The sequence below is a fragment of the Streptomyces sp. PH9007 genome (genome assembly GCF_059813725.1).
On record NZ_CM187440.1, the window covers coordinates 2547110 to 2602785 of the forward strand.

A 55676-nucleotide genomic window follows, 5' to 3' on the forward strand; every position below is an offset into this window, starting at 1 on the left:
CTGACCACCACCGCGGGGCGCGGCCTGGTGCTGCGCACCTTCACCGACGCGTTCTTCCTGCGGCACGCGGAGGGCCTGCTCACCCGGGAGGCGAACGTCCTGCGGCTGCTGGCCGGTACGGACATCCCGGCCGCCCGGCTGCTCGCGGTGGACGCGACCGCCGAGCACTGCGCGCACCCCTCGCTGCTGATGACGCTGCTGCCCGGCTCCGTCCGGGTCAGCGACGAGGGCGCGGACGCCCGCGCCGCCGTACTGGCCGGCCAGCTGGCCCGCATCCACCGGCTCCCGGTCGCGGCGGCGGACCGGCCCCGCACGTACCAGCCGTGGACCACCCCCGCCCGGGTGCGCCGCCCCGAGGACACCGGCCGCCCCGGCCTGTGGGAGCACGCGATCGCGGCCATCGACCGCGAACCGCCGCCGCACCGGGCACTGTTCCTGCACCGGGACTTCCACCCGGGCAATGTGCTCCTCGACGGGGACACCGTCAGCGGCGTCGTCGACTGGGTGGAGACCTCCTGGGGTCCGGCCGACCTGGACGTGGCGCACTGCGCCACCGCCCTGGCCCTGCTGCACGGCCCGGCGGCGGGGCTGGCGTTCCCCGGACACTACGAGCGGGCCGGCGGCGCCCTGTCCGCCGACGCGGCGGACCGCCGCTACTGGCGGCTGCTGGACGCGCTGGCCTACGCGCCGGACGCGGAGAAGGTCGCCACCCCCTGGCGCACCCTGGGCCGCACCGACCTCACCCCGCCCCTCCTCCAGGCCCGCCTGGAGGACTACCTGGACGGTCTGCTCTCCGGCTAGGGCGTCATGGGCATGTCCGGGCCCCGCACGGGGCATTCCCCTCTCGGACACCGACCAGAGAGGCGGGCGAGCCATGACACAGCGTGCTCCGGTGGGGCGGCCGGGGCGGGGGCCCGGCCGGGGGTTCGACGCGAGCGTGGACGAGGTGCACTGGACGCACGCCGTGTGCGGCCGAGCGCTCGCGCCGCCGGAGCCCGGGCACCCGCTGCCCGACGAGGAGACGCCATCGGCCGGAGCAACCGGCTGACAGCCGGCACGGCACCGTAACCGAAACCGGGACGCACACGGGACCGGAACCGGCACGAGGACGGAGGCGGGAGCGGGAGCGGGAGCGGGAGCGGGAGCGGAGGCGGGGGCCGGAACCGCTCGGGGGCGGTCCTGCGACCGCCGTCGTGGGCGCTACTCGCCGCTCTGGCGGGCGCGGTGGGCCCGGACCTTGTGGCGGTTGCCGCAGTTCTCCATCGCGCACCAGCGGCGCCGTCCGGGCCGTGAGGTGTCCACGTACATCAGCGCGCAGTTGTCTCCCGAACAGATCCGGATCCGGTCCGCGTAGGGGCCGGTGAGGACCGCAATCGCGTCCCGGGCGACCGTCGAGAGCACCTGCTCGCCGGTGGCCGGTGCCGCCCAGCCCGCCGCGCCGTCCGGGCCGATCAGTGGCACCAGGGGCGGGCGCGCCGCCGCCGCGTTCAGGGTGGCGAGATCGGCGTCGGCGGGCCGCTCCCCCGCGACCCGGGCGAGCCCGATGCGCCACAGCGCGTCCCGCAGGGCCCGGGCGGCCTGGATGTCCTCGGCGCCGATCTCCGGCTCCGGAGTGGGGTCCAGGCGGCTCTGGCCCACCCAGCGGCGCAGGTCCTCGGGGGTGTGCAGCACTTCGTAGCGCGCCATCCAGTCCGGCCCGCCGGTGGGCAGCAGTTCGAAGCCCAGTGCCCCGGGGTCGAACCGGTAGGACAGTCCGGAACCCGAGCGCAGCGGAATCCCGTGGTGAGTTGCCGTGCCAGCCATGTAACCAGTATAACGAGTTACATGACCGCAGCAGCGACACCCGCGCTCCACTGGAAACTCGTCATCGACACGGCCGACGCCCACCGGCTGGCCGACTTCTGGGCGGGCGCGCTCGGCTACACCGTCGAGGACCACAGCACCCTCATCGACGGCCTGCTGGCCGCCGGGCACATCGACGAGGACGCGCTCACCGAGCACCACGGCCGCCGTGTCTGGGCCGCCTTCGCCGCCGTCCGGCACCCCGACGAGCCGTACGACCCGGCGACCGGCATCGGCCAGGGCCACCGCATCCTGTTCCAGAACGTGCCCGAGGGCGGCGCGCACAGCGGCAAGAACCGGCTGCACATCGACGTTCACGGCGAGCGCGGCCACCTCACCGAACTCGTCGAGCGCCTCGAAGCCCTGGGCGCCACCCGCGTCCGTGAGGTCGACCAGGGCATGGCCGGCCACTGGTGGGTCATGACCGACCCCGAGGGCAACGTCTTCTGCGCCGCCTGACCCGCCCGGCCCACCTGACCCGCCCGGCCCGTCAGTGCCGGGCCGACTGGCCCCCGGCGCGTCGTGCCCCGGCCCGGCCTCCCGCCCCGGCCACTTCGGGCCGGACCGCACCGGCCCGTCAGTGGGCCGGCAGCTCCGCCAGGAAGTCCGGCACCGCGTCCGGCAGCAGCCCGGGAAGCGGATCACCGGCCGCTATGTCCACCACCGTCGCGTCCTGCGGCGGGGTGAAGTCGAAGCTGCCGCCCGACGGCTGCCCGTAGGTGATCTGGGAGAACGCCAGGTCCACCAGCGGCCCGTCGGAACCCACCATCGTCACCGCCAGCGGCACCCCCGTCTCCGCGTCCACCGAGATCCGGGCCGACTCCACCGAGCCACCCACCTCGTCCTTCGGCTCCACCAGCAGCTGGTAGGCGCTGCGCCCCGCCACCCGCGCCGTGCCGTCCACCGAGACGTCGGCGACCTCACCGGCCCGCTCCAGCAGCTGCTCCACCGCCGCCTGCGGGGTCACCTGCGGCGCCACCCCCAGCTCGTCCGCCCCCGGCTCCCCGCGCTCCGCGTCCAGCGGAACCTCGGCCCGGTAGGCGATGTTGCTGTCGCTGTCGTACGCCCAGACCTCCTGGCCGCGGTGAATCAGCGCGAAGCGGTCCGAGGTGCCCTCCACCAGCGCCAGCCGCTGCCTGTCCGGGCCGTCCACGGCGATCCGCAGCGTGCTGGTGCCGCCCGCCAGATCGGCGAGCCGCCCCGCGGGGCCGTCCAGGCCGCGGGCCAGCTCCGCGACCCCCGAGAACCCCAGATCGGCCTGCACCCGTACCGTGCCGGACAGTTGCGTCGTGTCGGACTCCGCGATCCGCACCAGCAGTTCCTCGGCCGAGACGTCGGGCAGGTCCGGTGCCCCGTCACTGGCGATCGCCGGCCACACACCCGCCCCGATCGCGGCGGCTCCCACCACCACGGCCACCGGCAGTCCCACCCGGCGGATGCGCGCGTTCAGTCCCATGTCACTCTCATCCCCATCTGTCCGCGAACGGCCTTCGGTCCCCCGTCACCCCAAGCAATCTCAATTGCACCAGCCGGACGGCCTTTGGACATCCTTCGCCGGGAGGCTCCCGTCTCCTCCCCGCGGAGTAGACCGCCCGGCCTGCGGAGTACGAAACCCGTAAGGGTTCTCCCCACGTGGTCTCCGGGACACGCGGACATGAGGAAGGGGCGGTGCACACGCACCGCCCCTTCCTCGTGTCACCGCCGCAACGGCCCTACCGCGTACGGTCCGCGACCAGATCGCACAGCGCGGCCATCGACGCCTTCGCCGGCCCCTCGGGCAGCGGCGCCAGGCATCTTCGCGCCTCGTCCGCGAACCGCAGCGTGTCGCGTTTCGCCGCCTCCAGCGCCGGATGCGCCCGCAGCCCGGCCAGCGCCTCCGCCAGCCGCGCGTCGTCGCTCAGGTCACCGGCGATCAGCTCGCACAGCCGCCGGTCCTCCGCCGCACCGCCCTGCTCGGCCATCTCCCGCAGCCGCAGCACCGGCATCGTCGGCACGCCCTCGCGCAGATCGGTGCCCGGCGTCTTCCCCGACTCACCCCCGTCGCTGGCGATGTCGAGGACATCGTCCGCCAGCTGGAAGGCGACCCCGATCCGTTCGCCGAACTGCGTGACCACGTCCACCACGTCCTCGTCGGCGCCGGACATCATCGCCCCGAAGCGCCCGGCCACCGCGATCAGCGACCCGGTCTTCCCGGCGATCACGTCCAGGTAGTGGGCCACCGGGTCCTCGCCCTTGCCGGGCCCCGCCGTCTCCTGCAACTGCCCCGTCACCAGGCGCTCGAACGCCTCGGCCTGGATCCGGACCGCCGCGGGCCCCAGGTCGGCCACCATCGTGGACGCCCGGGAGAAGAGGAAGTCCCCGGTCAGCACCGCCACCGAGTTGTCCCAGCGGGCGTTGGCGCTGGGCACCCCGCGCCGTACCTCCGCCTCGTCCATGATGTCGTCGTGGTACAGCGTCGCCAGATGCGTCAGCTCCACCACGACCGCGGCCGGCACGACCCCCGGCGCGTACGGATCCCCGAACCGCGCGGCGAGCATCACCAGCAGCGGCCGGAAGCGCTTGCCCCCGGCGCGCACCAGATGCTGCGCGGCCTCCGTGATGAAGGGGACATCGCTCTTCGTGGCCTCTATCAGACCCGCCTCGACAGCCGCCAGACCGGCCTGGACGTCCACTTCCAGAGCCTGGTCCCGCACGCTCACCCCGAACGGACCTACGACGGTCACGAGCGTTCTCCTGTCTCCGTTGCCATGTCCCTGGGCAGCGTAGCCGGTCACCAAAGGATCACCACGGGCACATCCCCATCAGCGGCGCGTACCCGTCAAGCGACCCGGCATACGCTGTTCCCGCCCCGTAACCGACGACCTCGAAGGCGAGGCACCGCATGGCCGTCACTCCCCAGGATCTCTTCGGTCTCGACAACTTGCCGTACGGAGTGTTCAGCACGCCCGGCTCCCCCGGCGGCCCGGGCACCCCCGGCGCCCCGGGCGATCCCACCCGGCGCCGGATCGGAGTCCGGTACGGCGACCACGTCCTGGACGCCGGCGCGGCCGCCCGCGCCCTCGGCTCACCCCACACCCCGCTGCTCCAGGCCCCCTCCCTGGGCCCGCTGCTGGCCGCCGGACGGCCGGTGTGGCAGTCCGTACGCGCCGCCCTGCGCGACTGGCTCGGCAACCCGGCGCACCGGGAAACCGTTTCCCCGCTGCTTCTCCCCCTCCACCCGGCCGCTGAATCCCCCGCCCCGGTCTTCCACCTCCCCTTCGAGGTGGCCGATTATGTCGACTTCTACGCCAGCGAACACCACGCCGCCAACGTCGGCCGGATGTTCCGCCCGGACGGCGAGCCGCTCACCCCCAACTGGAAGCATCTGCCGATCGGTTACCACGGCCGCGCCGGTACGGTCGTGGTCTCCGGCACGCCGGTGGTCCGCCCCTCGGGCCAGCGCAGGCCGCCGGGCGCCGCCGCCCCCGACTTCGGCCCCAGCCGCCGCCTGGACATCGAGGCGGAGGTCGGTTTCGTCGTCGGCACCCCGTCCACGCCGGGCGAGCCGGTGCCCAGGTCCGCCTTCCGCGACCACGTCTTCGGTCTGGCGCTGCTCAACGACTGGTCCGCGCGCGACATCCAGGCCTGGGAGTACGTGCCGCTGGGCCCGTTCCTCGGCAAGTCCTTCGCGACCTCGCTCTCGCCCTGGATCACGCCGCTGGAGGCCCTGGAGCACGCCGCGGTGACCCCGCCGCCGCGCAGCCACCCGCTGCTCCCGTACCTGGACGACACGGGCCCCGGCGCCGAGCCGCAGGGGTACGACCTGCGGCTGTCGGTCCGCCTGAACGGCGAACTCATCAGCGAGCCGTCGTTCTCGTCCATGTACTGGACGGCCGCCCAGCAGCTGGCCCATCTCACCGCGAACGGCGCGAGCCTGCGCACCGGCGACCTGTACGCCTCCGGCACCGTCTCGGGGCCCGAGCGGGGCGAGCGGGGCTCGTTGCTCGAACTGACCTGGAGCGGCGCCGAGCCGCTGCGGCTGCCGGCCGGCGCGGGCGGCGAGCGCACCTTCCTGGCGGACGGCGACGAGGTGACGCTCAGCGCCTGGGCGCCGGGGCCCGGGGGCAGCAGGATCGGCCTGGGCGAAGTCACCGGCCGGATCGAGCCGACCCGGGGGGCACCGCCCGCCGCCGCCCCGGACGGCGGCGGCGCGTAGCCGTACCCGGTGGTACGTCGTGCGGTCCGGCCCGCCTGGCCGGTCGCACGGCGACCGCGTCACGTACGGGGCCCGGCGGGATGGCCGGCCGTGCGCCAAGACGGGGGCCGGGGTCAACCCGGTCCGGACGGCGCGGTCTTCGGCCCCGGCACCGGACCGGCCCCGAGGTATCGGGGCGGAATCGCCACCGCAATAGGTGCGTAACCGATGCGATGATCGTGCCCCTTTTCGTCGGGACTGTCGTTGGCTCCGGATAAAGTGCCCTCACATCACTGCATGAGGGGAACACATGCGCAAGGCAGTACGGTTGGCCGCTCCCGCGGCGATCGCGGCGGCCGCCCTGATCCTGACCGGGTGCAGCGGCGACAGCGACTCCACGGACGACGACGCCAAGGGCAGCGACTCCCAGCAGGAGTCCACCACCGGCGGCGACACCGAGACGGACACGGACGACGGCACGGACGCCGACGCCGACGCCGAGTCGCCTGCCGGTGACACACCCACGGGTGAGGACCTCCTGGGCATGTGGGGCATCGTGGCCGAGGGCGACGAGTCCGCGATCTTCATGTTCAGTGACACCGGTTCCACGGCCTACGCGCCCACCGGAACCGAGAAGGCCGACGAGTGCTTCGGCACGGCGAGCGACGGCACGCTGTCCCTCGACTGCGTCGACGGCGGCAGCTGGACCGACGGCACGCTCGCCCTCGAAGGCGACGCCCTCAACGTCGTCTGGGCCGACGGGACCACCGAGAGCTTCACCAAGATCGAGGGGCTCGGCTTCGAAGAGGCCCTCGCGGGCGCCGAGTTCACCGACGCCACGAGCCTCGAAGCCCTGCTCGACGCCGCACTCGAATTCTGATCCACCCCGAGGAGAATCTCTCATGCGTAAGGCAGTACGACTCGCCGCTCCCGCCGCGATAGCCGCGGCGGCGCTCATCCTGACCGGGTGCGGCAGCGACTCCAAGGACGACGACGCCAAGGGCAACGACTCCCAGCAGGAGTCCACCACCGGCGGTGGCGACGACGCGGCCGACGACGCGGCGGACGACACGGCCACGGACGACGCCCCGGCCGGCGAGGCGCCCAGCGCGGCGGAGCTCGAGGGCTGGTGGACCGCCGACCTGTCCGGCGAGGAGGCCAACACCCTGATCTTCTCCGCCGACGAGGCCACCATGGCCGTGCCGCTCAGCGGGGAGGAGGCGGACCTGTGCAGCGGGACCGTCACCGACGGCACCGTGACCCTGGAGTGCCTGCTGGGCTCCGACTTCACCGAGGGCACCCTGGCCCTGGACGGCGACACGCTCCAGGTCGCCTGGTCCAGTGGCACCACCGAGACCTACAACAAGATCCCGGGCCTTGAGGACCTCGACCTCGACCTCGGTGACCTGGGTGGCGACATGGGTGGCTTCGAGCTCGACTTCTGACCCGGCCGGGTGAGAAACGGCCGCATCCACGTGATCGACGGGGGGGATCCATGCGTAAGGCAGGACGACTGGCGGTGCCCGCCGCCGTCGCGGCGGCGGCCCTGCTCCTGGCCGGCTGCGGCGGCGACAGCGGCGGGTCCGAGGACAGGGGCAGCGACGCCTCCGGCGACAACGGCCGCGGCGAGCAGCCCGGTGACGACGCGGGCGACGCCGACGGTGACACCCCGTCCGGGGACACCCGCCTGACCGCCGCCGACCTCGAGGGCACCTGGATCACCGGCTACGAGCCCGACGACAGCTTCATGGTCGTCATGAGCGGGCTGGTGTCCTTCTCGGACCTGGCCGAGGAGCGCACCTGCACGGGTGCCTTCGCGGCCGGTCATCTCGCCATGGAGGACTGCCGGGACCTCGGTCCCGGCGCCGTCCATCTCGACGGCGGGACGCTGACGGTCTCCTGGTCCTCTGGCGAGACGCACGTCTACGAGCGGGCGGAGGACCTCCAGGATCTGGAGAACCTGATCCCGGACCTGTCCGAGGTGCCCGATCTGGAGGACCTGGAACTCGGTCTGGATCTGGACCTGACGCCCGACAGCTGACGGCACCCCAGGCAGCACGTCATGGCCCGGAGCCCCACCAGGGGGCCCGGGCCATGTACGTCGCACCACGCAGCGGGAAACCGCCCGGAACGCACGGTGGCCGCCCCGGAGTCCGGGGCGGCCACCGCCGCGTGAGCACGAACGTGCGGCCTACCGCAGCACGAACACCCCGGCCTGACCGGCCAGATCCAGGAAGTACTGCGGCGCGATGCCCAGCACCAGCGTGACCACCGCCGCCAGACCCACCACCGAGGAGGTCAGCGGGCTCGGGATCACCACCGAGGGGCCGTCGGCCTTCGGCTCGCTGAAGAACATCAGCACGATCACCCGTACGTAGAAGAACGCCGCGATCGCCGACGCCGCCACACCCGTGATGACCAGGCCCATCGCCCCGGCGTCCGCCGCCGCCCGGAACACCGCGAACTTCCCGGCGAACCCGGAGGTCAGCGGAATGCCCGCGAAGGCCAGCAGGAACAGCGCGAACACTCCGGCCAGCAGCGGCGAACGCCGACCGAGACCGGCCCACTTCGACAGATGCGTGGCCTCGCCGCCCGCGTCCCGCACCAGCGTGACCACGGCGAAGGCGCCGAGCGTCACGAACGAGTACGCCGCCAGGTAGAACAGCACCGAGGACACGCCGTCCTCGCTGACCGCCACCACACCCGCCAGGATGAACCCGGCGTGCGCGATCGAGGAGTACGCCAGCAGCCGCTTCACGTCGGTCTGGGTGATGGCGATGACCGCACCGGCCACCATCGACGCGATGGCCACGCCCCACAGCACCGGCTCCCAGTCCCACCGGGTGCCGTCCAGCGCCACGTACAGCAGCCGCAGCAGCGCGCCGAACGCCGCCACCTTGGTCGCCGCCGCCATGAAGCCGGTCACCGGGGTCGGGGCGCCCTGGTACACGTCCGGGGTCCACATGTGGAAGGGCACCGCGCCGACCTTGAACAGCAGGCCCATCACCACCAGCGCACCGCCGATCAGCAGCAGCGCGTCGTTGCCCATCGTTGAGGCGAGCCCCGGGTCGAGGGCGGCGGGCGCCCCGCCGATGACCTCGGCGATCCCGGCGTAGGTGACGGTCCCGGCGTACCCGTACAGCAGCGCGATGCCGAACAGCAGGAACGCGGAGGCGAACGCGCCCAGCAGGAAGTACTTGACCGCCGCCTCCTGCGACAGCAGCCGCTTGCGGCGCGCGAGCGCGCACAGCAGGTACAGCGGCAGCGACAGCACTTCGAGCGCGATGAACAGCACCAGCAGATCGTTGGCCGCCGGGAAGAGCAGCATGCCGCCGACCGCGAACAGCAGCAGCGGGAAGATCTCGGTGGTCATGTGCCCGGCCCGCACGGCCTCCTGCTCGGCCTCACCGCCCGGTACCGCCGCCGCCTGCGCGGCGAACGAGTCCACCGGGGCGCCGTGCTTGGCCGGTTCGAGACGCCGCTCCGCGAACAGGAACACCGACAGCAGCCCCACCAGCAGGATCACACCCTGGAGGAACAGCGCGGGCCCGTCCACCGCCAGCGAGCCCATGCCCGCGATCTGCGCCTTGTCCGTGGCGTGCCCGCCCGCCGCCAGGCCCACCACCGCGGCGAACGCCGCGGCGAACCCGAGGGTGGTGAGCACCAGTTGCGTCCCGTAGCGGGCCGACCGTGGCGCGAACGCCTCGATCAGCACCCCGATGACGGCGACGCCGAACACGATCAGGCTCGGCAGCAGCGCCAGCCATTCGATCGAAGGAGCCTGGAGATCATTCATGGGAGGCGCCCTCCGCTTCGGTCACGGTCACGTCCGGCTGCGGATCGGTCTTGTTGACGTCCGACAGCGTGTGTTCGACAGCTGGGTTCACGAGATCGGTGACCGGTTTCGGGTACACCCCGAGGAAGATCAGCAGCGCGATCAGCGGGGCCACCACCGCCAGTTCCCGCATCCGCAGGTCGGGCAGCTTCTCCAGGCCGGGCTTCACGGGGCCGGTCATGGTCCGCTGGTACAGCACCAGGACGTACAGCGCCGCGAGCACGATGCCCACCGTGGCGATGATCCCGGCCGCCTTGTACCGGCTGAACGTGCCCACCAGCACCAGGAACTCGCTGACGAACGGGCCCAGACCCGGCAGCGACAGGGTGGCGAGACCGCCGATGAGGAAGGTGCCCGCCAGCACCGGCGCCGTCTTCTGCACCCCGCCGTAGTCGGCGATGAGCCGCGAGCCGCGCCGCGAGATCAGGAAGCCCGCCACCAGCATCAGGGCGGCCGTCGCGATCCCGTGGTTGATCATGTACAGCGTGGCGCCGGAGTGGCCCTGGCTGGTCATCACGAAGATGCCCAGCACGATGAACCCGAAGTGGGAGATCGAGGCGTACGCGATCAGCCGCTTCATGTCCCGCTGGCCGAGCGCCAGCAGCGCCCCGTACACGATGCTCACCAGCGACAGCACGATGACCGCCGGGGTGGCCCAGGTGCTCGCCTCGGGGAAGAGGCCGAGGCAGAACCGCAGCATCGCGAAGGTGCCGACCTTGTCGACGACCGCCGTGATGAGGACCGCGACCGGGGCCGTCGACTCGCCCATCGCGTTCGGCAGCCAGGTGTGCAGCGGCCACAGCGGGGCCTTGATGGCGAAGGCGAAGAAGAAGCCCAGGAACAGCCAGCGTTCGGTGCCGGTCCCGAAGGTCAGCTCACCGGCCGCCTTGGCGTCCGCGATGGCCGTCAGCGAGAACGTGCCGTTGCCCAGCTGGTCGTTGGTGGCCACCCACAGGCCGATCACCGCCGCCAGCATCACCAGACCGCCGGCGAGGTTGTACAGCAGGAACTTGACCGCGGCGTACGAACGCTGCCGCGCCTGCCCCTCCTCGTCGTGCTGCCCGGCCCGGTCCCCGAAGCCGCCGATGAGGAAGTACATCGGGATGAGCATGGCTTCGAAGAAGATGTAGAAGAGGAAGATGTCGGTGGCGGCGAAGGACATGATGACCATGGCCTCGACCAGCAGGATCAGCGCGAAGAAACCCTGGGTGGGCCGCCACCGCTTGCCCTGGGGGCTCTCGCCCTCCTTCGGGTCCGCGTCGTTCCAGCCGGCCCCGATCAGGAACGGGATCACGATCGCGGTGAGCCCGATCAGGGCGACACCGATGCCGTCCACACCCAGCTCGTAGGTGACCCCGAAGTCCCTGATCCAGGTGAGGGATTCGGTCAGCTGATACCGGTCGGCGCCGGGCCCGGTGTCGAAGCGCAGCAGCACCGCCGCCGCGAACACCACCGTCAGCACGGAGAAGCCCAGCGCCGTCCACTTGGCGAGGGTACGGCGCGCCGCGGGCACCGCGGCCGTGGCCACCGCGCCGATGGCGGGGGCCAGGGCCGTGGCCGTCAGCAGGGGAAATGACATCTCAGACCGCCCTCATCAGCAGGGTCACGGCGATCAGGATCGCCGCACCGCCGAACATCGAGACCGCGTAACTGCGGGCATATCCGTTCTGGACCCGCCGCAGCCGCCCGGACATACCGCCGAACGCGGCGGCCAGCCCGTTGACGACGCCGTCCACCAGCTTGTGGTCGACGTACACCAGGCCCCGGGTGAGATACGTGCCCGGTGTGACGAACGCGGCGTGGTTGAAGTCGTCCTGGAGCAGGTCGCGGCGCGCCGCCCGGGTGACGAAGCTGCCGCGCGGTGCCACCACCGGCGCCGGCCGCCGCCCGTACTGGAGGTACGCGACCCCGACCCCGATCACCATCACGACGGTCGCGGCGACGGACACCATGCCGTGGCCGACCGGGGAGTCGCCGTGGGCGAGGCCGGTGACCGGCTCCAGCCAGTGCGCGAAGGACTCGTTCAGGTTGAACGCGAAGCCCGCGCCGACCGAGCCGACCGCCAGCACGATCATCGGGATCGTCATGGTGGCGGGCGACTCGTGCGGGTGCGGCTGCTTCCCGGCGGCGTCCGGCTGCCAGCGCTTCTCGCCGAAGAACGTCAGCAGCATGATGCGCGTCATGTAGTACGCGGTGAGCGCCGCGCCCAGCAGCATCACCGAGCCCAGGATCCAGCCCTGCGTGCCGCCCTTGGAGAACCCGGCGTAGATGATCTCGTCCTTGGAGAAGAACCCGGACAGATACGGGAAGCCGATGATCGCCAGGTAGGCGAGGCCGAAGGTCACGAAGGTGACCGGCATGTACTTCCGCAGGCCGCCGTACTTGCGCATGTCGACCTCGTCGTTCATGCCGTGCATGACCGACCCGGCGCCCAGGAACAGGCCCGCCTTGAAGAAGCCGTGCGTCACCAGGTGCATGATCGCGAAGGCGTAGCCGATCGGGCCGAGCCCGGCGGCCAGCATCATGTAGCCGATCTGCGACATCGTCGAGCCGGCCAGCGCCTTCTTGATGTCGTCCTTGGCGCAACCGACGATCGCACCGAAGACCAGCGTGACGGCGCCGACCACGATGACGACGGTCTGCGCGTCGGGCGCGGCGTTGAAGATCGCGCCGGAGCGCACCACCAGGTAGACACCGGCGGTCACCATGGTGGCCGCGTGGATCAGGGCCGAGACCGGGGTCGGGCCCTCCATCGCGTCACCGAGCCAGGACTGGAGCGGCACCTGCGCCGACTTGCCGCAGGCGGCCAGCAGCAGCATCAGTCCGATCGCGGTGAGCGTGCCCTCGCCGGTGTCCGCCGCGCTGGAGAGCACGGGGCCGAAGGCGAAGGTGCCGAAGGTGGTGAACATCAGCATGATCGCGATGGACAGGCCGATGTCGCCGACCCGGTTGACGATGAACGCCTTTTTCGCCGCGGTGGCCGCGCTCGGCCGGTCCTGCCAGAACCCGATCAGCAGGTAGGAGGCGAGACCCACGCCCTCCCAGCCGGCGTACAGCAGCAGGTAGTTGTCGGCCAGGACCAGCAGCAGCATCGCGGCGAGGAACAGGTTGAGATAGCCGAAGAACCGCCGCCGGCGCGGGTCGTGCTCCATGTAACCGACGGAGTACACATGGATCAGCGAGCCGACACCCGTGATGAGCAGCGCGAACGTCATCGACAGCTGGTCGAGCTGGAAGGCGACGTCCGCCTGGAAACCGGCCACCGGAATCCAGCTGAACAGATGCTGGTGCAGGGTGCGGTCGCCGTCCGCCCTGCCCAGCAGTTCGAAGAACAGCACCGCCGCGAGGACGAAGGACACGAAGGCCAGGCCGGTACCGAGCCAGTGGCCCGTACGGTCGAGCCGCCGGCCGCCCACGAGCAGCACCAGCGCGCCGAGCAGCGGTGCCGCGACGAGCAGTCCGATCAATGACTCCACTGGTATTACCCCTTACAGCTTCATCAGTGAGGCGTCGTCGACCGAGGCCGAGTGGCGGGACCGGTAGACCATGACGATGATCGCGAGCCCGACCACGACCTCGGCGGCGGCGACGACCATGACGAAGAACGCCAGGATCTGGCCGTCGAGATTGCCGTGCATCCGGGAGAACGCGACCAGCGCGAGGTTGCTGGCGTTCAGCATCAGCTCGATGCACATGAACACGACGATGGCGTTCCGCCGCAGCAGCACCCCGCAGGCGCCGAGGGTGAACAGCAGCGCCGCCAGATACAGATAGTTGTCCGGGCTCACCGGTTCTCCTCCCCGGACTCTTCGCCGTCCTTGGTGCCGCCGTTGACGGTGGCCACGCTCGTGCCGTTGCCGTTGCCGTTGGCGTCACCGCCGCCATTCACGTCGCCGTTGATGCCGTGCTGGCGCGGCTGACCGTGGTAGGTGGCGGTCCGCTGTTCCAGCGCGGTCAGATCGCGCAGCGCCTCGCGGTGCACCTCCCGGATCTGGCCGCGTCCGCGCAGGGTGGCGCTGACGCTCAGCTCGGAGGGGGTGCCGTCGGGCAGCAGCCCGGGGATGTCCACCCCGTTGTGCCGCGCGTACACACCCGGCGCGGGCAGCGGCGGGACGTGCGTGCCGTTCTTGATCCGGTCGATCGACTGCTCGCGCTGCGTCTTGATGCGCTCGATCCGCTCGCGGTGGGTGAGCATGGTGGCGCCCACGGCGGCGATCGTCAGCAGGATGCCGGTGACCTCGAAGGCCACCACGTAGCGGGTGAACAGCAGCGAGGCCAGGCCCTGCACGTTGCCGCCGGCGTTCGCCTGGCCGAGGCCGGTGAACGAGCCGCCCGCGGCCTGCCCGATGCCGGCGATCAGCAGGATGCCGAGCCCCAGGCCGAGCCCGGCGGCCAGCCAGCGCTGGCCTTTGAGCGTCTCCTTCAGGGAGTCCGCCGCGCTCACCCCGACCAGCATCAGGACGAACAGGAACAGCATCATCACGGCGCCGGTGTAGACCACGATCTGCACCACGCCGAGGAAGTACGCGCCGTTGGCCAGGTAGAACAGCGCCAGGATGATCATGGTGCTGGCCAGGCAGAGCGCGGAGTACACCGCGCGCCGCATCAGCACCGTGCCGAGGCCGCCGGCCACCGCGATCGGGGCCAGGATCCAGAACTGCACCGCCTCACCCGAGGAGGTGGAGCTCTCGGCGGCCAGCGTGGTCAGGGCGTTCATGCCCGCACCCCCGAACCGGAGTCGCCCGCGCCGCCCTCGTTGGGGTATCCCCTGCTCGAAGAGCTTGGGGAAGGGTCCTGCAGCCGGGACGCCGCCGCCAGGGCGTCGTCCTCGTCCGCCGGGGGCTGCTCGCCCTTGGACCGCGCCACCTGGCGTACGGTCCCGGGCGCCGCGGCCTTCACCTCGCCCCGGTAGTACGTCTGCTCGTCCGCGCCGGGGTGGATGGCGTGCGGCGAGTCGACCATGCCGTCCTCGAGCCCGGCCAGCAGCTCCTCCTTGGTGAAGATCAGGGAGGCGCGGGTGCGGTCGGCCAGCTCGTACTCGTTGGTCATGGTGAGCGCCCGGGTGGGGCACGCCTCGACGCACAGGCCGCACAGGATGCAGCGCAGGTAGTTGATCTGGTAGACCCGGCCGTACCGCTCACCCGGGGAGTAGCGCTCCTCCTCGGTGTTGTCGGCGCCCTCCACATAGATGGCGTCGGCGGGACAGGCCCAGGCACACAGCTCGCAGCCGATGCACTTCTCCAGACCGTCGGGGTGACGGTTGAGCTGGTGCCGGCCGTGGAAGCGCGGCGCGGTGGGCTTCTTCTCCTCCGGGTACTGCTCGGTCAGGCGCTTCTTGAACATGGCCTTGAAGGTCACGCCGAAGCCGCCCACGGGATTCCGGAACTCAGGCACGGTCGCCCTCCTTTCCTCGGGTCGCCTCGGTATCCGCCGTGTCGCTCGCCGCGACGCCCGCCGTGGGCCCGCGCGAGGGCCTGCGGGGCACCGGTGGCAGGGTCTGCCCCGGCAGCGGCGGTACGGGGAACCCGCCCGCCATCGGGTCGAACGGCTCCTCGGCGCGGTCCGCCTCTTCGGCGGCGCGTTTCTCGTCGGCGCGGTCGCGGAAGATGTCCACGACGAAGGAGACGAGCAGCAGGCAGATGACGCCGCCGACCACCCACAGGACGATGTCGCGGAAGCCGTAGCCCTCGTTCTGCATGCCCCGCACGGTGGCGACCAGCATCAGCCACACCAGCGCGACCGGGATGAGCACCTTCCAGCCGAGCTTCATGAGCTGGTCGTAGCGCACCCGCGGCAGCGAGGCCCGGGCCCAGACGAAGAGGAAGATGACGGCCAGCATCTTGAGGGTGAACCACAGCATCGGCCACCAACCGGAGTTGGCGCCCTCCCAGAAGCTCAGCGGTGCCGGGGCCCGCCAGCCGCCCAGGAAGAGGGTCACCATCAGCATGGAGACGATGACCATGTGGATGTACTCGGACATCATGAAGAACGCGAATTTGATGGACGAGTACTCGGTGAGGTAGCCGCCCACCAGATCGCCCTCGGACTCCGGCATGTCGAACGGCAGCCGGTGCGACTCGCCGACCATCGCCACCGTGTAGATGAGGAAGGACACCGGCAGCAGCACCATGAACCAGCGGTCGCTCTGCGCTTCCACGATGCCCGAGGTGGACATCGTCCCGGAGTACAGGAAGACGGCGGCGAAGCTGAGGCCCATGGCCACCTCGTACGAGATGACCTGCGCCGTGGCCCGCACCCCGCCCAGCAGCGGGTAGGTGGAGTTGGAGGACCAGCCGGCCAGCACCGTGCCGTACACGGTGATCGCGGCGGTGGCCAGCACCAGCAGCAGTGCCACCGGCAGGTCGGTGAGCTGCAGCACGGTGCTGGTGCCGAAGATGCTCACCGGGTCGTCGGCCGGCCCGAACGGGATGACCGCCACGGCCATGAACGCGGGGATCGTCGCCAGGGCCGGGGCCAGGATGAAGAGCACCTTGTCCGCGCCCTTGACGACGATGTCTTCCTTCAGCATGAGTTTGATGCCGTCGAACAGGGACTGGAGCATGCCCCACGGACCGTGCCGGTTGGGGCCGATCCGCAGCTGCATCCAGCCGAGCACCTTGCGCTCCATGACGATGCAGATCAGCACCGTCAGCAGGAGGAAGGCGAAGGCGAACACGGCCTTGAGCAGGATCAGCCAGAAGGGGTCACCCCCGAACATCGACAGATCCGCCTCCTGGGCGAGGGTTGTCGTACGCATCAGGCGTTCACCTCCTCAGCCGCCGTCGCGCCGATGGTGACGACGGTCCCGGGAACGGCACCGAGGTCGGAGTACACGCCGCCGCCGGTCGAGTTGAGCGGCAGCCACACGACCCGGTCCGGCAGTTCCTCGGTCACGGCCAGCGGCAGGACCAGCGAGCCGGTGGGGCCGGTCACGGTCAGCGGCTGCCCGTCCGTGACCCCCGCCTCCTGGGCGGTGGCGGCCGAAAGACGGGCGACGGTGGCGTGCCGGGTGCCGGCCAGCGCCGCGTCGCCCTGCTGGAGCAGGCCCTGGTCCAGCAGCATCCGGTGCCCGGCCAGGACGGCCTCGCCCGGTTCCGGGCTGGGCAGCTCCACGGGGGTGGCGGTCGGGCCCAGCGGCAGATCGCCGCCCCACGGCTCCAGCCCGTCGATCTCGGCCCGGATGGTGGGCAGATCGGGCAGCCCGAGGTGGACGTCCATGGCGTCCGCGAGCATGTTCAGCGCGCGGGAGTCGGTCTGCACCAGGCGCCGCGTCATCTGGTCGGGCTTCACGGCGGGCTCGAACGGCCGCGCCCGGCCCTCCCAGTTGAGGAAGGTGCCGCCCTTCTCCACCACGGCCGCCACCGGCAGCACCACATGGGCGCGGTCGGTGATCTCGGAGGGCCGCAGTTCCAGCGACACCAGGAACCCGTCGGCGGCGACGGTGTCCAGCGCCCGCCGGGCCAGCGCCGGATCGGGCAGATCCGCCACCTCGACCCCGCCGGTCACCAGCGCGCCGATCTCCCCGGCCGCCGTGGCCTCGATGATCGCCCCGGTGTCCCGGCCCGGCCGGTCCGGCAGCGCCGCGACGCCCCAGGCGGCGGCGATCTCCCGGCGGGCCCGCGCGTCGTCGGCCGGCCGGCCGCCGGGCAGCAGCCCGGGCAGCGCGCCGGTCTCGATGGCGCCCCGCTCACCGGAGCGGCGCGGGATCCACACCAGGCGCGCCCCGCTGGAACCGGCCAGCGCCACCGCGGCGGTGAACCCGCCGGTGACCCCGGCCAGCCGCTCGCCGACCACGATCACGGCGCCCTCGGCGCCGATCGCCTCGCGCGCCGCGCTTCCGTCCGGGCCGAGGCCGGTCCCGGAGGCCAGTGCCTCCAGCCACGCCGTCTCGGTGCCCGGCGCGGCCGGCAGCAGCGTGCCGCCGGTCTTCGCCAGTCCCTTGGTGATGTGCCCGGCCAGCGAGAACACCCGCTGCCCGTGCTTGCGGTGGGCCTTGCGCAGCCGCAGGAAGACGCTGGGCGCCTCCTCCTCCGACTCGAAGCCCACCAGCAGCACGGCCGGCGCTGCCTCCAGGGCCCGGAAGGTCAGCCCTTCGGTGCCGTCCAGATCGATGCCGCGCCCCGCGACCTGGGAGGCGAGGAACGCCGCCTCCTCCGCGCTGTGCACCCGGGCCCGGAAGTCGATGTCATTGGTGTGCAGCGCGACCCGGGCGAACTTGGCGTACGCGTAGGCGTCCTCGACGGTCAGCCGGCCGCCGGTCAGCACCGCCGCGCCGCGCCGCGCCCCGGCGGTCAGCCCGCGCGCCGCCGCTTCCAGCGCCTCGGGCCAGCTGGTCTGCTCCAGCTCGCCGGTCTCCGTGTTGCGCACCAGGGGCATCGTCAGCCGGTCGCGCTGCTGCGCGTACCGGAAGCCGAACCGCCCCTTGTCGCAGATCCATTCCTCGTTGACCTCGGGGACGTCCTCGGCCAGCCGGCGCATGACCTTGCCGCGCCGGTGGTCGGTGCGGATGCCGCAGCCGCCGGCGCAGTGCTCGCACACGCCGGGCGAGGACACCAGGTCGAAGGGCCGGGAGCGGAAGCGGTACGCGGCGGAGGTGAGCGCCCCGACCGGGCAGATCTGGATGGTGTTGCCGGAGAAGTAGGACTCGAACGGGTCCCCCGCGCCGATGCCCACCTGCTGGAGCGCGCCCCGGTCCACCATCTCGATGATCGGGTCGCCCGCGATCTGGTTGGAGAAGCGGGTGCAGCGCGCGCACAGCACGCACCGTTCGCGGTCCAGCAGCACCTGGGCGGAGAGCGGGATGGGCTTCTCGAAGGTCCGCTTGCGGCCCTCGAACCTGGTCTCCGGGTCGCCGGTGGTCATCGCCTGGTTCTGCAGCGGGCACTCGCCGCCCTTGTCGCAGACGGGGCAGTCCAGCGGGTGGTTGATCAGCAGCAGTTCCATCACGCCGCGCTGCGCCTTCTCGGCGACCGGCGAGGACAGCTGGGTCTTGACGACCATGCCCTCGGTGCAGGTGATGGTGCAGGACGCCATCGGCTTGCGCTGGCCCTCGACCTCGACGATGCACTGCCGGCAGGCGCCGGCCGGGTCGAGCGCGGGATGGTCGCAGAACCGGGGGATCTCGATGCCGAGCTGTTCGGCGGCGCGGATCACCAGGGTGCCCTTGGGGACCGAGATCCCGATGCCGTCGATCGTGAGGGAGACCAGGTCCTCCTCAGCGGGCCTGGCGGCCTGCCCACCACCGTTCTTGGCGTCGGTGGTGACCGTCATGCCTTCACCTCCACAGATGCGTTCGCGTCGTCATCCGCCCAGACGGTGGACTTGGCGGGATCAAAGGGGCAGCCGCGCCCGGTGACGTGCTGTTCGTACTCCGCGCGGAAGTACTTGAGCGACGAGAAGATCGGCGAGGCCGCTCCGTCCCCGAGGGCGCAGAACGACTTGCCGTTGATGTTGTCCGCGATGTCCGCGAGCTTGTCGAGGTCGCCGGGACGGCCCTTGCCCGCCTCGATGTCGCGCAGCAGCTGCACCAGCCAGTACGTGCCCTCGCGGCACGGGGTGCACTTGCCGCAGGACTCGTGCGCGTAGAACTCGGTCCAGCGGGTGACGGCCCGCACCACGCAGGTGGTCTCGTCGAAGCACTGGAGCGCCTTGGTGCCGAGCATGGAGCCGGCGGCGCCGACGCCCTCGTAGTCCAGCGGCACATCGAGGTGTTCGTCGGTGAACATCGGGGTGGAGGAGCCGCCCGGGGTCCAGAACTTCAGCCGGTGCCCGGGCCGCATGCCGCCGCTCAGCTCCAGCAGTTCGCGCAGCGTGATGCCCAGCGGCGCCTCGTACTGGCCCGGCGAGGCCACGTGCCCGGAAAGCGAGTAGAGCGTGAAGCCGGGGGACTTCTCGCTGCCCATCGACTTGAACCAGTCCTTGCCCCGGTCCATGATCGCGGGCACCGAGGCGATGGACTCCACGTTGTTCACCACGGTGGGGCTGGCGTACAGACCCGCGATGGCGGGGAACGGCGGGCGCAGCCTGGGCTGTCCGCGCCGGCCCTCCAGCGAGTCGAGCAGCGCGGTCTCCTCACCGCAGATGTACGCGCCGGCCCCGGCGTGCACGGTCAGCTCCAGGTCCTTGCCGGGCCCGAGCGCGTCCTTGCCGAGCAGCCCCGCCGCGTACGCCTCGGCCACCGCGGCGTGCAGCCGCCGCAGGACGGGGACCACCTCGCCGCGCAGGTAGATGAAGGCGTGCGCGGACCGGATCGCGTAGCAGGCGATCACGATGCCCTCGATGAGGGAGTGCGGGTTGGCGAACAGCAGCGGGATGTCCTTGCAGGTGCCCGGCTCCGACTCGTCGGCGTTGACGACGAGGTAGTGCGGCTTGCCGTCGCCCTGCGGGATGAACTGCCACTTCATGCCGGTGGGGAAGCCGGCCCCGCCGCGGCCGCGCAGTCCGGAGTCCTTGACGTAGGCGATGACCTCGTCGGGCTCCATGTCCAGTGCCTTGCGCAGGCCGCGGTACCCGCCGTGCGCCCGGTAGGTGTCCAGGGTCCAGGAGTCCGGCTCGTCCCAGAAGGCGGACAGCACGGGGGACAGCAGTTTCTCGGGGCCCGAGTCGCGTACGTCCTTGGCGGCGGTGGTCATCACTCGCCCTCCTCTGCGGCGGGTCCGGCCGGGTGGTGCGGGTCGGAGGCCGAGGTCTGCTGGGGCGCGTCGTGCGAACTGGGGGTACCGGCCGGCTCCTCGCCCGCGGGGGCGGAGCCGCGCTGGGTGACCACCCGGCCGGGGCCTGCCTCGCCCTTGGCGAGCCGCAGCCCGGCGAGCGAGGCGGGGCCCGCGCTGCCGCCGGCGGCGGTGGCGCCCGGCCGCTCGTCGGGGAACCCGGCCAGCGTGCGGGCGGTCTTCTTGAAGTCGCACAGCGGCGCGCCGCGGGTCGGCACCACCTTGCGGCCGGCCCGCAGATCGTCCACGAGCCGCTTGGCGGACTCGATGGTCTGGTTGTCGAAGAACTCCCAGTTGATCATCACCACGGGGGCGAAGTCGCAGGCCGCGTTGCACTCGATGTGCTCCAGGGTGACCTTGCCGTCCTCGGTGGTCTCCCCGTTGCCCAGCTCCAGGTGCTCCTGGAGCGCGGAGAAGATGGCGTCCCCGCCGAGCACCGCGCACAGGGTGTTGGTGCACACCCCGACCTGGTAGTCGCCGGAGGGCTTGCGCCGGTACATGGAGTAGAAGGTGGCCACCGCGGTCACCTCGGCGGTGGTCAGTCCGAGCACGTCGGCGCAGAAGCCCATGCCGGTGCGGGTGACGTACCCCTCCTCCGACTGCACCAGGTGCAGCAGCGGCAGCAGCGCCGAACGGGAGTCCGGGTAGCGGCCGATGATCTCGCGGGCGTCCGCGGTCAGCCGCTCCCGTACCTCGTCCGGGTAGGCGGGTGCGGGGAGCTGGGGCATCCCCAGCTGGACGTCCGTCATCGGTCGACTCCTCCCATCACGGGGTCGATGGAGGCCACCGCGACGATGACGTCGGCGATCATGCCGCCCTCGCACATCGCCGCCGTCGCCTGGAGGTTGGTGAAGGACGGGTCGCGGAAGTGGACCCGGTAGGGGCGGGTGCCGCCGTCGGAGACCATGTGCACGCCGAGTTCGCCCTTGGGGGATTCGACGGCCGTGTAGACCTGGCCGGGCGGGACCCGGAAGCCCTCGGTCACCAGCTTGAAGTGGTGGATCAGGGCTTCCATGGAGGTGCCCATGATGTTGCGGATGTGGTCCAGCGAGTTGCCGAGCCCGTCGGGGCCGAGCGCCAGCTGCGCGGGCCAGGCGATCTTCTTGTCGCCGACCATCACCGGGCCCGGCTCCAGGCGGTCGATGCACTGCTCCATGATCTTCAGCGACTGGTGCATCTCTTCCAGGCGCAGCAGGAAGCGGCCCATGGCGTCGCAGGTGTCGGTGGTCGGCACCTCGAAGTCGTACGTCTCGTAACCGCAGTACGGCTCGGACTTGCGCAGGTCGTGCGGGAGTCCGGCGGAGCGCAGCACGGGCCCGGTGGCGCCCAGCGCCAGGCAGCCGGCCAGGTCCAGATAGCCGACGTCGGTCAGCCGGGCCTTGAAGACCGGGTTCCCGGTGCAGAGCTTGTCGTACTCGGGGAGGTTCTTCTTCATCTTGCGGATGAAGTCCCGCAGCTGCTCGATGGCGCCGGGCGGCAGGTCCTGGGCGAGCCCGCCGGGGCGGATGTACGCGCTGTTCATCCGGAGCCCGGTGATGAGCTCGAAGATGTCCAGGCAGTGCTCGCGGTCCCGGAAGCCGTAGATCATCACCGTGGTGGCGCCCAGCTCCATGCCGCCGGTGGCGATGGCCACCAGGTGGGAGGAGAGCCGGTTCAGCTCCATCAGCAGCACGCGGATGACGGTGGCCCGGTCGGGCACCTCGTCCGTGATGCCGAGCAGCTTCTCGACGCCCAGGCAGTAGGCGGCCTCATTGTAAAAAGGGGTCAGATAATCCATCCGCGTGACGAAGGTGGTGCCCTGCGTCCACGTCCGGTACTCAAGGTTCTTCTCGATGCCGGTGTGCAGATAACCGATCCCGGCGCGTGCCTCGGTGACCGTCTCGCCGTCGATCTCCAGGATCAGCCGCAGCACCCCGTGGGTGGACGGGTGCTGGGGACCCATGTTGACGATGATCCGCTCGTCGTCGGCCCGCTGGGCCACGGCTTCGGTGAGCTCGTCCCAGTCGCCGCCGCTGACGGTGTAGACGGTCCCCTCGGTGGTCTCCCGGGCCCCGGCCGACGCCGTCGCCCGGGGCGGGGTCTGGGTGGTGTGGGATGTGGACATCAGCTGTACGACCTCCGCTGGTCGGGAGCCGGAATCTGGGCGCCCTTGTACTCGACGGGGATGCCGCCGAGCGGGTAGTCCTTGCGCTGCGGGAAGCCCTGCCAGTCGTCGGGCATCATGATCCGGGTGAGCGCGGGATGGCCGTCGAAGACGATGCCGAAGAAGTCGAACGTCTCGCGCTCGTGCCAGTCGTTCGTCGGATAGATGTCGACGACGGACGGGATGTGCGGGTCGGCGTCCGCGACGGAGACCTCGAGCCGGATCAGCCGGGTGTGGGTGAGCGAGCGCAGGTGGTAGACGGCGTGCAGTTCCCGGCCGGTGTCGGCGGGGTTGTGCACCCCGCTCACCCCGGTGCACAGCTCGAACCGCAGCGCGGGGTCGTCCCGCAGGATCCGGGCGACCTGGGGCAGATAGGCGCGGGCGATGTGGAAGGTCAGCTCGTCGCGGTCGACGACGGTCTTCTCGATCGCCGTGTCCGGATCGACCCCCTGCTCCTCCAGGGCGCCCTCCAGCTCGTCGGCGACCTCGTCGAAGTACCCGCCGTAGGGGCGGGAGGAGGCGCCGGGCATCCGGACGGTGCGCCGCAGCCCGCTGTAACCGGAGGTGTCCCCGCCGTTGTTGGCGCCGAACATCCCGCGCCGCCGGGCGATGGTCTCCCCGGTGTTCCCGCGCGGGGCCGGCACTCCGCCGGCGCGCTCGTCGTCGGTCCGCTCGTGCGAGCCGCTGGTGGCGTCGCTCATCGCAGCAGCCCCTTCATCTCGATGGTGGGGAGGGCCTTCAGCGCGGCCTCCTCCGCCTCCCGGGCGGCCTGCTCGCGGTTGACGCCGAGCTTCTCCTCGCGGATCTTCTGGTGCAGTTTCAAGATCGCGTCCATCAGCATCTCGGGACGCGGCGGGCAGCCCGGCAGATAGATGTCGACCGGCACCACGTGGTCGACGCCCTGCACGATCGCGTAGTTGTTGAACATCCCGCCCGAGGAGGCGCAGACCCCCATGGAGATGACCCACTTGGGGTTGGCCATCTGGTCGTAGACCTGCCGCAGCACCGGCGCCATCTTCTGGCTGACCCGCCCGGCCACGATCATCAGGTCCGCCTGCCGCGGCGAGCCGCGGAAGACCTCCATACCGAAACGGGCCAGGTCATAGCGCCCGGCCCCGGTCGTCATCATCTCGATCGCACAGCAGGCCAGGCCGAACGTGGCCGGGAAGACCGACGACTTCCGCGACAGCCCGGCCAGCTGCTCGACGGTGCTCAGCAGGAATCCACTGGGAATTTTGTCTTCGAGACCCATAGGAACGCCCTTCCTGGGTTTGTCATGTATCAGGCCCGCGACGGCTTCCGCCGGCTAACTCAGTCCCATTCGAGTCCTCCCCGGCGCCAGTCATAGGCGTAGGCGACACCGATGAGGCCGACGAAGACGGCCATCTGCGCGAGCCCGAACATCCCCAGTGCGTCGAAGTGCACGGCCCAGGGATAGAGAAAGACGATCTCGATGTCGAAAATGATGAAGAGCATCGCCGTCAGGTAGTACTTCACCGGGAAACGACCACCGCCGGCCGGCTGCGGTGTCGGTTCCACACCGCACTCGTAGGCGGACAACTTGGCCCGGTTGTAGCGCTTGGGACCGACGATCGATGCGAGCACCAGGGACATCACGACGAAGCCGGCCCCGAGGGCCCCCAGTACGAGGATGGGAACGTACGCGTTCACCGCACCTCGCTCCTTCCAGTCAACGGCGACTGCTAGCGATGAAGATCAGATCTATGTGAGTCAGTTCACAAGGCTGGTGAGCATCCTAAGCCCGGGGCCTGTGACCTTCGACACTGGGTCACCGACGAAGTTTGTGATCTCTCCCACCCGACGAAGGCGACGAAGCCAAGGTAAGCCACCCCACTGACACGGAACGCGACGTACCCGATACGCCCTGCCAAATCGGGAGGTGCCGGGGCACCGAAACAGGCCGTGGTCTCTACCACTACGTGTGGGATACAGGCAAATTCGCAGGTGGAACAGGTATCTGGTATATGCCGAGCAGTGCCTGACATATCCCTGACCACCGTCGTCCTGCTCTGCCTCGCCGCCGCACTCGCCGGCTGGATCGACGCCGTGGTGGGCGGCGGCGGGCTCCTGCTGCTCCCCGCCCTGCTCATCGGCCTGCCGCAGCACGCCCCGACCTACGCGCTCGGCACCAACAAGGCGGTGGCCATCACCGGCACCTCCATCGCGGCCCTCACCTACACCCGCAAAGCACCCGTGGATGTGCGCCTCGCCGTCCGGCTCGGCGGCCTCGCGATGCTGTCGGCAGCGGGCGGCGCACTGTTCGCATCCGCAGTGAACAAAGAGGTCCTGCAACCGCTGATCATGGTCGTGCTGCTCGGGGTGGCGGCATTCGTCGTCTGGAAACCGCAGTTCGGTACGACCGTGGACGACCGCGCGGTGACCCGCCGGCGCCGCTGGCTGGCCCTGGCGGTGGCCGGGGTGGGCATCGCCTTCTACGACGGCCTGATCGGCCCGGGAACCGGCACCTTCCTGGTCATATCCCTGGTGGCGATCCTCCACCTGGACATGCTCACCGCCTCCGCGACCGCCAAGGTCGTGAACGTCGGCACAAACCTCGGCGCCCTGCTGGGCTTCGCCGCCCAGGGCACCGTCCTGTGGAAACTGGCCGCCGTCATGGCCCTGTTCAACATGGCGGGCGGCTGGATCGGCGCCCGCATGGCGCTGCGCCGGGGCAGCGGCTTCGTCCGGGCGATCCTGCTCGTGGTCGTGACGGCGCTGGTCGTCCGCCTGGGGTACGACCAGTGGTGGTCGTGACGTGCGCCACGGGAGCTGTCATCTGACGCGCCGACAGATTGCCCAGGGGTCCGCCGCGTGCTAGCCAATGGGGTATTCCGGACAACGCCCAGCGCAAGGGCTCGGCCTCCCGCTCCGCGCACGGCCGGATCACCGGGAGCAAAAAGGGCCAAATCCCCCATTCAAAACCTCGCTTACGGCATCTGTGTCCCACGCCACAACAATTGAGAACAACCGGACATCACTGGTACGGATGATGTCCATGTCCCCAATCCGTTACCGAGGCCGGCACCGCAAGCCGTCCCGTGCCAGCACTCTGATACGCGGCGGAGTCCTCTCCGGCGTGGTCGGCACCGTCGCCGTCACCGGCGCCGCCGCGCCCGCCCACGCGGCCGAGGACCCCGTGGAGACCACCGCCGAACTCCGCGCGCTGAACGAGATCCTGTCCGCCTCCACCAGCGAGGCGGCCCAGGCCACCGAGTCCTACGCCGACCTGGCCGGCCTGCGCCACGAGCACGCCGACGCCGAGCGGCGGGCGTTCACCACCGCCCACCGCGCGGCGGCCGAACTGCGCGCCGAGGAAGAGGCGGAGGCCGAGGCCGAGGCCGAGGCGGCCCGTCTGGAGGCCGAGGCACAGGAAGCCGCCGCCGCCCGCGAGGCGGAGGAGGCCGCCGCCTCCCGTTCCGCCGAACGCAGCACCCTGGCCGCGGCGTCCGCCCCGGCGGCCACCGAGTCGGCCCCCGCACCGGCGAGCGGCAGCGCCGCGGCCGTCATCTCCTTCGTCCAGTCCCAGCTGGGCGACGCCTACGTCATGGGCGCCACGGGACCGGACGCCTGGGACTGCTCCAGCCTGGTCCAGGCGGCCTACGCCTCGGCCGGCATCTCCCTCCCGCGCACCTCCCAGCCGCAGTCCACCTCCGGCACCCAGGTCTCGCTGAGCAACCTCCAGCCCGGCGACATCCTGTACTGGGGCAGCGCGGGCAGCGCGTACCACGTGGCGATCTACGTCGGTGGCGGCCAGTTCATCGGCGCCCAGAACTCCTCGACCGGTGTCGTCCAGCGCGACATGGAGTGGGACACCCCCACCGGCGCGGTCCGCGTTCTCTGATCCACCCGTCGTCGTGAGGGCCCCGGCCGGTCGGCCGGGGCCCTCGCGCGCGATGTGAGAAGCGACTCCGTACCGGCCCGGCGGCGCGCGCTTCTCCTACAGTGTCTGTCCGTGCTCTATGGCAGATCGGCGGAGTCCGCGGCGCTCGTCGAGGTGATCACGCGGGCCCGCGAAGGACAGGGCGGGGCCGCGGTCCTGCGGGGCGAGGCCGGAGCGGGCAAGACGGCGCTGCTGGACGCCGCGGCCGGGCGCGGTGCCGCGGCCCGCGTGCTGCGCGCCACCGGCGTCGAGGCCGAGTCCGGCCTCGCGTTCGCGGCGCTGCACCAGGTGCTGTGGCCGGTGACCGGCGCGCTGGACGCGCTGCCCGCGCCGCAGCGCGACGCCGTCCGCGCCGCCCTGGGGCTCGCCGCGGACCCGGCGGGCGATCCCTATCTGCTGGGTGCCGGTGTGCTCTCGCTGCTGGCGGAGGCCGCCGCCCCGCGCGGACTGATCTGCCTGATCGACGACTTCCAGTGGGTGGACCGGGCCTCGGCCCACGCGCTGCTGTTCGCCGCCAGACGGCTGGGCACGGAACGGATCGCGCTGCTGTTCGCCGTGCGCGGCGACGCCCCGGTGCCCGGGGTGCCGCTGACGGTGGAGGTACGGGGGCTGCCCGACGCGGCGGCGGCCGAACTGCTGCGGTCACGGCACGGCGTCCCCTCCGGCGTGGCGCGGGATCTCATCGCCGCGACCGGCGCCAACCCGCTGGCGCTGCGGGAGATCGCCGCCCGGCTGACCCCCGCGCAGCTCGCCGGGGCCGCCCCGCTGCCCGACCCGCTGCCCGGTGGCGCCCGGCTGTTCGGCGACCGGGTGGCGGCGCTGTCCGCCGGCGCCGGACTGCTGGCGCGGGTGGCCGCCGTGGAGGCCGACCTCGATCCGGCGCTGCGCGCCACCGCGCGGCTGCTCACGGAGGGCACCGGCAGCGCCGCCCCTCCGCAGGACACCGACCGCGCCGTACGGTGCGCGCTGGCCGAGCTGGAGGAGTCGGGTCTCGCCGGGCTCGATGGCACCCGGCTGCGCTTCCGTCATCCGCTCATCAGGTCGGCGGTGTACGAGGCGGCCACCCCCGCCGGACTCCGCCGGGTGCACGCCGTCCTGGCGGAGCTGACCGGGGGCGACCGCCGCGCCTGGCACCTGGCCGGTGCCGCCGTGGGCCGCGACGAGCGGGTCGCCGCCGAGCTGGTGGCCGCCGCGCGGCGGTCGCGCGAGCGCGGCGGGTACGGCAGCGCCGCCACCGCCCTGGCCCGGGCGGCCGAACTGACCCCGGAGCCGGGGCCCCGGGCGGTACGCCTGAAGGACGCCGCCGTCGCGTCCTGGCTCGGGGGCCGCCCCGGGCAGGCCGAGTCCCTGCTGGCGGAGGCCCGCGAGCTGCCGGGCACGGACGCCGCTCTGGCCCTGGAGATCGCCCGGCTCCGGGGCCGGTTCGAGCTGAACTCCGGCGACGCCGCCGAGGCCGTCCGCATCCTGTCCACGGGCGACAGCCTGGAGATGCTGGCCGACGCAGCCGAGGCGGCCTCGTACGTCGGTGACACGGCGGCGCTCGTCGGCCTCGGACGCAGGGCGGCGGCGCATCCGCCGGGGTTCCTGCGGGACTCGGTGGCCGGGATCGGTCTGGCGCTGGACGGCGACCCCGAAGGTCCGGCCCTGTTGCGGCGGGCGCTGGCGCGGGCGCGGTCCGGCGAACCCCGGGAGGCGGCGGAGTATCTGTGGGCGTCGGCCGCCGCGAGCCAGCTGGGCGAGACGGATCTGGCGGCCGGGATGGCCGAGCGGGCCGGACGGGTGGCCCGGGTCTCCGGGATGACCGGGCAGCTGCCCGTGGTGCTGGAGTTCGTGGCGACGGCCGAACGGCTGGCGGGGCGGCTGGCCGGCAGCCGGGCGGTCTCCGAGGAGGGCCTGGGTCTTGCCCGGGAGGCCGGCTACCCGAACACGGTGGCCGCGCATCTGGCGAACCTGGCGATGGTGGCGGCGCTGCGCGGCGCGGAGGAGGAGTGCGAACGGCTGGCGCGGGAGGCGCTGGCCATCGCCGTGCCGCACCGGGTGGGCCTGCGGGTGGGGGTGGCCGGGTACGCGCGGGCGCTGCTGGATCTGGGCCTGGGGCGGCACGCGGCGGCGCACGAACGGTTCACCGCCCTGACGGCGGCGGGTCCGGGCGCCGGGTCACCCGCCGTGGTGTGGCGGGTGGCGCCGGATCACATCGAGGCCGCCGTGGGTGCGGGTGAGGAGGCGGCGGCGCGGGCGGTGCTGGCGGCGTACGAACGGTCCTCGGCGCACGCGACGACGCCCGAGACCCGGGCGGTGCTGGCCCGTTGCCGGGGGCTGGTCCACTCCCGCGAGGAGGACTTCGCCGAGGCGCTGCGGCTGCACACCAATCCGTTCGAGGCGGCCAGGACGGCGCTGCTGCTGGGCGAGCGGCTGCGCCGCGGGCAGCGCCCCGGGGAGGCCAGGGCTCATCTGCGCGGGGCGTGCGAGACGTTCGAGCGGGCGGGCGCCGGGCCGTGGGCGCGGCGCGCCCGGGGTGAGCTGCGGGCGGCGGGCGAGGACGGCCGGGCGCCGGTCCCCGCCGTGCTGGACGCGCTGACCCCGCAGGAGTCGCGCATCGCGGGTCTGGTGGCCGAGGGGCTGTCGAGCAAGCGGATCGCCGCCCGGCTGTTCCTGAGCCCGCGCACCGTCGAGTACCACCTGTACAAGATCTATCCGAAGCTCGGCATCGGCTCCCGTACGGAACTGGCGCGCCTGATGGTCCTCGCGACCGGTAGTTCTACGGAAGGCACCGGGGCCGGAGCGGGACAGACTCTGCGGCATGAGTGATGTGCGTGTGTGGAGCGAGGAATTCGGTGCGGCGACGGACGCGCCGATCCTGTTGATCATGGGGTCGATGTCGCAGGGCGTGCTGTGGCCGGACGCGTTCGTCGGGCGCCTCGTCGCCGGTGGCCGCCGGGTGATCCGGTACGACCACCGGGACACCGGGAAGTCGGACACCGTCGACTTCGCGGCGAACCCGTACACCTGGGAGGAGATCAAGAACGACGTCCACCGCGTGCTGGACAACCACGGTCTTCAGAGCGCGCATCTGGTGTGCCACTCGGCGGGCGGGCTGCTGGGCCAGCTCATCGCGGTGGAGCGGCCGGAGCGGGTGCGCTCGCTGACGCTCATCGGTTCCTCGCCGCTGGGCGGCGGTGAGGGGCGGGTGATCCTGCGGGCGCTGACGGGGCAGCCGCAGGACGAGGGCAGCCTGCCCGAGCCGGCACCGGAGTTCACGGCCTTCTACCGCGCGCTGATGGCCGCCCCGCCGCCCGGGGACCGGCGCGCGCGGATCGACGGCATGATCGCCGAGCAGCGTGTGCTGCACGGCACCGGGCTGCCGTTCGACGAGGACGCGGCACGCCGGCTCCAGGAGCGGATCCACGACCGGGCCAACGACCTGTCGGCGGTGGTCAACCACCGGCTGGCCGCGGCGGCGGACCCCGACTTCGAGCCGGAGGGCGTGCTGCACCGGGTGACGGCGCCGACGCTGGTCATCGAGGGCAGCCACGAACCGGCGAAGCCGGGGCACGGGGCGGTGATCGCGGAGCGGATCCCGGGGGCGCGGCTGATGATCGTGGCGGGCATGGGCCACACCTTGCCGCCCGAGACGCACGAGGAGCTGGCCGCCGCCGTCCTCGCGCACACGGCCGGGTGAGGCCGGGCCGGCGCGGCCGGACGGGCGCTCAGACGATGGGCACCGCCGTGCCGGTGACGTGGGTACGGGGCTCCCCCGGGTCCAGGGTGATCGTCAGGTCGCTGGGGCGGCCCATGTCCTCGCCCTGCCGGATCGCGATGGGGGCGCCGGCGTCCGGTGCCAGGCCGAGGGCGCGCAGATAGCCGCCGAACGCCGCCGCGGCGGCGCCGGTCGCCGGGTCCTCGACGACGCCGCCGACCGGGAACGGGTTGCGGGCGTGGAACCGTACCGGCGACGCGCGCCACACCAGGTCCACCGTCGTCCAGCCGTGCCGCCGCATCACTCCGGCCAGGGCGTCGAAGTCGTAGGAGAGACCGGCCAGCCGTTCCCGGGTGGCGGCCGCCAGGATCAGGTGGTCGTTGCCCGCGAAGGCCACATGCGGCGGCAGCCGCGGGTCCAGGTCGGCCGCCTCCCATCCGAGGGCGCGCAGGGTGGCGTCGACTTCGGCCGCACGGGCCGGGCGGGAACGGGTCGGCACGCTGGTGAGGGTGGCCCGAACCCGGCCCGCGCCGTCCGCCACCGTCCGCACCGGGATCTCGCCCGCAGGGGTGTCGAGGGTGAGCGGACCGGGGCCGATCCGCTCGGCGAGCGCCACGGCCAGCGCGATCGTCGCGTGACCGCAGAACGCCACCTCGGCGAGCGGGCTGAAGTAGCGCACCGCGAAACGGCGCTCGGCCCTGTCCCGGGCGGTCACGAACACCGTCTCCGAGTAGCCGGCCTCGGCGGCGGTCGCGAGCATCGCGGCGTCGTCGAGACCGGCGGCGTCCAGGAGGACGCCGGCCGGGTTGCCGCCGGCCGGGTCATCGGTGAACGCGGTGTAGCGCAGGGTTCCTTCGGTCATGGCCCCACGCTGCCACCCCCTCCCCCATCGCGTCCAACGATGGATTCCGATGTGCTCCATCGGGCCCGCGCATAGCCTGTCCCGATGGACACCCGCCTCCTGCACACCTTCACCACCCTCGCCCGCACCGGCAGCTTCACCGCCACCGCCGCCGAACTGCACCTGGCCCAGTCCACGGTCACCGTGCACATCCGCACCCTGGAACGCGAGCTGGCCACCCCGCTCTTCGACCGGCTGCCCACCGGGACCGTGCTCACCGACCCCGGCCGCCGGCTGCTGGAGCGCGCCGAGGACGTCCTGGACGCCGTCGCCCGGCTGCGCGCCGACCCGGACGTCATCGCCGGCCGGGTCACCGTCGGCGCCCCCGAATCGCTGTGCTCGACCCGGCTGCCGCAGGTGATCGGCGCCCTGCGCGCGCGTCACCCCGAGGTGGAGGTCCAGCTGTCCGCGCGCGGCACGGCGGCGTGCGTCGACGGCCTGCTCGCCGGGCGGCTCGACCTCGCGCTGCTGTTCGAGGCCGAGGTCTCCGAGGTCGCGGCCGAGCCGGTCGGCCACGAACCGCTCGCCCTCCTCGGCGCCCCCGGCCACCCGCTGGCCGGCCGCCCCCGCCCGATCACCTGGGAGGAGCTGGCCGCGGAGAGCTTCTTCCTGCTCGAACAGGGCTGCTCCTACAGCGATGACCTCGAACGCCGGCTGCGGTCCGTCCCCGGCTCCCGGCCCCGGCTGACCCGCTTCGGCAGTGTGGACGCCACCCGCGCCTGCGTGGCCGCCGGCCTCGGGCTGACCCTGCTGCCGCTGGCCACCGTGCGGGAGCAGCTGCGCCACGGCCACCTGGTGCGGCTCGCCGGGCCGCCGCTCCCGGACGTTCCCGTCCAACTGGCCCGCCACCCCCGCCGCTGGATGAGCCCGGCAGCCGACGCCTTCGCCGGCCTGCTGCGTGCCGCCGCCCCGTGAACCGCCGCGCCACCGGGCGGCGCCCGCCGGCGGTCAGGCGATGTCGCGGCGCAGCGGGCGCAGCAGGGCGGCCGTGCTCGCGAGCGCGGTGTACCCGAGCAGGATCAGCGCCCCGGCAACCGGCGACAGCAGGACGACGGGATCGCTGGAGAGCTGGTCGGCCAGCGCGTCGGCCACCGCCGTGAAGTCCGTCAGCGACGCGGTCGCCCCGCCGGGCAGCCACGGGTAGAGGTGGCGGACGCCCGGGATCATCATCAGGAGGAGTTCGCCCCCGTACAGGTAGCCGACCACCACGGCCAGGGCCGCGATCTGGTGGCGGATCAGGGCGCCCATGCCGACGCCGAGGACCGTGTAGGCGACCATCGCGATGCCCAGGCGGGCCAGCAGTTCCAGGATGGTTCCCGTGGGCAGGCCCAGCGTGATCCCGCGGGCGGCGGCGGCGCCGAACAGCGCCACCGCCGAAGTGCCGGCCAGCACCAGCCCGTAGACCATGCCGGCCAGCCCGTACGTGAGGAGTTTGGCGGCCAGCACCCGCCAGCGGTCCGGCGCGTACAGGAAGGTGACGTTGACGGTGCGGTGCCGGTACTCCGAGGTCACGGCCACCGTGCCGATCGCGGCCGGGACGAAGGCGGTGAAGCCCAGGAAACCGAGAACGGAGCGCACGCCCTCCTCTGTGTGCAGCCCGGGCATCGGCGGGTCGAAGTTCTCCGGCCCGACGAAGGCGAGCAGGCCCATCGTCCCGCCGCCCAGGAGCGCCGCGGCGAACAGGATCCCCAGCCACATCCGGGTGGCGAGCAGCCGGCGCAGCTCCGCGTGGATCAGGGGCTTCATGGTGTGCTCCGTCCGTCGGCGGGGGTGCCGGGGCCGGTGGTGCCGGTGGGCCCGGTGAGTTCGAGGAAGAGCTGTTCGAGGCCGAGGTGTTCGGTGGTCAGGCCGTGGACGCGCAGCCCTTCGAGAGCGGCCAGGTCACCCACGCCCGCCGCGTCCAGCCCGCGCACGCGCAGGTCATGGGGGCCGAGGGCTTCCACCCGGTGGCCCGCGCCGGCCAGCGCCGCGGTCAGTGCGGCGGCGTCGGGGGTGCGGACCAGCACCGCGTGTGCCGCGCCGGCGAGTTCGGCCAGCGGGCCGGCCGTCACCAGCCGGCCCCGCCCGAGGACCACCACGTCGTCGGCGAACTGCTCCATCTCGCCGAGCGCGTGGCTGGAGACCAGGACGGTGCGGCCCTCCTCCGCCAGCCCGCGCAGGAACGCGCGCAGCCAGGCCATGCCCTGCGGGTCCAGGCCGTTGCCCGGTTCGTCGAGCAGCAGCACGCGCGGGTCGCCGAGCAGGGCGGTGGCCAGGTTGAGCCGCTGGCGCATGCCGGTGGAGAAGGTCGCGGTCCGGCGCCGGGCGGCCTCGGTCAGGCCCAGCAGGGCGAGCAGTTCCCCGACCCGGGTGTCGGGATGTCCGCCCATCGCGGCGTAGATCCGCAGGTGGTCGCGGGCCGTGTGCTGCGGGTGGAAGGAGCCGGCGTCGAAGGAGGCGCCCACCACGGTGGTCGGGCGGGGGAGGTCGCGGTAGCGGCGTCCGCCGATCGTCACGCTGCCGGAGGTCGGGGTGATGTGACCGACCATCATGCGCATCGCGGTCGTCTTGCCGGCGCCGTTCGGGCCGAGGAAGGCCGTGACGGCGCCCTCCCGCACGGTGAAGCTGAGGTCGTCGACGGCGGTGAGGGACCCGTACCGCTTGGTCGCCCCGCGCACCTCTATGCCGGTCATGCGCGCACCGCCGTCCGGAGCGCCCCGCCGGTCCGGGTCCTGGTCATTCCTCGTCGCCCTTCGTCGTGGTCAGCGGGAGGAGAACGGTCGCCAGCAGCCGGGGCACCCGGTCCCCGCCGGGCCCGTTCGCGAGCAGCGGCTGCACCAGTTCGCCGAACCCCCGGGCGAACCGCCCGAACTCCTCGTCGTCCAGGTGCAGCACCGTCTGCTGGTACCCGGCGCCGTCGGCGGCCAGGTCGATGTGGTCCCTGGCGAGGTAGCGCGCGTACTCGGCGAGCAGGGTGGAGATGAACGCGGTGAAGTACCGCGCGTGGTCCTCGGGGGAGGCGGCGGCGAGGGCCTCGGGGGACGGGGTCACCCCGCCCTCCGGCAGCGCGTACACCCGTTCCGCCGTCCCCTTGACCCGGCGTTCGTCCACCACCTCCAGCAGGCCGGCCCTGGCGAGGGTGGCGATCTGCCGGTACAGCGTGGCCTGCGGTACGTCGGGGAGCTGGGCGGCGAGGCCGGAGGCCGTGTGCCGGCCGCCCGCCACCGCGCCGAGGATCCGGATGCGGACGGGGTGGAAGGCCAGTTCGGCCCAGCGTTCTGCGGAAACACTCACGCCGTCGACGTTATCATTATCGAGAATGATAACGATAGCGCCGGAGTCGGCCCGTTCACAACGCGACGAGCGGCTCCGCCTCGTACGCCCGGCGCAGCAGCGCCGTGAACTCCGGCGCCGCCGGGACCGGGTGCGGCCCGATCGCGTACACCGGGACGCCGGGCGTCCACGAGTTCATCACCACGGCCCCGGCCAGCGACGGCACATCGGCCACCGTCACCTCCCGCACCCGCTGCGGCACCCCGAGCACCTCCAGCCGGCGCCGTACGATGCCCATCGTCGTACCGGTCAGCAGCTCGGCCTTCGGCCACACCACCGCCGAGCCGTCCCAGAAGGCCAGGTTCCAGATGGTGGCCTCGCTCAGCCGGCCCCGCCGGTCGGTGAACGCCGCGTCGTCGAAGCCCGCCGCCACCGCCTGCAGCGCGTCCCGCACCCGCTCGTCCGGCAGCGCCCGGCCGAACAGGTGGACGGACGCGCCGCGCAGCCGCTCCAGATGCAGATCCAGGCCCCTGGCCCGGCCCCCGCGCACCTGGAGCGCGGTGAAGTGGGCGTACCCGGCGAAGGCGAGCGGGGCCAGGTCCCCGGCGCTCGCCGCCCGCCCGCCACGGTGGACGGCGTGGAAAGAAGAGGTCATGCCCCGGACGGTAGGGCCTGACATCAGTGCGAAGGTCAAGCGGAAACCCGCACCGGGACTACGCCTTCGGCGCCACCTTCGCCAGCCCGTTGATGACCCGGTCCATGGCGTCCCCGCCCGTCGGGTCGGTGAGGTTCGCCAGCAGCTTGAGCGTGAAGCGCATCAGCACCGGGTGCGACAGCCCCCGGTCGGTCGCCAGCTTCATGATCTTCGGGTTGCCGATCAGCTTCACGAACGCCCGGCCGAGCGTGTAGTAGCCGCCGTACGTCTCCTGGAGCGTCTTCGGGTACGCCCGCAGCGTCAGCTCCCGCTGCGCCGGGGACTGCCGCGCCAGCGCCTGGACGATCACCTCGGCCGCGATCTCGCCGGACTCCATGGCGTACGCGATGCCCTCGCCGTTGAACGGGTTCACCAGACCGCCGGAGTCACCCACCAGCAGCAGCCCGCGCGAGTAGTGCGGCTTCCGGTTGAACGCCATCGGCAGCGCGGCGCCCCGGATCGGGCCGCTCATGTTCTCCGGCGTGTAGCCCCACTCCTCGGGCATGGAGGCGCACCACGCCTTGAGCACCTCGCGCCAGTCCAGCTCCCGGAACGCGCTGGAGCTGTTGAGGATGCCGAGGCCCACGTTGGAGGTGCCGTCGCCCATCCCGAAGATCCAGCCGTAGCCGGGGAGCAGCCGTGGCTCGTCGCCGCGCCGGTCCCACAGCTCCAGCCAGGACTCCAGGTAGTCGTCGTCGTGGCGCGGGCTGGTGAAGTAGGTGCGCACGGCCACGCCCATCGGGCGCTTGTCGTTGCGGTGCAGGCCCATGGCCAGCGACAGCCGCGAGGAGTTGCCGTCGGCGGCCACCACGACGGGGGCGCGGAAGGTGACCTGGCGCTTGTCCTCGCCGAGCTTGGCGGTGACGCCGACGATCCGGCCGGCCGCCCGGTCGTCCTGGATCGGGCCGGTCACATTGCAGCGCTCGAACAGCTGGGCGCCGGCCTTCTCGGCCTGCCGGGCGAGCAGTTCGTCGAAGTCCTCGCGGCGCCGCACCAGTCCGTAGTCGGGGTAGGCGGCCAGCTCGGGCCAGTCCAGCTGGAGCCGGTGCCCACCGCCGATGATGCGCAGGCCCTTGTTGCGCAGCCAGCCGGCTTCCTCGGAGACATCGATGCCCATGCCCACGAGCTGCTTGGTGGCGCGCGGGGTCAGTCCGTCGCCGCAGACCTTCTCCCGGGGGAAGGAGGTCTTCTCCAGCAGCAGGACGTCGAGCCCGGCCTGGGCGAGGTGGTACGCGGTCGTGGAGCCGGCCGGTCCGGCTCCGACGACGATCACATCAGCTGAGTGTTCGGAAGCGCTTGCATCGATGTCAGCCACGGTCGGCTCTCCCCATCGGTCCGGGTTCGGCGGCTACGAGTCTATGAGCGGATCTGAGGTCGGGCAGGTCGGAACGGTCGGACGGTCTCAGGCGGCGGGCTTCGTCCCCCGGTGCAGGGCGACGATCCCGCCGGTGAGGTCGCGCCAGGCCACCCGCTGCCAGCCGGCCTTCTGCAGCAGCGCCGCGAGGGCGGGCTGATCGGGCCAGGCGCGGATGGACTCGGCGAGATAGACGTACGCGTCGGGGCTGGAGGACACCTTTTCGGCCACCGGCGGCAACCCCCGCATCAGGTACTCCGTGTAAAGGGTGCGGAAGGGCTGCCAGGTGGGGTGGCTGAATTCGCACACCACCACCCGGCCGCCCGGCCGGGTGACGCGCAGCAGTTCACGCAGCGCCGCGTCCGTGTCCTGGACGTTGCGCAGCCCGAAAGAAATGGTCACCTTGTCGAACACATCGTTCTGGAACGGCAGCCTGGTGGCGTCCCCCGCGGTGAACGGCAGCCAGGGCTCGCGCCCCTTGCCCTCGTTCAGCATCCCGATGCTGAAGTCGCACGGCACGGTGTACGCGCCGGCCGCGGCGAAGGGCAGGGAGGAGGTGCCGGTGCCGGCCGCGAGGTCCAGGACCCGCTCGCCGGGGCGAGCGTCGACGGCGCGGGCGACGGCCTTGCGCCAGCGGCGGTTCTGGCCGAGGGCCAGCACATCATTGGTCAGGTCGTACTTCGCGGCCACCGCGTCGAACATCGCGGCGACTTCTCTGGGCTGCTTGTCCAACGTGGCACGGGTCACCGTCCCATTGTCGCGGGTCGCGATCCGGGGTGGCGGGCAGGGTCCCCCGGGTGTCGGACACCCAGGCCACCGGAGTGATCAACGTGTTGTAGCGTCATCGCCGATGCCTTCCGTAGACCGAACCATCCGCCGTGCCGGCCGTGCCGTCCTGAGGCGCCGCAGGCTCCAGCGGCGCAGACGGACGGTCGCCCTCTTCGCCGCCGCGGGCCTCGTCCTGCTGGTCGTCCTGGGCATGGGAGCCCGGCTGTTCCTGGACGGCGACGCCGGCACCGGGCAGGACCCGTCCGCCGCGCCGCCCCCGGTGGAGGACCCGGAACCCGCCCCGGACCAGGACGAGGAGCCGGAGTCCGGCCCGGACGCCGAGGAGGAGGCGGAGCAGGACGAGGCACCGGACGTGCAGCCGATCGACATCCCGCCCACCGGGCCCGGCACCTTCCGCACCGCCCCGGCCACCGGCCACCAGGTCGGCCAGGGCACGGTGCGCCGCTACATGGTGCAGATCGAGGACGGCATCGACCTGGACCCGGTCGCGACCGCACAGGAGATCGAGACCATCCTGGGCGATCCGCGCGGCTGGACCACCGACGGCATCAGCGCCTTCCAGCTCGCCGAGGAGGGCACGGTCGACTTCACGGTGAAGGTCGCCACCCCCGGCACGGTGGACGACATCTGCGGCGAGTACGGACTGGACACCGGCGGCGAGGTCAACTGCCAGGTGGGCCAGACGGTGGTGGTGAACCTGCTGCGCTGGATGGAGGGCTCCCCCCAGTTCCCCGGTCCTGTCACCGAGTACCGGGCGCTGATCATCAACCACGAGGTCGGCCACCGGCTGGGCCACGGCCACGAGGGCTGCCCGGAGGAGGGTGCCCTGGCGCCCGCGATGATGCAGCAGATCAAGGGTCTTGACGGCTGCGTGGCCAACGCCTGGCCGTACGACGAGGACGGCACGTACATCAGCGGGCCCTGGGTCCCCTGACAGGCCCTCCCTGTGGGGGAGCCACCCGGTTGACCGGTTGACGGCGCCTTACGCCGTTCGGTGGATTTGGGGCGGATCGAGGCGAAGTGCGGGACCGTGCCCCACTACCGTGGCGTGCCGGTTCCGTATCGCTTCTTCCTACCTGAGCAGGTGGATTCATGGGTTCCCACTCCCGCCCCTCCCGTCCCGTGCTGCGGATGGCCGCCGCCACCGCGGCCGCCACGGGGGCCGTTGTCGCCGCCGCCGGCGGCGCCTCCGCCTCGGCCACCACCGACAACATCGGCGCGGCGCTGGCCGGCACCCAGACCGCGCTGACCTACGGCCTCGCCGGCCCGCTCGACCTCCAGCTCAACCCGCTGGCGGGCACCGTGGTCGACCCGCTGACCAACGGGGTGGACACCCAGGTCGCCGACTTCCAGTCGGTGGGGACCACCACCTTGACCCAGCCACTCTCCGACGGCGCGTCGACCAACGATCTGCTCGGCGGGCTGACCGCCCCCGTCACCTCGCTGCTCGGCGGGCTCCCGCTGCTCGGCGGCAGCTGACCGGCCTGAGCGACCGGCCCGGGGCCGCGCCGGGCCGGTGGCCCGGGGCGGTCCCGGCCCACCGGCTAGCGGGCGTCGAGCAGCTTCAGCTCGGGGTGGGCCGTCCCGCCCTCGATCGCGGTCGAGGACAGGTGGGAGACCACCCGGTCGTCCACCGGGTCGTTCGCCGGGTCCTCGTGCACCACCAGGTGCTCGTACGTCGTCGCCCGCTGCGCGGGGACGCGGCCCGCCGAGCGGATCAGCGAGATGAGTTCGAGCCGGTTGGAACGGTGCTTGGCACCGGCCGAGGAGACCACGTTCTCCTCCAGCATGACCGACCCCAGGTCGTCCGCGCCGTAGTGCAGCGTCAGCTGGCCCACGTCCTTGCCGGTCGTCAGCCACGAGCCCTGGATGTGCGCCACGTTGTCCAGGAACAGCCGGGCGATCGCGATGAGCCGCAGGTACTCGAAGATCGTGGCCTGGGTGCGGCCCTTCAGGTGATTGTTCTCGGGCTGGTAGGTGTACGGGATGAACGCCCGGAAGCCGCCCGTGCGGTCCTGCACATCGCGGATCATCCGCAGATGCTCGATCCGCTCGGCGTTGGTCTCCCCGGTGCCCATCAGCATGGTGGACGTCGACTCGACCCCCAGGCCGTGCGCCGTCTCCATGATCTCCAGCCAGCGCTCCCCCGACTCCTTCAGCGGGGCGATGGCCTTGCGCGGGCGCTCCGGCAGCAGTTCGGCCCCGGCGCCGGCGAACGAGTCCAGACCGGCCGCGTGGATGCGCCGGATCGCGTCCTCGGCCGACACCCCGGAGATCCGCGCCATGTGCTCGATCTCGGAGGCCCCCAGCGAGTGGATCACCAGCTGCGGGAACGCCGCCTTGATGGCCGAGAAGTGCTGCTCGTAGTACTCGACGCCGTAGTCCGGGTGGTGCCCGCCCTGGAACATGATCTGGGTCCCGCCCAGTTCCACCGTCTCCGCGCAGCGCCGCAGGATGTCGTCCAGGTCCCGCGTCCACACGTCCTCGCTCTTGGGAGCGGCGTAGAAGGCGCAGAACTTGCAGGCGGTGACGCAGGCGTTGGTGTAGTTGATGTTCCGCTCGATGATGTACGTGGCGATGTGCTCGGTGCCCGCGTACCGCTTACGGCGTGCCGCGTCCGCCGCGCGCCCCAGCGCGTGCAACGGAGCGCTGCGGTAGAGCTCCAGCGCCTCCTCCGGAGAGATCCGGCCACCGTCGGCGGCTCGGTCGAGCGCGGACTTGAGCTGAGCACTCAGGGCCATGGAGGGCGTCCCTTCGGCGGGCGGAGACAGGGGTGGGCAATTCCGGGAGCCAGCGTACGCCAGGGGCTAACCCGGACGATTGAGCACTCCCTGTGCCCCGCTGTCCGGGTGCACGCTGGTATAGCGCAGCACCTGCCCCTCGCCGTCCAGCCGCAGGACCATCTGGAACTCCTCGGTCACACAGGTGCCCCGGGTGGACTGCTCGGTGTCCAGCCGCGCGTCGAAGACCGCCTCGTTCCCGCTGACCGAGGTCAGGGTCATCCGGTCCACGCAGGTGGAGAGGCCCAGGAGGTCCGTGGCGGAGGCGTAGCCGGTCTCCTCGCCGACCGCGCCGCCCTCCATGGTCAGCGTCATGCGGCCGCCGGGGATGCCGATGTCGAGGGTGAGATCGCCCTCCCACTCCCCCAGGAACCCCTCGGGAAGTTCCTGTGCGACCGGTTCGCGCGGGCTCTCCTCGACCACCGGGTCCCCGGGGTCCGCGGCGCCGTCCGTGTCCGGGCGGGTGAAGGCGTACACGCCGGCCCCGGCGAGCCCCAGCACCAGCACGGCGGCGAGCGCGGCCCGCAGGCCGCGCCGGGGCCGGGGCGGTGCGGGCGGCGCCGGCGGGACGGCGGGGGCGGGCACCGGCAGCGGGATCGCCGGGCCGAACCCGGGCGGCACCGCGGCCGGGGAGGGCACGGCAGCGGGAGCGGGAGGGGGAGCCGGTACGGGCCCGGCCGCGCCGCCGTCCGGCGGCGGCGCCACATCCAGGTCCAGGTCGAGCAGTTCGACGGCCCGCCGGCCGATGCCCTCCACCACCTCGGGCGGCAGCCACCCGGCCCGCACGAGGGGCGCCGCCCCGCCGTCCCCGGCCAGCGCCCGCGCCACCTCCCCGGGCGAGGGCCGCGCGGCCGGCTCCTTGGCCAGCATCGCCGCCACCAGCGGGCGCAGTTCCTGCGGGACCCCGGCGAGCGCGGGCGCCTGGTGCACCACCTGGTACAGCAGCTGGGTCAGCGACTCCCCCGGGAACGGCGGCCGCCCGGCCGCCGCGTACGCCAGCACCGCGCCCAGCGAGAACACATCCGTCGCCGGGCCCACCGCGCCGGACTCCCCGGCGTCCACGCCCAGCACCTGCTCGGGCGACATGTACGCGGGCGAGCCCAGCGAGACGCCGGTGGCGGTCAGTTCGCCCGCCGCGTCCACCGCCCGCGCGATCCCGAAGTCGATCAGCCGGGGCCCGTCCACCGCGAGCAGCACGTTGGAGGGCTTGACGTCCCGGTGCACCAGGCCGTGCCCGTGCACCGCGACCAGCGCCTCGGCCAGACCCGCGCCCAGCGCCCGTACGGTGCGCACCGGCAGCGGCCCCACCTCGCCCACCGTGCGGCGCAGATCGGGCCCGGCCACATAGCCGGTGGCCACCCAGGGCAGCTCCGCGTCCGGGTCGGCGTCCAGCACCGGCGCCGTGAACGCGCCGCTCCCGCCCACCAGCCGGGCCGCGGCCACCTCACGGGCGAAGCGCGCCCGGAACCGCTCGTCGACGGCGAACTGCGGGTGCACCACCTTCACCGCGACCGTACGGCCGCCGGCGCTGCGGCCCAGGTACACCCGGCCCATGCCGCCCCGGTCCAGGCGGCGCAACAGCCGGTACGCGCCCACGACGGGCGCTTCGTCGCTCGCCAGCGGCTCCACCGTCGGTCCTCCCCGTCCCTGTCCTGTGCCCGTACGTGCGGCGCCGTCAGCCGGGCGGCAGCAGCCGTACCCGGTCCGCGCCCGCGAAGCCGATCCGGCGGGCGAACTCCCGGGCCCCGCCCAGCTGCCGCTCGCCGAAGCGGAAGTCCAGCGTGGTGAAGTACCGCTCCAGCACGGTGGCGTCGAACGCCTCCCAGCGCGCGGCCTGCTCGGCGACCTTGGACACCTCGGCCAGCGACAGGTCACGGGAGGCGAGGAACGCCCGGTGCACCTCGCGCACCGTCGCCTCCTCGCGTTCCAGATAGTCGGGGCGCACCGCCCAGACCGCGAACACGAAGGGCAGGCCCGTCCAGTCGTGCCACATCTGGCCCAGGTCGTGCACCTGGAGTCCCAGCCGGGGCGCGTCGTGCAGGGCGGCGCGCAGCGCGGCGTCCCCGATGAGGACGGCGGCGTCCGCCTCCTGCATCATCAGCCCGAGGTCGGGCGGGCAGGTGTAGTAGTCGGGGGTGACGCCGAACCGTTCGGCGAGCAGCAGCCGGGCCAGGCGCACGGAGGTGCGGGAGGTGGATCCGAGGGCGACGCGCGCCCCGTCCAGTTCCTCAAGTGGCTTCTGGGAGACGATCACGCAGGACATCACCGGGCCGTCGCAGCCGACGGCGATGTCGGGCAGGGCCACCAGTTCGTCGGCGTGCCGCAGGTACTCGACGAGGGTGACGGGGCCGATGTCGAGGTCCCCGGCGACCAGGCGCTCGCTCAGCTTCTCGGGGGTGTCCTTGGTGAGTTCCAGATCCAGCAGCGTGCCGGTCCTGGCCAGGCCCCAGTACAGGGGGAGGCAGTTCAGAAACTGAATGTGCCCGACACGGGGACGGGTCCGGGGGTGTGTACTCACCCCTGTGAGGGTACGCCTGGTGTCATGCGAGCCGGCCGCGAGTTGCGATTCCCCCCGACGGGGGACTTCCATCCTTCCGGTCGTGCACACAGCGTGCTACGCTCGCAGCAAGTTGCAGTTTGGTTTCCCTTGCAGTACGAGCCTGCGGAGCATGTAACCGCAGGCTTTCGTCGTTTTCAGACTTCTTGCAGGTTCTGGAGCAGGGCGACCCTTATAGGCCCAGGGAGGGCTTATGGCTACCGGAACCGTCAAGTGGTTCAACGCCGAGAAGGGCTTCGGCTTCATCGCCCAGGACGGCGGCGGCCCCGATGTCTTCGTGCACTACTCCGCCATCAACGCTGCCGGCTTCCGCTCGCTTGAGGAAAGCCAGCAGGTGACCTTCGACGTCACCCAGGGTCCGAAGGGCCCGCAGGCCGAGAACGTCACCCCGGCCTGATCCGCCGCCCCAGGGCGTCGAATTGAAGTACCCAAGGAGCCCCCGCCTTCGGCGGGGGCTCCTGCCTTTCCCGGAACCCGCGTCCCGGCATCGGCGTCCTGTCATGCGTGCGACAGAAAAAGCGTTCCTCCCACCCCGCACTGCCCCCGGAAGCGGGTACCGGCCGACTGATGACGGCCGTGTTCACCGATGTCCTTTTCGCACTTATGGGGGGCCTCGTCCTGGCCCGGGGATTGTTCCCGGATACCGATGGCCCGGGTGAATTCCTGGCGGCGCTGGCGGCCGTGGCGCTCGGCCTCTCCTTCGTCAATCATGTGATTGTGGTCCGTCTCTTTCGAGCGAGCCTCGGAAAGCTGCTGTGGGGTCTGCGGATGGTCCGCGTGACCGACATCGGACGGCCTCGTGTGTTCCAGTCGGTACGCCGTTGGCTCGCCGGTTACTTTCTCTTCATCCTCGCGATGCTGCTGGAGGACGCCGACATCCTCGGCGAGGCCTGCGGGGTCCGCACGGTGCGCCGCCGGGACCTACGCTCTTAGCTGAATCGACCCGTCCCGCACCACTCGGCCCGGCACTCGTGCGCCCCCTGCGGCCCCCGGCCGCCGCGCCGTTCATCGCTGCCGCCTCTCGTACAGGGCCTCGATCTCGCGGGTGTGATCGCGCACCACCGCCGCCCGGCGCAGGGTGCCGGCCGGGGTCAGATAGCCGGACGCCACCGTGAAGGGGCGCGGCAGCAGCCGGAATCGCTGGATGCGCCCGGCGTCCTCCACCACCCGCTGGATGTGGCGCAGCAGTTCGGGGTCCTCGGCCATCCGCTCGGCCGCCGCGGGGCGGCGCCCGGCGGCCCGCAGCCACTGGGCGAGCCCCTCGGGGTCCAGGGTGAGCAGCGCGGTGAGGTACGGGCGCCGGTCGCCGACCACCACGCAGTGGCCGATCAGCGGGTCGGCGCGTACCGCCCGTTCCAGCGGTCCGGGGACGAAGCGCCCGCCGTCCGCCGTGGTGATGAGGTCCTGCTTGCGTCCGTCGACGGTCAGATAGCCGTCGTCGTCCAGCGTGCCGAGGTCGCCGGTGGGCAGCCAGCCGCCGTTGACGGTGACGGGGCGGATGCTGCGGGTGCGGGAGTCCCAGTAGCCGCTGCATATCTGGCCGCCGCGCAGCAGGATCTCGCCGTCGTCGGCGATGCGCACCGCCGTACCGGGCAGCGGCCAGCCCACGGTGCCCAGGCGCGGGGCGTGCGGTGGGGCGAGGACGGCGGTGGCGGCCGTCTCGGTGAGGCCGTACGCCTCGTGGACGGGGATGCCGGCGCCCTCGTAGAAGGTCGCCAGGGAGTCGCTGAGCGGGGCGCCACCGCTGATCACGAAGCGGACCTCGCCACCCAGGGCCTCCCGCACCCGCCGGTAGACGGTGGGCTCGTACAGCGAGCGTCCGGCGCGCAGGCTCAGCCCCGGGCCGTCCCCCGTGCCGTGCTGTTCGGCCCGCACGGCGGCGCCGATCCGGCGGGCGAGCGCGGCGCCGCGGTCGAAGGCGGCGCCGCGGCCCGCCTCTTCGGCTGCGGTGCGGGTGGCGTGGTGGACGCGTTCCAGCAACTGCGGGGTGGCGACGAGGAAGGTGGGCCGGAAGCCGGCCAGGTCGGGCAGGGTGTCGCCGGGGGCGTGCCCGAGCCGGATGCGGGCGCGGACGCAGCTCAGGGCGACGGTGCGGCCCAGCGCGTGGGCGAGCGGCAGGGTGAGCAGGGTGGCGGCCGGCCGGTCGGTCAGTGAGCGGTGGATGGGGTACAGCAGCTCGATCGCGTTGTCGATCCTGGTGAACAGGTGGGCGTGGGTGAGGACGCAGCCCTGTGGGAGGGCGGCGGTGCCCGAGGTGTGGGTGAGGGTGGCGATGTGTCCAGGGGTGAGCAGCCGGCGGCGTTCACCGACGGCGGAGTGCGGCAGGGCCCGGCCGGCGGCGGAGATCTGGCCGATGGCGCTGGATTCGCTGCCGTGGATGGCGGTGAGCTGCCACAGGTGTTCCAGGTGCGGGAGTTCGGCGCGGATGGCGGTGAGGGTGCGGGCCTCCTCCACACCCTCCACGGCGCAGGCACGGGCGCCGGCGTCCCGCAGGATCCAGCTGACCTGCCGGGCGGTGGCGGTGGGGTGCACCGGCACGGTGATCAGCCCGGCGGCCCAGGCGGCGAAGTCGAGGAGCGTCCACTCGTACCGGGTGCGGGACATGATGGCGAGCCGGTCGCCGGGGGCCAGGCCGTGGGCGATCAGGCCCTTGGCGACGGCGAGCACCTCGCCGGCGAACTCGGCGCAGGTGACGTCGTACCAGGTGCCGTCGCGGTGTTGGCGGCTGAACGCGACGGCGTCGGGGGCCTGCTGGGCGTTGACGAACGGGATGTCCGCGAGGCTGCCCTGTTCGACGGCGGGGACCAGCGCGGGCAGTGATGCCTCGACGACGGCACCGTGCGCGCGGCGCAGCCGGGGACGGATGACGGCGGGGGGTGGTGCGTGGGGGTCTTGCGGTGGCGTCATGGGCACTCCCGGCACGGTGCGGCGGTTCTCCGGGATTCTGCCCGCCCGCGTGGCGCCCTGACCGGCTCCTTCACCGGACCGGCACGCCTTTGTCCGGCGGGGCGGCGGTCGTACCGGCACACATCCGCCCAAGGGCGGGGGAAGGTCGGCGCGATCACAGCGTACCCACGGCTCTCTCCTTGCCATGGGCATGGTAGCCCGGCTCGGGCCTGCCCCCGGCCCCGGAAGCGGACGACGCCGCCCGCCGCCTCCGGAGCGGAGGGGGCGGGCGGCGTCGAAAGGGGGCAGTGCGGCCGTGCGGCTAGGCGGTGGCCACCGCCGGGCCCGAGGGCTTCGCCGGGCGGGACGCCTCGGAGTCCTCCCGGTCCACCTCGTTGATGTCGAAGCTCTTGGCGTTGTCGTACGCGTCCCGGTCCAGGATGCCCTCGCGGGCCGCGACGATCACCGGCACGGCGGCCTGGCCGGCCACGTTCACGGCGGTGCGGATCATGTCCAGGATCGGGTCGATCGCCAGCAGCAGGCCGACGCCCTCCAGCGGCAGCCCCAGGGTGGACAGCGTCAGCGTGGTCATCACGGTGGCGCCGGTGAGCCCGGCGGTGGCGGCGGAGCCGATCACCGACACGAACGCGATCAGCACGTAGTCCTGGACGCCGAGGCTGACGTCGAAGATCTGCGCCACGAAGATCGCGGCCAGCGCCGGGTAGATCGCGGCGCAGCCGTCCATCTTGGTGGTGGCGCCGAACGGCACGGCGAAGGAGGTGTACTCCTTCGGCACCCCGAGCCGCTCGGTGACGCGCTGGGTGACGGGCAGGGTGCCCACCGAGGAGCGGGAGACGAAGGCCAGCTGGATGGCTGGCCAGGCACCGCGGAAGAACTGGATCGGGTTGAGGCCGGCGGTGAAGCGCAGCAGCAGCGGGTAGACACCGAACAGCACCAGCAGCGAGCCCACGTACACGTCGATGGTGAAGGTGGCGTAGTCGCCGAGCAGGTCCCAGCCGTAGTTGTTGATGGAGCGGCCGATCAGCCCGAGGGTGCCCAGCGGGGCGAGGCGGATGATCCACCACAGGGCCTTCTGGAGCAGCGCCAGCGCGGTCTCGCCGAAGGTGACCAGCGGGGCGGCCTTCTCACCGAGCTGGAGCGCGGCGATGCCGACGGCGGCGGCCAGGAAGACGATCTGGAGGACCTTCAGCTCGGTGAAGGGCGTGATCACGTCGGTGGGGATGATCCCGGTGAGGAAGTCCAGCCAGGAGCCGGAGTTCTCGGGGGCCTGGCCGTCGGCGGCGGACAGCGCCGAGCCGGAGCCGGGGTTGGTGATCAGGCCGATGGCCAGACCGATGGCCACGGCGACCAGGGAGGTGATGAGGAACCACAGCAGGGTGCGGCCGGCCAGCCGGGCGGCGTTGGAGACCTTGCGGAGGTTGGTGATGGAGACGGCGATGGCGAAGAACACCAGCGGGGCTACGGCCAGCCGCAGCAGCTGGACGAACCGGCCGCCTATCTCGTCCAGGGTGCGGGCCAGCCAGTCCACCTCCCAGTTGCGGGCTATCCAGCCGAGCAGCACACCGGCGGCGAGGCCGATGAGGATCTGGGCCCAGAACGGCGGCAGGGAGAACCGGGGTCTGGTGGGGGTGGAGGTCGAGCCTGCGGGCTCGGTGGAGTCCGCGGGGGAGGACGGGGAGGACACGGGCACACTCCGGTCAAGGGATGACGTCTCGGGATGGTTCGGGGCAGGGTGATGCCCCGGGGCACACAGCAGGAAGGATCGTCGCGGGGCGGCCGGAAGGCCAGAGGGCCGGCGACGGAAGAATCAGCTGCAACAGGCCGCGGTGGGGCGGCGGCACAGATCGATGTGCAGGCGCGCGACAAGAAGCACCCCGTGCAAGGGGCGCGGCGCGGCTGCTGTGTTCATGTCCATCACGGTAGCACCAGGACACCGTGACGCGGCTCACACCGGCGTACGCCGGGAGCACGGGCGGCGCCCATGGCAGCGGAAGCTCCGGGAAGGACGCCAGGAAGGGTGAACGGCCCGCGCGGAGCGGGCCGGGCGGGCTCAGGCGGAACGGGCGGCATCGTCCGCGTCGTCTTCCATGCCCTGGTTGCTGCGCAGCTTGCTCATCGCACGGTCGACCCGGGGGGCCACCTCCTGCGACATGGCGTCGCGCTGGCCGCGCAGCAGCACGAAGCTGAGCGGGGCCGAGACCAGCATCGACAGCAGCAGCAGCCACAGCGGGTTGGCGGTGCCGAAGCTTTCGGGGATGACACCGACGTAGGCGAGGACGGCGACCACCGCGAAACAGCCGGCGAAGATCGCCAGCCGCAGACCCGTATAGCGAAGCGTCGCGCTCTTGGTGCTGCTGCTCACGGTGGGGACCCTTTTCCTGCGTTCTCTGCGTTTCTGCGTCGTTGGCCTTCCAGTCAAGCACACGGCCGGCGGCCCTACGTCAGCGGCATCCACATGGTGATGTCGTCGCGCAGTTCCCCGCCCCCGACCGCGATCGCGTCCGGGACCCGGCCGACCTCCTTGTAGCCGCAGGAGGCGTAGAAGCGTTCGAGGCCCATGCCGCCGCGGCAGGTCAGCCGTATCGCGCTGATCCCGCCGAAGCCGCGTATCGCCTCCGCCGCGGCGCCCATCAGCTGCCGCCCGGCCCCGCCGCCCTGGCGGTCCGGGCGCACCATCACCGTCTTGAGCCACACCCAGTGGCCCATCAGGGGGTGGCCGGTGTGCGCGATGAACGCGGTCGCCGCGGCGGTGCCGTGCTCGTCGACGCCCAGCAGCAGCCGGGTGCCGCCGGCGGTGACGCCCGCCAGGTGCCGGTCCAGCTCGGGCAGCACGTCGGCCGGGCCGACCCCGGGCGGAAAGCCCACCGCCCCGCCCGCGTTGACCACCTCGGCCCACAGCCCGGCCAGCTCCCCGCGCAGGGCGGGGGTGATCTCCGGATCGAGTACGTACCTCACCGCGGCGATCCGCCCCTCACACCCGCATCGGCTGCGGCGACTCGCGCCGCCCCGCGTCCGGGCCGTCGTACTCGCGCACGATCTCGTACCGGGTGTTGCGCTCCACCGGGCGGAACCCGGCGTCGCGGATCAGCTCCAGCAGGTCCTCGCGGGTCAGCTTGTCCGGGGTGCCGAAGTTGTCGGCGTCGTGGGTGATCTTGTACTCCACGACCGAGCCGTCCATGTCGTCCGCGCCGTGCTGGAGGGCCAGCTGGGCGGTCTGCACGCCGTGCATCACCCAGAAGACCTTCACATGCGGCACGTTGTCGAACAGCAGCCGGGAGACCGCGAACGTGCGCAGCGCCTCCGCGCCGGTGGCCATCGTGGTGCGGGCCTGGAGCCGGTTGCGGATCTTGCCGTCCTTCATGTCCACGAAGTCGTGCTGGTAGCGCAGCGGGATGAAGACCTGGAAACCGCCGGTCTCGTCCTGGAGCTCGCGCAGCCGCAGCACGTGGTCCACCCGGTGCCGGCGCTCCTCGATGTGGCCGTACAGCATGGTGGCCGGGGTCTTGAGCCCCTTCTCGTGCGCCAGGCGGTGGATGCGGGACCAGTCCTCCCAGTGCGTGCGGTGGTCCACGATGTGCTGGCGGACCTCCCAGTCGAAGATCTCCGCGCCGCCGCCGGTCAGCGACTCCAGACCGGCGTCGATCAGCTCGTCGAGGATCTCGGACGCGGAAAGGCCGGAGATCGACTCGAAGTGGTGGATCTCGGTCGCCGTGAACGCCTTGAGCGACACCGTGTCCGGCAGCACTTCCTTCAGCGCCCGCAGCGACCGCGGGTAGTAGCGCCACGGCAGCGACGGGTGCAGCCCGTTGACGATGTGCAGCTCGGTGAGCCGGTCGCCCTCCATGGCCTTCGCCAGCCGCACCGCTTCCTCGATGCGCATGGTGTACGCGTCCTTCTCCCCCGGCTTGCGCTGGAAGGAGCAGTACGCGCACGAGGCCGTGCACACATTGGTCATGTTGAGGTGGCGGTTGACGTTGAAGTGGACGACGTCGCCGTTCTTCCGGGTACGGACCTCGTGCGCCAGATCACCCAGCCACGCGAGATCGTCCGCCTCGTACAGGGCGATGCCGTCCTCCCGGGACAGCCGTTCCCCCGCACGCACCTTCTCCTCAAGGTCCCGCTTGAGCCCCGCGTCCATCCCTCGCGCCTCCTCGCCTCGACCACGGTGGGCGGTCCGTGGCACGCACGCCCGTACGTACCCACGCACATCACCCATTGACCCTACGCCTGACCCCCGACAGGCAGTTCCCCGACCCGGTTCTCCCACTTCGTGGAGAGCACGATCGTGGTGCGTGTGCGGGAGACCCCCTGGGTCCCCGAGAGCCGCCGGATGGTGCGTTCCAGGCCGTCCACGTCCGGGGCCCGCACCTTGACCATGAACGAGTCGTCGCCGGCGATGAACCAGCAGTCCTCGATCTCCGCCAGCTCCTTCAGCCGCCCCGCGACGTCCTCGTGGTCCACCGCGTCCGACAGCTGGATCCCGATCAGCGCCGTCACCCCCAGGCCCAGCGAGCGCGCGTCCACCGTCGCCCGGTAGCCCGTGAGGACCCCGGCCGCCTCCAGGCGGTTGATGCGGTCGGTGACACTGGGCCCCGACAGGCCCACCAGACGCCCCAGCTCCGCGTACGAGGCGCGTCCGTTCTCGCGCAACGCCTGGATGAGCTGCCTGTCCACCGCGTCCATCGTCACAGAGCCTTCCTCATCACCTGGTCCGGTCGATGTGCACAGATGAATCTAAGGCATACGTGCCCGGTGACCTTAACTGTGCCCGTCCAGCCGGGCGGCTGCCCCCAGCTCGCCATTCCAACGGCGGTACAGCGCGTGCGACACCCCGGCCGCGTCCAGCACCCGCCCGGCGACGAAGTCCACCAGCTGCTGAAGATCGCGCGCCCCCGCGTAGAAGGCGGGCGAGGCCGGGGCCACCACGGCGCCCGCCTCGTCCAGCGCGACCAGATGGCGCAGCGTCGGCCCGGTCAGCGGGGACTCGCGCACCGCCACGACCAGCGGCCTGCGCTCCTTCAGCGTCACCGAGGCGGTCCGCTGGAGGAGGTCCTTGGAGAGCCCGAGCGCCACCCCCGCCACGGCCGCCGTCGAGGCCGGCACGATCAGCATGCCCTTGGCCGGGTACGAGCCGGAGGAGGGCCCGGCGCCCAGGTCGCCGGCCGGCCAGTACCGCACGGCGTCCCCGGTCTCCACCGTGAAGGTGCCCGGCTTGCCGTCGGCGCCCTGCTCCAGCCAGCCGGTCAGGTCCGCCCGCCAGTGCGCGTCGCGGAACGGCGCGCCCGTCTCATCCAGAAGGGTGAGCCGGGCCGCCCGGCTGACCACCAGGTCCACCGCCTCCCCCGCGGCGAGCAGCGCCCGCAGCACGGCGGCGGCGTACGGGGTGCCCGAAGCCCCCGACACCCCCACGATCCAGGGGCGTCGCCCACTCGTTCCGGCGCTGCTCGGCATGGGTCCGAGCGTAACGAACCGGCCTGCGGGAGCTAACAGTCCCCTTACCGGACGGTGACGCCTTCGCCACAGAAGAGTGCCTGCGCGCCCCTGCGGTGCCCGCCCCATGGAAACTGGAGGCGCACCGAACCGCACGGCCCGTACCACCGTCCCCCCACCCGTACGCCCCAGGAGCCCGACATCGATACCCCGCGACGCACCGTACTGCGCCGGATGGCCGCCCTCGGCGGGGTCGCCGCGCTCGCCATCAGCACCGGCGGCTGCACCCTGATCCAGCAGGCCCAGACCGGGCTGACCGTCAGCGGCGCGGCCGATCAGCTGCTCTCCTGGGAAGGGCTGTCCCTCCAGGCCACGCTCGACGCCACCCCCGACGAGATGTACGACTATCTGCTGCGGATGGCGTCGCGGGACGGCGGCCCCGAGCCGTCGATGGACGAGGCGCGGCTGCTGGCCGACATGGAACTGCTCGCGGTGATCGGCGACCCGGAGCGCGAGATCCGGATGAAGGACCGCGAGAACGCCGACCCGCTGGCCGGCGCCGTCGCCCTGAACTTCGGCGGCCTGGACGCGGTCGGCGTGAAGAACATACTGGGCAGGACGTTCGTGCGGGTCTCGGTGGACACCGTCGTCCGCGACGTCTACCGGGGCGACGAGGCCGCCAACGCCGAGGCCGCGCACTTCCTGCGCGACGCCGGGGCCCTGCCCGACTCGCTGCGGGTGGCGCGCGGGGCGCTGCGCGGCGAGTGGGTGGAGATCGACCCGTACCAGTACGACGGGTACGCGCGCGCCGTCAGCGAGCACACGGTGCTAGGCGAGCGCGAGGCCGAGGTCTTCGCCGCCGCGATGTCGGACGGCGGCAACACGCTGGACCCGGCCGGGCAGTGGCGGTTCGCCGCGGACCTGGGCTCGGCACTGCGCTCGGGGGCGACCCTGCGGCCCGCCGGGCAGGAGCGGGGCGCGGACTTGGTCGAGGTGCGGCTGCCGGCCGGGCAGGCGCAGCGGGCGCTGTCCCCGCTGCTGACGCTGCTGACCGACCAGGGCGCGCGGTTCGGACTGCCGCCGGTCTTCCATCCGCCGGCCGACCCGGACGAGCAGGTCAGCGCGCGGCTGGCGATCCGCAACGGGGTGCTGAGCGAGGTCACCTTCGACCTGGGGCAGTTCGGCGGCGCGGGCGCCGGAGAGCTGCCGCTGCGGATGACGCTGACCGGCGGCTCGGCGATCGGGCTGACCCCGCCGCCGGAGAACCGGGACGTGCTGACCCCGCAGGACCTCACGGTGGCCCTGATGTACCTGGAGACGCAGCGCGAGATCCGCGCCGAGAACCCGGAGCGGGCCAACATCCCCGGTCCTCTCCAGCCCTAGGCTGGTCCGAAGGGTCGTCGCGGGGCACGGAGCCCCGCGCACCGGGTAGGAGTTACGGAGTACGAGGCACAAGGCACGAGGCACCGGGCACGCATCAGCAGGGAGGGGACACCATGCCGTACGGAGGAACCCGTGGCCGGCGCGCGCTGGCCGCCGGGGCACTCATGCTGGCCTGGCTCGGGCTGCTGTGGGTCCTGGCCGCCGCGGACGGCAGCGATCCGTACTGCCTGCCGTTCGACTACGACCCGCCGCTGGTGTGCGAGTACGGCATCGAGCCGCGTGACACCGGCGGCCTGCTGGACATCTATCCGGCCGCGTTCCTGCACTTCGGCTTCGATCATCTGGCGGCCAACAGCTGGCCGCTGGTCATCTTCGGCTTCCTGGCCGCGCTGCGCGGCATCGCGCGCTTCCTCGCCGTGTCGTTCGTGATCATCACGGTCTCGGGGCTCGGCGTGTGGCTGACCGCCTCGGGCGGCTCGATCACGGCCGGCGCCTCCGGGGTGGTTTTCGGCCTGTTCGGCTATCTGCTGGCGCGCGGCTTCGTGGAGCGCAACGCGCTGGACATCACGGTCGGCCTGACCGTCTTCCTGTTGTACGGCTCGCTGCTGTGGGGGGTGCTGCCGACCCAGAACGGGGTGTCCTGGCAGGGCCATCTGTTCGGGCTGCTGGGCGGCGTGGCGTCGGCGTTCTGGCTGCGCCGGGGCGACCGCGCGGGCACCCGGCCGCGCCGCCGCACGGTGTGGGACCGGCGGGGGCTGACAGGCCCACCACCGGGGCACCCCGGGTGACTACAGTCACATCATGAGCATCGACATCGTCAATCCCGCACTGAACGACTATCTGCTCGACCACGCCACCCCGGCGGACGACGTGCTGCGCGAGCTGGCGGAGGAGACCCACCGTGTGCTGCCGCGCAATGCCGGTATGCAGGTCAGCCACGACGAGGGCACGTTCTTGACGCTGCTGGTGAAGATGACCGGCACGCTGCACGCCGTGGAGGTGGGCACCTTCACGGGCTACTCCTCGATCTGCATCGCGCGCGGGCTGGCGCCGGGCGGCCGGCTGCTGGCCTGCGACGTCAGCGAGGAGTGGACCGGGACGGCCCGGCGCTACTGGGAGCGGGCCGGGGTCGCGGACCGCATCGACCTGCGGATCGCGCCGGCCGCCGAGACACTGCGGGCGCTGCCGCGCGAGGAGTATCTGGACTTCGCCTTCATCGACGCGGACAAGACCGGCTACCCCGTGTACTACGAGGAGCTGCTGTCGCGGCTGCGGCCGGGCGGGGTGATCGTGCTGGACAACGTGCTGCGCGGTGGCCGGGTGGTCGATCCGGCGGCGCGGGACGAGGCGGATGTGGTGATCCGGGGGCTGAACGACGCGATCGTGGCCGATGAGCGGGTGGAGAGCGTGCTGCTTCCGCTGCGCGACGGTGTGACGGTGGTCCGAAAGCGCTGACCGGACGACAAGCCGGACATATATGCTGAACATATGCCGGAACTTCCCGAGGTCGAGGCACTGCGCGACTTCCTCACCGGCCACCTCGTGGGACGCGAGGTGGCCACCGCGCTGCCGGTGTCCTTCCACGTACTGAAGACGTACGACCCGCCACTGAGCGCCGTGGCCGGGCGCACGGTGACGGGTGTGGCCCGGCACGGCAAGTTCCTGGACCTGACGCTCGGCGGCGGGCAGGACCCCCCGCTGCATCTGGTCACCCACCTGGCACGGGCCGGCTGGCTGCGCTGGCAGGAGAAGCTGCCGGCCGCGCCGCCGCGCCCCGGCAAGGGCCCGCTGGCGCTGCGGGTCACCCTCGCCGATCTTCCCCCGGACTCCTCCCCCGGCCTTCGGCCGGGCGGTGCCACCGGGGAGGGGCCGCCGGGCGCCGGCTTCGACCTGACCGAGGCCGGTACCCAGAAGCGGCTGGCGGTGTACGTGGTCCGCGACCCGGCCGAGGTCCCGGGCATCGCCCGGCTCGGCCCGGACCCGCTCGCGGACGCGTTCACCGCCGAGGCGCTGGCGGCGATCCTCGACGGGGAACGCCGGCAGCTCAAGGGCGTGCTGCGCGACCAGTCGACCATCGCCGGGATCGGCAACGCCTACTCGGACGAGATTCTGCATGTCGCGCGCATGTCACCCTTCAAGCCCGCGGGTCGCCTGACCGCATCCGAGACCACCGCCCTCCACGAGGCGATCCGCACCACCCTGAGTGATGCCATCGCCCGCTCCCGGGGCGTCGCCGCCGGAAAGCTCAAAGCGGAGAAGAAGAGCGGACTGCGTGTCCACGGCCGCACCGGCGAACCCTGCCCGGTGTGCGGGGACACCATCCGCGAGGTGTCCTACCGGGACTCCTCGCTCCAGTACTGCCCGACCTGCCAGACCGGCGGCAAGCCGCTGGCCGACCGGCGCACCTCACGCTTCCTGAAGTGACTCCGCGTCCTCGTCCGCGTCCTCCGCTTCCCCATCCTCGCCGGCGTCGCCGCGGACATTGACCCCGTGCGTCTCGGCGATCTCGCCGAGCCCGCCGGCGTACCCCCGGCTGATGGCATGGAACCCCCAGCCGTCCTCCCCCAGGGTCAGCTCGCCCAGCGTCAGACCCGTGCAGTGCACCGGACCGACCGGGAAGCCGTAGCACAGCAGCTCGGTGTCACCGGCCGGGTCCAGCAGCCGGATGTGCAGCGCCCGCGCGTGCGACAGGTCGTGCCCGCGCGCCTCCGCGTCGTGGACGGACAGGGCGAACCGTACGGTCACCGCCCGCTCGTCCAGCTCCGGCAGCCGCACGGTGATGCGCGCCTCCCGGGTGCCCTCCTCCTCGCCCTCGCCCGGCTCCTCGGCGGCCAGCTGGACGCTCTCGTCGCCCGGGTCGAGGTTGTTGTAGAAGATGAAGTGCCCGTCCGAGAGGACCTGGCCGTCCTCGTCGAGGATCAGCGCGGAGGCGTCGACCTCGGGGGCGTCCTCCGGCTCCGTGTCCTCCGGGTCCTGCCAGTCGAGCCCGATCATGAACGTGTCGGCGCCCGGCAGCACATCGTCGAGCAGCAGCCGCTGCCCGGTCGCCAGCGGCAGCCGGCCGCCGCCGGGGCGCGGGCAGCTCGACAGCAGCACCGCCCGGGGGTCCACCCGGGTCGGCTGGTAGGCGAGCGCCTCCTCCACCGGCTCGGCCGGCAGATCGACGGCCAGAATCGCCAGCTCGCGCAGCCGCTCGGCGACCTCCGAGGCGCTGTCCGGCCGGTCGTCCGGGTCCTTGGCCAGCAGCGTCATGATCAGCTCGTCCCACTCCGCCGGCAGCTCGGGGCGCAGCTCGCTGGGCGGCGGCGGATCGCTCTCCATCTGCTGC

At 72.3% G+C, this 55676-nt stretch carries 55 protein-coding genes (2 of these 55 running past the window's edge); 20 read left to right on the forward strand and 35 right to left on the reverse strand.

From position 1 onward, the window contains the following. A protein-coding gene (locus tag ACTFAP_RS11535; protein WP_500468997.1) for a phosphotransferase family protein crosses the window boundary here: on the forward strand, nucleotides 1-801 show its 3' portion. It extends 105 nt beyond the left edge of the window; 801 of the gene's 906 nt are visible here — the last part of the coding sequence; its start codon lies off the left edge, out of view; the stop codon is at nucleotides 799-801. Between the two features lie 73 nt (nucleotides 802-874). Continuing rightward, entirely contained in the window at nucleotides 875-1048 is a 174-nt protein-coding gene (locus ACTFAP_RS11540) for a hypothetical protein (protein ID WP_500468998.1), read from the forward strand. 152 nt (nucleotides 1049-1200) lie between these two features. On the opposite strand, the gene ACTFAP_RS11545 is transcribed toward ACTFAP_RS11540, so the two are convergent. Next, entirely contained in the window at nucleotides 1201-1803 is a 603-nt protein-coding gene (locus ACTFAP_RS11545; RefSeq protein WP_500468999.1) for a CGNR zinc finger domain-containing protein, read from the reverse strand. 21 nt (nucleotides 1804-1824) lie between these two features. Here ACTFAP_RS11545 and ACTFAP_RS11550 point away from each other — a divergent pair, with 21 nt between their 5' ends. After that, on the forward strand, nucleotides 1825-2301 hold the full coding sequence (locus ACTFAP_RS11550) for a VOC family protein (protein ID WP_500469000.1): 477 nt from the start codon (nucleotides 1825-1827) through the stop codon (nucleotides 2299-2301). 118 nt (nucleotides 2302-2419) lie between these two features. Here the strand turns inward: ACTFAP_RS11550 and ACTFAP_RS11555 are convergent, their stop codons facing one another. Continuing rightward, nucleotides 2420-3298 (reverse strand): sigma-E factor regulatory protein RseB domain-containing protein, encoded by an 879-nt coding sequence (locus tag ACTFAP_RS11555; protein WP_495684493.1) that lies wholly within the window; start codon nucleotides 3296-3298, stop codon nucleotides 2420-2422. A 256-nt stretch (nucleotides 3299-3554) separates the two neighbouring features. Beyond that, on the reverse strand, nucleotides 3555-4565 hold the full coding sequence (locus ACTFAP_RS11560) for a polyprenyl synthetase family protein (protein ID WP_390124248.1): 1011 nt from the start codon (nucleotides 4563-4565) through the stop codon (nucleotides 3555-3557). A gap of 158 nt (nucleotides 4566-4723) precedes the next feature. On the opposite strand from ACTFAP_RS11560, the gene fahA reads away from it, so the two are divergent. The 4 genes from fahA to ACTFAP_RS11580 all read left to right on the forward strand — a co-directional run bounded on the left by fahA (nucleotide 4724) and on the right by ACTFAP_RS11580 (nucleotide 8057). Further along, nucleotides 4724-6037, forward strand: a complete 1314-nt coding sequence (gene fahA / locus ACTFAP_RS11565) for a fumarylacetoacetase (protein WP_500469001.1) — start codon at nucleotides 4724-4726, stop codon at nucleotides 6035-6037. Between the two features lie 289 nt (nucleotides 6038-6326). Continuing rightward, nucleotides 6327-6896 (forward strand): hypothetical protein, encoded by a 570-nt coding sequence (locus ACTFAP_RS11570; RefSeq protein ID WP_500469002.1) that lies wholly within the window; start codon nucleotides 6327-6329, stop codon nucleotides 6894-6896. Between the two features lie 22 nt (nucleotides 6897-6918). After that, a complete protein-coding gene (locus ACTFAP_RS11575) occupies nucleotides 6919-7461 on the forward strand; it encodes a hypothetical protein (protein WP_500469003.1) in 543 nt (180 codons plus the stop codon). 50 nt (nucleotides 7462-7511) lie between these two features. After that, nucleotides 7512-8057, forward strand: a complete 546-nt coding sequence (locus ACTFAP_RS11580) for a hypothetical protein (RefSeq protein WP_500469004.1) — start codon at nucleotides 7512-7514, stop codon at nucleotides 8055-8057. 150 nt (nucleotides 8058-8207) lie between these two features. Here ACTFAP_RS11580 and nuoN read toward each other — a convergent pair whose 3' ends face one another. From nuoN to ACTFAP_RS11650, 14 genes are read right to left on the reverse strand one after another with little or no spacing between them, the layout of a single operon-like run. Beyond that, the gene (gene nuoN, locus ACTFAP_RS11585) at nucleotides 8208-9812 is read right to left on the reverse strand and encodes an NADH-quinone oxidoreductase subunit NuoN (RefSeq protein WP_200366439.1); all 1605 of its coding nucleotides are present in this window, start codon (nucleotides 9810-9812) and stop codon (nucleotides 8208-8210) included. Then, the gene (locus ACTFAP_RS11590; protein ID WP_495684500.1) at nucleotides 9805-11430 is read right to left on the reverse strand and encodes an NADH-quinone oxidoreductase subunit M; all 1626 of its coding nucleotides are present in this window, start codon (nucleotides 11428-11430) and stop codon (nucleotides 9805-9807) included. The genes nuoN and ACTFAP_RS11590 overlap by 8 nt, the downstream gene beginning before the upstream one ends. Before the next feature lies 1 nt (nucleotide 11431). Further along, complete coding sequence (nuoL, locus tag ACTFAP_RS11595) at nucleotides 11432-13327, reverse strand: NADH-quinone oxidoreductase subunit L (RefSeq protein WP_500469005.1); 1896 nt, start codon at nucleotides 13325-13327, stop codon at nucleotides 11432-11434. Between the two features lie 12 nt (nucleotides 13328-13339). Beyond that, complete coding sequence (nuoK, locus tag ACTFAP_RS11600; RefSeq protein ID WP_030736549.1) at nucleotides 13340-13639, reverse strand: NADH-quinone oxidoreductase subunit NuoK; 300 nt, start codon at nucleotides 13637-13639, stop codon at nucleotides 13340-13342. Next, entirely contained in the window at nucleotides 13636-14568 is a 933-nt protein-coding gene (locus tag ACTFAP_RS11605; protein WP_500469006.1) for an NADH-quinone oxidoreductase subunit J, read from the reverse strand. Before ACTFAP_RS11605 ends, nuoK begins: the two co-directional genes overlap by 4 nt. Next, complete coding sequence (nuoI, locus tag ACTFAP_RS11610) at nucleotides 14565-15245, reverse strand: NADH-quinone oxidoreductase subunit NuoI (protein WP_500469007.1); 681 nt, start codon at nucleotides 15243-15245, stop codon at nucleotides 14565-14567. The genes ACTFAP_RS11605 and nuoI overlap by 4 nt, the downstream gene beginning before the upstream one ends. Next, on the reverse strand, nucleotides 15238-16608 hold the full coding sequence (gene nuoH / locus ACTFAP_RS11615; RefSeq protein ID WP_390124266.1) for an NADH-quinone oxidoreductase subunit NuoH: 1371 nt from the start codon (nucleotides 16606-16608) through the stop codon (nucleotides 15238-15240). The genes nuoI and nuoH overlap by 8 nt, the downstream gene beginning before the upstream one ends. Next, nucleotides 16608-19121 (reverse strand): NADH-quinone oxidoreductase subunit G, encoded by a 2514-nt coding sequence (locus ACTFAP_RS11620; RefSeq protein ID WP_500469008.1) that lies wholly within the window; start codon nucleotides 19119-19121, stop codon nucleotides 16608-16610. The genes nuoH and ACTFAP_RS11620 overlap by 1 nt, the downstream gene beginning before the upstream one ends. After that, entirely contained in the window at nucleotides 19118-20482 is a 1365-nt protein-coding gene (gene nuoF / locus ACTFAP_RS11625) for an NADH-quinone oxidoreductase subunit NuoF (RefSeq protein WP_390124271.1), read from the reverse strand. Before nuoF ends, ACTFAP_RS11620 begins: the two co-directional genes overlap by 4 nt. Next, nucleotides 20482-21309: an NADH-quinone oxidoreductase subunit NuoE gene (nuoE, locus tag ACTFAP_RS11630; protein WP_390124273.1), complete on the reverse strand. Its 828-nt coding sequence runs from the start codon at nucleotides 21307-21309 to the stop codon at nucleotides 20482-20484. Before nuoE ends, nuoF begins: the two co-directional genes overlap by 1 nt. After that, nucleotides 21306-22664, reverse strand: a complete 1359-nt coding sequence (locus tag ACTFAP_RS11635) for an NADH-quinone oxidoreductase subunit D (RefSeq protein ID WP_495684503.1) — start codon at nucleotides 22662-22664, stop codon at nucleotides 21306-21308. The genes nuoE and ACTFAP_RS11635 overlap by 4 nt, the downstream gene beginning before the upstream one ends. Then, nucleotides 22664-23404, reverse strand: coding sequence for an NADH-quinone oxidoreductase subunit C (locus ACTFAP_RS11640; protein WP_495684504.1), 741 nt, complete (start codon nucleotides 23402-23404; stop codon nucleotides 22664-22666). The genes ACTFAP_RS11635 and ACTFAP_RS11640 overlap by 1 nt, the downstream gene beginning before the upstream one ends. Then, a complete protein-coding gene (locus tag ACTFAP_RS11645; protein WP_030736575.1) occupies nucleotides 23401-23955 on the reverse strand; it encodes a NuoB/complex I 20 kDa subunit family protein in 555 nt (184 codons plus the stop codon). The genes ACTFAP_RS11640 and ACTFAP_RS11645 overlap by 4 nt, the downstream gene beginning before the upstream one ends. Nucleotides 23956-24014: 59 nt before the next feature. Beyond that, nucleotides 24015-24374 (reverse strand): NADH-quinone oxidoreductase subunit A, encoded by a 360-nt coding sequence (locus tag ACTFAP_RS11650; protein ID WP_030736578.1) that lies wholly within the window; start codon nucleotides 24372-24374, stop codon nucleotides 24015-24017. Nucleotides 24375-24698: 324 nt separating this feature from the next. Between ACTFAP_RS11650 and ACTFAP_RS11655 the strand changes: the two genes are divergently transcribed. The 4 genes from ACTFAP_RS11655 to ACTFAP_RS11670 all read left to right on the forward strand — a co-directional run bounded on the left by ACTFAP_RS11655 (nucleotide 24699) and on the right by ACTFAP_RS11670 (nucleotide 30283). Beyond that, nucleotides 24699-25478, forward strand: coding sequence for a TSUP family transporter (locus ACTFAP_RS11655; protein WP_495684505.1), 780 nt, complete (start codon nucleotides 24699-24701; stop codon nucleotides 25476-25478). A gap of 241 nt (nucleotides 25479-25719) precedes the next feature. Beyond that, entirely contained in the window at nucleotides 25720-26565 is an 846-nt protein-coding gene (locus ACTFAP_RS11660) for a C40 family peptidase (protein WP_500469009.1), read from the forward strand. A 111-nt stretch (nucleotides 26566-26676) separates the two neighbouring features. Then, nucleotides 26677-29412 (forward strand): helix-turn-helix transcriptional regulator, encoded by a 2736-nt coding sequence (locus ACTFAP_RS11665; RefSeq protein ID WP_500469010.1) that lies wholly within the window; start codon nucleotides 26677-26679, stop codon nucleotides 29410-29412. Next, the gene (locus ACTFAP_RS11670; RefSeq protein ID WP_500469011.1) at nucleotides 29405-30283 is read left to right on the forward strand and encodes an alpha/beta fold hydrolase; all 879 of its coding nucleotides are present in this window, start codon (nucleotides 29405-29407) and stop codon (nucleotides 30281-30283) included. The genes ACTFAP_RS11665 and ACTFAP_RS11670 overlap by 8 nt, the downstream gene beginning before the upstream one ends. 28 nt (nucleotides 30284-30311) lie before the next feature. Here the strand turns inward: ACTFAP_RS11670 and ACTFAP_RS11675 are convergent, their stop codons facing one another. Further along, the gene (locus ACTFAP_RS11675) at nucleotides 30312-31163 is read right to left on the reverse strand and encodes a PhzF family phenazine biosynthesis isomerase (RefSeq protein WP_500469012.1); all 852 of its coding nucleotides are present in this window, start codon (nucleotides 31161-31163) and stop codon (nucleotides 30312-30314) included. Between the two features lie 84 nt (nucleotides 31164-31247). Here ACTFAP_RS11675 and ACTFAP_RS11680 point away from each other — a divergent pair, with 84 nt between their 5' ends. Further along, on the forward strand, nucleotides 31248-32117 hold the full coding sequence (locus ACTFAP_RS11680; RefSeq protein WP_495684510.1) for a LysR substrate-binding domain-containing protein: 870 nt from the start codon (nucleotides 31248-31250) through the stop codon (nucleotides 32115-32117). 33 nt (nucleotides 32118-32150) lie between these two features. On the opposite strand, the gene ACTFAP_RS11685 is transcribed toward ACTFAP_RS11680, so the two are convergent. The 6 genes from ACTFAP_RS11685 to ACTFAP_RS11710 form a co-directional block, all read right to left on the reverse strand. Continuing rightward, a complete protein-coding gene (locus ACTFAP_RS11685; protein ID WP_390124293.1) occupies nucleotides 32151-32948 on the reverse strand; it encodes an ABC transporter permease in 798 nt (265 codons plus the stop codon). Then, on the reverse strand, nucleotides 32945-33874 hold the full coding sequence (locus tag ACTFAP_RS11690) for an ABC transporter ATP-binding protein (RefSeq protein ID WP_500469013.1): 930 nt from the start codon (nucleotides 33872-33874) through the stop codon (nucleotides 32945-32947). The genes ACTFAP_RS11685 and ACTFAP_RS11690 overlap by 4 nt, the downstream gene beginning before the upstream one ends. A 43-nt stretch (nucleotides 33875-33917) precedes the next feature. After that, the gene (locus ACTFAP_RS11695; RefSeq protein WP_500469014.1) at nucleotides 33918-34475 is read right to left on the reverse strand and encodes a helix-turn-helix domain-containing protein; all 558 of its coding nucleotides are present in this window, start codon (nucleotides 34473-34475) and stop codon (nucleotides 33918-33920) included. 55 nt (nucleotides 34476-34530) lie between these two features. Next, the gene (locus tag ACTFAP_RS11700) at nucleotides 34531-35109 is read right to left on the reverse strand and encodes an aminotransferase class IV (protein ID WP_500469015.1); all 579 of its coding nucleotides are present in this window, start codon (nucleotides 35107-35109) and stop codon (nucleotides 34531-34533) included. A 58-nt stretch (nucleotides 35110-35167) separates the two neighbouring features. Next, entirely contained in the window at nucleotides 35168-36454 is a 1287-nt protein-coding gene (locus tag ACTFAP_RS11705; protein WP_030736608.1) for a geranylgeranyl reductase family protein, read from the reverse strand. A 96-nt stretch (nucleotides 36455-36550) separates the two neighbouring features. Then, entirely contained in the window at nucleotides 36551-37249 is a 699-nt protein-coding gene (locus ACTFAP_RS11710; protein ID WP_390124302.1) for a demethylmenaquinone methyltransferase, read from the reverse strand. Nucleotides 37250-37352: 103 nt separating this feature from the next. On the opposite strand from ACTFAP_RS11710, the gene ACTFAP_RS11715 reads away from it, so the two are divergent. Together ACTFAP_RS11715 and ACTFAP_RS11720 are read left to right on the forward strand one after the other, a co-directional pair. Further along, on the forward strand, nucleotides 37353-38225 hold the full coding sequence (locus ACTFAP_RS11715; RefSeq protein ID WP_500469016.1) for a DUF3152 domain-containing protein: 873 nt from the start codon (nucleotides 37353-37355) through the stop codon (nucleotides 38223-38225). 158 nt (nucleotides 38226-38383) lie between these two features. Then, a complete protein-coding gene (locus ACTFAP_RS11720) occupies nucleotides 38384-38770 on the forward strand; it encodes a hypothetical protein (RefSeq protein ID WP_390124306.1) in 387 nt (128 codons plus the stop codon). A gap of 65 nt (nucleotides 38771-38835) precedes the next feature. Here the strand turns inward: ACTFAP_RS11720 and mqnC are convergent, their stop codons facing one another. The 3 genes from mqnC to ACTFAP_RS11735 form a co-directional block, all read right to left on the reverse strand. Further along, nucleotides 38836-40032, reverse strand: a complete 1197-nt coding sequence (mqnC, locus tag ACTFAP_RS11725) for a cyclic dehypoxanthinyl futalosine synthase (RefSeq protein ID WP_400012776.1) — start codon at nucleotides 40030-40032, stop codon at nucleotides 38836-38838. A 66-nt stretch (nucleotides 40033-40098) separates the two neighbouring features. Further along, the gene (locus ACTFAP_RS11730; RefSeq protein ID WP_500469017.1) at nucleotides 40099-41700 is read right to left on the reverse strand and encodes a serine/threonine-protein kinase; all 1602 of its coding nucleotides are present in this window, start codon (nucleotides 41698-41700) and stop codon (nucleotides 40099-40101) included. 46 nt (nucleotides 41701-41746) lie between these two features. Beyond that, nucleotides 41747-42589 carry a menaquinone biosynthetic enzyme MqnA/MqnD family protein gene (locus tag ACTFAP_RS11735; RefSeq protein ID WP_030736630.1) on the reverse strand — a complete coding sequence of 281 codons (843 nt, stop codon included), beginning with the start codon at nucleotides 42587-42589 and terminating at the stop codon, nucleotides 41747-41749. 232 nt (nucleotides 42590-42821) lie between these two features. Between ACTFAP_RS11735 and ACTFAP_RS11740 the strand changes: the two genes are divergently transcribed. Both ACTFAP_RS11740 and ACTFAP_RS11745 read left to right on the forward strand, forming a co-directional pair. Continuing rightward, nucleotides 42822-43025 carry a cold-shock protein gene (locus ACTFAP_RS11740; protein ID WP_030736632.1) on the forward strand — a complete coding sequence of 68 codons (204 nt, stop codon included), beginning with the start codon at nucleotides 42822-42824 and terminating at the stop codon, nucleotides 43023-43025. 170 nt (nucleotides 43026-43195) lie between these two features. Further along, nucleotides 43196-43561 (forward strand): RDD family protein, encoded by a 366-nt coding sequence (locus ACTFAP_RS11745; RefSeq protein WP_500469018.1) that lies wholly within the window; start codon nucleotides 43196-43198, stop codon nucleotides 43559-43561. A 72-nt stretch (nucleotides 43562-43633) separates the two neighbouring features. Here the strand turns inward: ACTFAP_RS11745 and ACTFAP_RS11750 are convergent, their stop codons facing one another. The 7 genes from ACTFAP_RS11750 to ACTFAP_RS11780 all read right to left on the reverse strand — a co-directional run bounded on the left by ACTFAP_RS11750 (nucleotide 43634) and on the right by ACTFAP_RS11780 (nucleotide 50986). Next, on the reverse strand, nucleotides 43634-45535 hold the full coding sequence (locus ACTFAP_RS11750; protein WP_500469019.1) for an AMP-dependent synthetase/ligase: 1902 nt from the start codon (nucleotides 45533-45535) through the stop codon (nucleotides 43634-43636). A gap of 301 nt (nucleotides 45536-45836) precedes the next feature. Then, nucleotides 45837-47219, reverse strand: coding sequence for a dicarboxylate/amino acid:cation symporter (locus tag ACTFAP_RS11755; protein ID WP_390124319.1), 1383 nt, complete (start codon nucleotides 47217-47219; stop codon nucleotides 45837-45839). Between the two features lie 366 nt (nucleotides 47220-47585). Continuing rightward, nucleotides 47586-47897, reverse strand: a complete 312-nt coding sequence (locus ACTFAP_RS11760; RefSeq protein ID WP_390124321.1) for a DUF4229 domain-containing protein — start codon at nucleotides 47895-47897, stop codon at nucleotides 47586-47588. Between the two features lie 74 nt (nucleotides 47898-47971). After that, nucleotides 47972-48499 (reverse strand): GNAT family N-acetyltransferase, encoded by a 528-nt coding sequence (locus ACTFAP_RS11765; protein ID WP_495684939.1) that lies wholly within the window; start codon nucleotides 48497-48499, stop codon nucleotides 47972-47974. A 7-nt stretch (nucleotides 48500-48506) separates the two neighbouring features. Then, complete coding sequence (gene mqnE / locus ACTFAP_RS11770; protein WP_030736649.1) at nucleotides 48507-49673, reverse strand: aminofutalosine synthase MqnE; 1167 nt, start codon at nucleotides 49671-49673, stop codon at nucleotides 48507-48509. Between the two features lie 83 nt (nucleotides 49674-49756). Continuing rightward, nucleotides 49757-50218, reverse strand: a complete 462-nt coding sequence (locus tag ACTFAP_RS11775; RefSeq protein ID WP_495684940.1) for an Lrp/AsnC ligand binding domain-containing protein — start codon at nucleotides 50216-50218, stop codon at nucleotides 49757-49759. Between the two features lie 75 nt (nucleotides 50219-50293). Continuing rightward, nucleotides 50294-50986: a UbiX family flavin prenyltransferase gene (locus ACTFAP_RS11780; protein WP_495684519.1), complete on the reverse strand. Its 693-nt coding sequence runs from the start codon at nucleotides 50984-50986 to the stop codon at nucleotides 50294-50296. 213 nt (nucleotides 50987-51199) lie between these two features. Between ACTFAP_RS11780 and ACTFAP_RS11785 the strand changes: the two genes are divergently transcribed. The 4 genes from ACTFAP_RS11785 (at nucleotide 51200) to ACTFAP_RS11800 (ending at nucleotide 54772) form a co-directional block, all read left to right on the forward strand. Further along, nucleotides 51200-52348 carry a hypothetical protein gene (locus tag ACTFAP_RS11785; RefSeq protein ID WP_500469020.1) on the forward strand — a complete coding sequence of 383 codons (1149 nt, stop codon included), beginning with the start codon at nucleotides 51200-51202 and terminating at the stop codon, nucleotides 52346-52348. A gap of 113 nt (nucleotides 52349-52461) precedes the next feature. Continuing rightward, on the forward strand, nucleotides 52462-53136 hold the full coding sequence (locus ACTFAP_RS11790; protein WP_390124329.1) for a rhomboid family intramembrane serine protease: 675 nt from the start codon (nucleotides 52462-52464) through the stop codon (nucleotides 53134-53136). Nucleotides 53137-53149: 13 nt separating this feature from the next. Continuing rightward, nucleotides 53150-53803: an O-methyltransferase gene (locus ACTFAP_RS11795; RefSeq protein ID WP_500469021.1), complete on the forward strand. Its 654-nt coding sequence runs from the start codon at nucleotides 53150-53152 to the stop codon at nucleotides 53801-53803. Nucleotides 53804-53836: 33 nt separating this feature from the next. Continuing rightward, on the forward strand, nucleotides 53837-54772 hold the full coding sequence (locus tag ACTFAP_RS11800) for an Fpg/Nei family DNA glycosylase (RefSeq protein WP_500469022.1): 936 nt from the start codon (nucleotides 53837-53839) through the stop codon (nucleotides 54770-54772). Here the strand turns inward: ACTFAP_RS11800 and ACTFAP_RS11805 are convergent. Next, nucleotides 54755-55676: the 3' portion of a protein kinase domain-containing protein gene (locus tag ACTFAP_RS11805; RefSeq protein ID WP_390124334.1), read on the reverse strand. Its footprint extends 680 nt past the window's final position; the window shows 922 of its 1602 coding nt (coding positions 681-1602); its start codon lies beyond the right edge, outside the window — the gene reads right to left on this strand; the stop codon is at nucleotides 54755-54757. The two genes, ACTFAP_RS11800 and ACTFAP_RS11805, sit on opposite strands and share 18 nt — an antisense overlap.

Coding starts and splice junctions, on each gene's coding strand:
- ACTFAP_RS11635 (WP_495684503.1), bottom strand. CDS start 22,664: ATGTCCACATCCCACACCACCCAGACCCCGCCCCGGGCGACGGCGTCG.
- ACTFAP_RS11785 (WP_500469020.1), top strand. CDS start 51,200: ATGGCCGCCCTCGGCGGGGTCGCCGCGCTCGCCATCAGCACCGGCGGC.
- ACTFAP_RS11685 (WP_390124293.1), bottom strand. CDS start 32,948: ATGAAGCCCCTGATCCACGCGGAGCTGCGCCGGCTGCTCGCCACCCGG.
- nuoF (WP_390124271.1), bottom strand. CDS start 20,482: ATGACCACCGCCGCCAAGGACGTACGCGACTCGGGCCCCGAGAAACTG.
- ACTFAP_RS11590 (WP_495684500.1), bottom strand. CDS start 11,430: ATGTCATTTCCCCTGCTGACGGCCACGGCCCTGGCCCCCGCCATCGGC.
- ACTFAP_RS11750 (WP_500469019.1), bottom strand. CDS start 45,535: ATGACGCCACCGCAAGACCCCCACGCACCACCCCCCGCCGTCATCCGT.
- ACTFAP_RS11660 (WP_500469009.1), top strand. CDS start 25,720: ATGTCCCCAATCCGTTACCGAGGCCGGCACCGCAAGCCGTCCCGTGCC.
- ACTFAP_RS11670 (WP_500469011.1), top strand. CDS start 29,405: ATGAGTGATGTGCGTGTGTGGAGCGAGGAATTCGGTGCGGCGACGGAC.
- mqnC (WP_400012776.1), bottom strand. CDS start 40,032: ATGGCCCTGAGTGCTCAGCTCAAGTCCGCGCTCGACCGAGCCGCCGAC.
- ACTFAP_RS11605 (WP_500469006.1), bottom strand. CDS start 14,568: ATGAACGCCCTGACCACGCTGGCCGCCGAGAGCTCCACCTCCTCGGGT.
- ACTFAP_RS11640 (WP_495684504.1), bottom strand. CDS start 23,404: ATGAGCGACGCCACCAGCGGCTCGCACGAGCGGACCGACGACGAGCGC.
- ACTFAP_RS11680 (WP_495684510.1), top strand. CDS start 31,248: ATGGACACCCGCCTCCTGCACACCTTCACCACCCTCGCCCGCACCGGC.
- ACTFAP_RS11545 (WP_500468999.1), bottom strand. CDS start 1,803: ATGGCTGGCACGGCAACTCACCACGGGATTCCGCTGCGCTCGGGTTCC.
- ACTFAP_RS11720 (WP_390124306.1), top strand. CDS start 38,384: ATGGGTTCCCACTCCCGCCCCTCCCGTCCCGTGCTGCGGATGGCCGCC.
- fahA (WP_500469001.1), top strand. CDS start 4,724: ATGGCCGTCACTCCCCAGGATCTCTTCGGTCTCGACAACTTGCCGTAC.
- ACTFAP_RS11790 (WP_390124329.1), top strand. CDS start 52,462: ATGCCGTACGGAGGAACCCGTGGCCGGCGCGCGCTGGCCGCCGGGGCA.
- ACTFAP_RS11645 (WP_030736575.1), bottom strand. CDS start 23,955: ATGGGTCTCGAAGACAAAATTCCCAGTGGATTCCTGCTGAGCACCGTC.
- ACTFAP_RS11745 (WP_500469018.1), top strand. CDS start 43,196: ATGACGGCCGTGTTCACCGATGTCCTTTTCGCACTTATGGGGGGCCTC.
- ACTFAP_RS11740 (WP_030736632.1), top strand. CDS start 42,822: ATGGCTACCGGAACCGTCAAGTGGTTCAACGCCGAGAAGGGCTTCGGC.
- ACTFAP_RS11580 (WP_500469004.1), top strand. CDS start 7,512: ATGCGTAAGGCAGGACGACTGGCGGTGCCCGCCGCCGTCGCGGCGGCG.
- ACTFAP_RS11575 (WP_500469003.1), top strand. CDS start 6,919: ATGCGTAAGGCAGTACGACTCGCCGCTCCCGCCGCGATAGCCGCGGCG.
- ACTFAP_RS11550 (WP_500469000.1), top strand. CDS start 1,825: ATGACCGCAGCAGCGACACCCGCGCTCCACTGGAAACTCGTCATCGAC.
- nuoE (WP_390124273.1), bottom strand. CDS start 21,309: ATGACGGACGTCCAGCTGGGGATGCCCCAGCTCCCCGCACCCGCCTAC.
- ACTFAP_RS11700 (WP_500469015.1), bottom strand. CDS start 35,109: ATGACCTCTTCTTTCCACGCCGTCCACCGTGGCGGGCGGGCGGCGAGC.
- ACTFAP_RS11675 (WP_500469012.1), bottom strand. CDS start 31,163: ATGACCGAAGGAACCCTGCGCTACACCGCGTTCACCGATGACCCGGCC.
- ACTFAP_RS11715 (WP_500469016.1), top strand. CDS start 37,353: ATGCCTTCCGTAGACCGAACCATCCGCCGTGCCGGCCGTGCCGTCCTG.
- ACTFAP_RS11800 (WP_500469022.1), top strand. CDS start 53,837: ATGCCGGAACTTCCCGAGGTCGAGGCACTGCGCGACTTCCTCACCGGC.
- nuoH (WP_390124266.1), bottom strand. CDS start 16,608: ATGCGTACGACAACCCTCGCCCAGGAGGCGGATCTGTCGATGTTCGGG.
- ACTFAP_RS11775 (WP_495684940.1), bottom strand. CDS start 50,218: ATGGACGCGGTGGACAGGCAGCTCATCCAGGCGTTGCGCGAGAACGGA.
- ACTFAP_RS11780 (WP_495684519.1), bottom strand. CDS start 50,986: ATGCCGAGCAGCGCCGGAACGAGTGGGCGACGCCCCTGGATCGTGGGG.
- ACTFAP_RS11795 (WP_500469021.1), top strand. CDS start 53,150: ATGAGCATCGACATCGTCAATCCCGCACTGAACGACTATCTGCTCGAC.
- ACTFAP_RS11620 (WP_500469008.1), bottom strand. CDS start 19,121: ATGACGGTCACCACCGACGCCAAGAACGGTGGTGGGCAGGCCGCCAGG.
- ACTFAP_RS11570 (WP_500469002.1), top strand. CDS start 6,327: ATGCGCAAGGCAGTACGGTTGGCCGCTCCCGCGGCGATCGCGGCGGCC.
- ACTFAP_RS11690 (WP_500469013.1), bottom strand. CDS start 33,874: ATGACCGGCATAGAGGTGCGCGGGGCGACCAAGCGGTACGGGTCCCTC.
- ACTFAP_RS11555 (WP_495684493.1), bottom strand. CDS start 3,298: ATGGGACTGAACGCGCGCATCCGCCGGGTGGGACTGCCGGTGGCCGTG.
- mqnE (WP_030736649.1), bottom strand. CDS start 49,673: ATGGACGCGGGGCTCAAGCGGGACCTTGAGGAGAAGGTGCGTGCGGGG.
- nuoN (WP_200366439.1), bottom strand. CDS start 9,812: ATGAATGATCTCCAGGCTCCTTCGATCGAATGGCTGGCGCTGCTGCCG.
- ACTFAP_RS11540 (WP_500468998.1), top strand. CDS start 875: ATGACACAGCGTGCTCCGGTGGGGCGGCCGGGGCGGGGGCCCGGCCGG.